Source organism: Niabella yanshanensis (genome assembly GCF_034424215.1).
Classification (GTDB): Bacteria; Bacteroidota; Bacteroidia; order Chitinophagales; family Chitinophagaceae; genus Niabella; species Niabella yanshanensis.
In genome coordinates, this window is sequence record NZ_CP139960.1 from 1614799 (window position 1) to 1672469 (window position 57671).

Genomic DNA, 57671 nt, shown 5'->3' on the forward strand with positions numbered 1-57671 from the left:
ATTGGTTTTGGTACGCAGCGCTTTATTATTTACGGCCTGCAGGTAACCGGTTTTGCCAAACACTTCCCAGTCCTTAATGCTGTAAGGCCAGTTCCAGGAGGCTTCTATAATTCCTGTAGCATTGGGATATTCCAGGATGATCGTAGCATCATCATCTACTTTAGGATAAATGGCGGGCTTAATTTGGTGGGTAACGGCAAAGACTGAAACCGGCATTTGGTTATTCATCAGCCAGGTAAATAAATTGGCGCCATAACAACCAAAATCATTTAAAGCACCGGCACCGTTTTTCACAGGGTCGGTCAGCCAGTCGAGAAAGAAACGGCTACAGCCAATTTCTTCGGGTCCTTCATGCCCGTCGTGCGCTACCATTTTTACTACATCTCCAATACGGCCTTCTTTTACTCTTCTATAAATTTCCTGGTTGGTGCCATACCAGGTGGTTTCGTAATTAGTAAGTACCTTTGTATTATACTTCTTTGCCAGCATTGCTATTTCTTCTGCATGCTTTACGGAGGTCGCCAAAGGCTTCTCTACCATTACATCGATTTTCAATGGTGCGCAAACCCTTACTACATCAATATGCTCACTAATGGCATTAAAGGCCATTACTACTTCGGGCCTCTTCCTTTGAAGCAGCACTTTCAGGTCATCATAAAACAAACTATCCGGGATGCCTGCCGATTTTTTAAACTTATTTACAAGTTCTTTATTGGGCTCCGCAATCCCTACCAGGTTAATTTCTTTCTTCTTGTAATGATCCATGATCAGGTTCACATGATCGTGGCTCAACCCCGCCAAGGCAATGGCAAGTGGGCGCTTATCCTGGGCATTGACTCCAAGCGTGCAAGCGAGACAGATAAGTATTAGATAAATCGTTTTCATGAATAATTACTTATTGAATAATGGCTTTCTCAAAAATATGATTTTTTCAATGCTTATCTTTAGTAACCAAACCCATCAGCATGAAACCTGTCTTCTTTATCGCATTTTTATTCTTCTCGATCAGTAGCATAGTTGCGCAACCCACGCAAAAGCCACTGCTGCATGGCAAAAACTGGATGGCTATAACAGGCAAGCCTTTGGCTGCCACAGCGGGTGCTGCAATTTTTCAAAAAGGTGGCAATGCCGTAGATGCGGCCTGTGCGATGCTCGCCGCTACCTGTACGATGTGGGATGTACTGAGCTGGGGCGGCGAAACACAGGCGCTTATTTATAATCCCAAAACCAAAAAGGTAATTGCTATTAATGCGATGGGCGTAGCGCCAACGGGCGCTACTGTTGATTTCTTTAAAAAGAAAGGATACTCATTCCCACCAGAATATGGTCCGCTGGCCGCTACCACACCCGGCACGCCGGGTGGTATCTGCCTGATGCTGGCCAACTACGGTACCAAAAGCTTGAAAGAAGTGCTGGAACCTGCCATGCAGCTGGCTGCTGGTTATCCCATAGAAGCACAGACCGCCAATAGTATTGAACGTAATAAAACCCGGATCAAAGAATGGCCCTACAGCCGCAAAACATTTTTAACACGTCCCGGCGAAAAGCGTGAAGCTCCCGAAGCGGGCGAGATCTTCATTCAAAAAGACCTGTTGACTACGCTTAATAAAATGGTGGAAGCCGAACAACAAGCCCTGCAGCAAAAGAAAGGCCGTAAAGACGCTATTATGGCGGCTTACGATCGCTTTTACAAAGGAGATATTGCCCAGGAGTTTGTAAGAGGCTGCCAGGAACAGGGGGGCTTAATTACTCTACAGGATCTGGCCAACTGGAAGCCGATAGAAGAGGAAGCACTACAAACTAATTACAAAGGCATTGACGTATATAAAATGCAATCCTGGACACAGGGGCCTTCCCTGTTGCAAGCCCTGAACATACTGGAAAACTTTGATCTGAAAAAGATGGGCTACAACAGCAGCCAGTATATCCATACGGTGTACCAGGCCATGAACCTGAGTTTTGCCGACAGAGACTTTTATTATGGCGATCCGTATATGCCACCCGTTGAACCCATTAAAGGACTGCTGAGTAAAGACTATGCAAAACAACGTGCTGCATTAATAAATCCAAATCAAAATGACCCGGCCATGGGTCCGGGAGACCCCTACCCTTTCGAAAACAAAACCAATACCTACCTGGAGTTGCTTAAAAAAAGAAGCTTCAGCACCGATAGTTCCGACCGTCAATTTATGCCCACGCACGATATAAGAACCGGTAATTCATTTAATACTTCAACTGATGAATTATACCAGGACCGGCTCTGGCGGGGCACTACCAGCGTAGAAGCGGCGGATAAAGATGGTTGGGTGGTATCCATTACACCGAGCGGCGGCTGGCTACCGGCCTGTATTGCCGGCAACACGGGTGTCGGCATGAGCCAGCGTATGCAAAGCTTTGTTTTAGACGAGATCATCAATCCTTTTAATGTGGTGGCACCTGGCAAAAGACCAAGGGTAACCTTAACACCTTCATTGGCATTGAAAGGCGGCAAACCGTTTCTATCTTTTGCAGTGCAGGGTGGCGATACACAAGAACAAAACTTATTGCAATTCTTTTTAAATATGGTAGAATTTGATATGACGGTGCAGCAAGCTACCGAAGCTGCTAACTTCAACAGCAACCAGCTATGGCTATCATTGGGCGGGACGAAGATGGAAGATCGCAAACCACGCACGGGCAGCATCTTATTAAACGATAATACTAAAGAAGCTACCCGCAGCGAATTAAAGAAAATGGGCTATACGCTTAGCTTCGACGACCGAACCAGTGGCCCCATCAACGCTATCTACTTCGATTGGAAACATGGCAGCCTATGGGGCGGATCGAGCAACCATGGAGAAGACTATGGAATTGGGTGGTAAAGTTAAACTTGTCCGGAGTCCTCTTTTGGGAGACTCTGGACAAAAAGAAAGCATTCCGACAACCAACTCAGCGTCCTTACGAGACGCTGCATAAGTTGTCCGGAGTCCTCATCATGGAGACTCCGGACGAAAAGAAAAAAAGAAACGCTCCGGGTTAACCCGAAGCGTTCGTATAAAAATTACCGTTTAAAAGCTATAATTCCTTAATCTTAATATTCCTGAACCATACATTATTGCCATGATCCTGTAAACCAATGCGGCCTACTTTATAAGTGCCGAAATCAGCGGCATTTCTAAACTTGCTGCCAGCGATCAGGGTCCGCCAGTTATCATTCCAAAGCTGGGTATCGATAATATGTACGCCGTTCAAATGCACATCCAGCTTGCCATTCACGCAGCGGATCAGGTAAGTGTTCCATTCCAACGGAGGATGCTCAGCATGGCTTTTTGCAGGTATCAGATCGTATAAATCCCCCGCCTGATGCTTAAATATCTTACCATCGGGATGACCTTCATTATCCACTATCTGGATCTCAGGTGCTGTGCTCCACATCCATTCGTAACGGGCTCTGTCTTCATGACTATAAATACAAATACCGCTGTTACCATTCTTGTCAATCTTCCAATCAATCTGCAATTCAAAATTGCCATACTCTTTATCGGAAACAATATCACCCCCTGTTTTGGGCTCACCGTCCTTATTGGTATCAAGAAACAGTGCACCGTTTGCTGTTTTCCACGCGGTTCCTATTGACTTAGATCCATACGCATGCCACCCATCGGTTGATGTACCGTCGAATAACAACTTCCAGCCTGCCGCCTTTTCTTTTACCGTTAAAACATTTGCTGCAACCTCTGCAACAGGCGCGGGTTTTACCGGCTCGGGGTTAGGCTGCGGAGCCGGTGGGGTTGGCTTGGGAGCCGGCGTGGTAGTTGGCGGCGGATTTTTTGTAGGCTTGGGCGTACAGGAGTAAACAGCAAACGCCGAAGCAGCCACAAAGGCTAATGATGCAAATTTCTTCATATAGATTTCTTAATTAATAAACGCAACGATCAATGCCTGTTGTTAACACAGACAATCTCTCCATCCCAACAAATAGCAAACAACTATTTCTTTAATAAAAGAATATAGGCTACCATATCCTTGGCTTCCTGTTCGGTAACATTAGGATGCGGCGTCATTGGCACTTCACCCCAAACGCCGGAGCCACCTTCAATCACTTTCTTAGCCAGCTTGCTGATAGTAGCTTCATCTGCTCCTGCATATTTATTCGCTACCTCGCGATAACCTGGTCCTGTCAGCTTTTCATCGATTTTATGGCAGGTAGGACATTGATATTTACCCGTCAATTCAAGCCCCTTTTGATAAACGGGATTGGAAGAAAGGTCAGATAATGAAGTCGTTTCAGAAGTTGAGGGTGTGGCAGCCGTACCTTCACCGCCTTTCTTTTCGGCATCACCTCCACCGCAGGCAGCAATTACAGATAAAATAGATAACGAGAGTATAATTTTTTTCATGTGTATATTTTTATTGATTTTAGTCACATGTAATTCTGCATAAAAATTTTCGTCGTTTTCCTTAAAATTACTTGAAAATTTTTATGCCTTATTTCATATAATATTTTTGTAGCTAAAATATTAATTATTGTCCAAGCCCAACACTTTTTTATTAAAATCAGTGTTGGCTGCAGTAGCAGCAAAGTCGTCAAAAGCCTTGTCTGTAACTCTTATAATATGTTTCTTAATAAATTCGGCTCCTTCAGTGGCGCCGTCTTCAGGGTGCTTTAAGCAACACTCCCACTCCATCACAGCCCATCCTTTGTAGTCATATTCTGCCAGCTTGGAGAATATAGTTTTAAAATCTACCTGGCCATCACCCGGACTACGGTATCTTCCTGCCCTTTTCAGCCAGCTTTGATAACCACCAAATGTGCCTTGCTTACCAGTAGCATTGAACTCAGCATCTTTCACATGGAAAGCGCGGATACGCTCATGGTAAAAATCTATATACTGGATATAGTCAAGGCATTGCAACACAAAATGCGAAGGATCGTATAACAAACAGGCCCGGCTATGATTATTTACTTTTTCGAGGAACATTTCATAAGTCTCTCCGTCAAAAAGATCTTCTCCGGGGTGAATTTCATAACATACATCTACGCCACACTCGTCAAAATAATTTAAGATGGGTGTCCAGCGCTTTGCCAGTTCGGTAAATCCTTCATCTACCAAACCTGCTGGTCTTTGAGGCCATGGATGGAAGGTATGCCAAAGCAAAGAGCCACTGAAAGTAGCATGTGCATTCAGCCCAAGATTCTGAGAGGCTTTTGCCGCATATTTTAATTGTTGCACCGCCCATTCTGTTCTGGCTTTGGAATTGCCGCGTACTTCCTGTGGCGCAAAACCATCAAAAAGATCGTCGTAAGCAGGATGTACAGCTACCAGCTGCCCTTGTAAATGCGTAGACAACTCGGTGATCTGCAGCCCGCAAGACAGTGCCAATCCCGCCATTTCATCGGCATAGGTCTTACTTTCTGCCGCTAACTTTAAATCAAAAATATTAGGATCGCCTGTTGGAATCTGCACGCCCACAAATCCTTTTTCTGCCGCCCAGAGGCAAATGGACTCAAAATTATTAAATGGCGGTTTGTCGCCTAAAAACTGCGCAAGAAATATGCCGGGACCTTTAAGAGTTGTCATGCAATGCGTTTTTGAATTAAGGGATAAATCTATAAAATTATTCCGATTAACAGACGGGAAAAAATATTTTTAAGAAGTTAAAGGATCAAAAAGAGACTGCGCTCTTGAAACGATAACAATAAGCACCAGGTCTGTCAGAGGAGCCCATACAAAAAAGCCCGGTTCTATTAATAAGAATCGGGCGTCTGGCACCTGATAGTACCGGAAAATATTTCTCTACTAATTTATTTAGAGTACCTGGTTTTTCAACAGGTCTTCAAACACATCTCTTTTGCGTATCAAACGAGATTCCCCGTTTTCTACCAACACCTCTGCAGGTTTAAAGCGTGAGTTATAATTGCTCGACATTTCGAAACCATAGGCGCCTGCATTATAAAACACCAACAAGTCGCCTTCGCGTACTTCAGGCAAAGGGCGCGACCAGGCAAATGTGTCCGTTTCACATATATTACCGGTTATTGTATATTCTTTAACCGTTCCATCGGGATTGGTTAAATTTTGTATGCGATGGTAGGCATCATAAAACATAGGTCGTATCAAATGATTAAAGCCGCTATTGACACCGGCAAAAGTAGTAGCAGAGGTTTCCTTTAATACATTTACCTGCGTAATAAAATAACCGCTCTCACTTACCAGGAACTTACCGGGTTCAAACCATATCTGCAAGTCTTTTGTCAGCTCGTTTGATTCAAAAGTGTGCAACACCTTCTCAGCCAGCTCCTCTACGTTAATAAAAGGATCCTCTTCTTTATAAGCCACTTTAAAACCACCACCCAGATCGATCGACTTTAAATGAGGGAAATGAGGAATGATATCAAACAGCACTTCGATTCCTTTTACAAAAACCTCAGGGTCTTTGATATCGCTTCCTGTATGAATATGCAGGTTAGTGATCTGAATCTGATTCTTTTTAACCACACTTACCAATTCCTCCAGCTGATCTACAGGGATACCGAATTTACTTTTATCATGCCCGGTAGATATCTTAAGATTTCCACCTGCCATGATATTAGGTCTGAGACGAACACCTACCGGATAGCTGCTGCCAAATTTCTCTCCGAATTTTTTGAGATTAGAAAGGCTGTCGATATTAATAATCACGCCCAGCGATTGTGCCTCTTCAATTTCGGCAAAAGCAATACCATTACTGGTGTACAATATGTTCTGCGGTTCAAAACCCGCATACAAAGCCAGTTTCACTTCGTTGATCGAGCTACAGTCCACATTGCAGCCCTCTGCCTTCAACACCTTCAGAATATTAATATTGGTGAGCGACTTACAGGCATAAAAAAATCGCACTTTATCATTTTGAAACGCAGTGGTGAGTCTTCTGTATTGTGTTACAATCTTATCTGCATTGTATACATATAACGGAGTACCGTATTCGTTTGCTATTTCGTTTAGTTGCTCGGGGCTCAGTTCATTTCCCATAATACCAGGTATAAAAAAAGCAGTATTGATACTGCCTGATTAAATATGATTAAATGTTATTAATATCATTAGTAGGCAGGCTCATCGTCTTCGTCCTTCTTCTCTTCCTCATTGGCTTCCTCATCCTTTGCTTCGCTTCCCGGAATCTCTTCCGTTACCTGCTTCTTTTCATCATCAAATGGCACTTCTTCCTCTTCTGAAGACCCATCGCCATCGGTTATTATTTCATCATCAGCCGAATCAACTACATCCAGTTCATCGCCACCGGCAGCTATTTGCGCTTTGCTTATTTCTGTCTCGTTGATCATTGTTGTATTTTCAACCAGTTCACCGTTTTCAGAAACGGCTAAAGGATTTCCATTTTCATCTAATAATTCTTCATCGTTAACAGTCATTCCGTTTACAATAGAAGTGGGTTCCACCAACTGTTCGGCCAATACCTCTTTTATCTTTGGCAGTTCATCAGAAGAATTAATACCAAAGTAATCCATAAACGATTTAGACGTACCGTATACTAATGGGTGGCCCGGAAGCTTTTCATTGCGACCGCTTATTACGATCAGCTCTTTTTCAAGCAGCTTCTGAATGGCATAATCAGCACTCACGCCACGAATTGCCTCTACTTCGCCTTTGGTTACAGGCTGCTTGTAAGCAACTATCGCAAGGGTTTCCAGTGCTGCTGCGGACAGGCGTTTCATAAACTTATCGCCGTTTAGCTGGGCGATCGTCTTATGATACTCTTTTTTAGTTAAAAATTGCCAGCCACCACCACTTTGTACAATTCCGAAAGGGTAAAACTCCGAAACATATTTTTCCTTTACACCATCAATTGCAGCTTCAACCTGGTCAAGCGTTATTTTATCTTCCATAAATCCAAAAGCACTATTCAACAAATCGGTAACCTCTAATGAAGATAGAGGCTTTTCACTTGCAAAAATCAGTGCTTCAATATGTGGAATCAATTCGGCTATTTCCATGAGTAAAGTTGAAAGTTATTAGGTTTAAAATTCAAAGTTTAAAAACGATACAACTTTAAACCATTGAACCTTAAACGAAAATTAACCCTGTAACGCCGCTGCACCACTTACGATCTCCGTAAGCTCTGTAGTAATAGCAGCTTGTCTTGCGCGGTTGTAAGACAACTTCAGGCTCTTCAGCATTTCATTAGCGTTTTCGCTTGCTTTATCCATTGATGTCATACGGGCGCCATGCTCGGAAGCATGCGAATCCAGCACTGCCTTGTATAACTGTGTGTTTAATATTTTCGGCATCAGCTCGGCAATCAACTCAGCCTTATTAGGGTCAAAAATGAAGTCTGCTTTAGGGCCGCCTTTTTTATTCTCAACTTTAGGAATCGGAAGAAATTGCTCGGCAGTAAAGATCTGTGTAGCTGCATTTTTAAACTGGCTGTAAATAATTTCGATCGCATCAAATTGTTTCTCCTCATACGCTTTCATAGCCGCCTGAGAAATCTTCTGTACGTTATCGAAACTCAGCTGTAAAAAAATATCTTTATGCTCATCATTAGTTTTATAACCCAACTTGGTTAAGGCTTCATATCCCTTTTTACCCAGGTTCCAAACGGTCACATTTCCTTTATCATATTGTGCGTGGTATTTTTCCCTGATCACATTACGGGCCAGTTTTACCACGTTGGAGTTAAAGGCACCTGCCAGTCCGCGGTCACTGGTAATCACAATCAACAACACTTTTTCTACCGGGCGTTCCTCGGCTAAAGCCATTTTAATTTCGCCATCGCTATTGCTTACGATATTGCTTAATACATCCTGCAATTTCTGCGCGTAAGGGCGCATTTGTACAATTGAATCCTGTGCACGGCGGAATTTGGCAGCACTCACCATTTTCATGGCTTTAGTAATTTGCTGCATGCTCTGCACAGATGAGATACGACTACGAACTTCTTTTAACTGGCCTGCCATTCTTAGAATTGTTGGTTTTCAGGGCGCAAAAGTACGATCAAAACCTCAATTTTCAATATATAAATAAAATATGTGGAAAAGCTCTGCTTGGGCGTCTTTACTTAGATATAGCAGTAGCTAAAGATCTGATTCTCAATTTTAAGAAAATTGCCTGCCCATTATCAAATAAAAAATAAGAGGTTGTTTTACAACCTCTTATTTTTTATTAGGCTGCTTTCAGTCGTTGCATCTTAATGCGACGGAACATGCTGACAACCGAACCGATTACTAAAAAGATGACACCTCCCCATACCAGGTTAATGTAGGGGAATTTATATGCCTTTAGTGTAAGATATTCCAGCACATCATCAGACTCCTTTACTCCCAGTGTGATTTTATCCCCGCCTACATCATCCAGTTTCAAAACCAGTCCCTGCGAAGTGATGGTATCCAGGTTCTGATACAGGGTATTCCCCCGGTTGCGTATCATCAGCAGATCGGCGCTGTAAGACGGTCCATTTAACTGCTGCACTTTTACAGAAGCCGTATAGCCTGTGTCAGTTTTTGAAAAGCCTGCAACCGGTAAATTATCTTTCGCAGCCAGCTTTTCAATAATAATATAACCTTTACTGTAAAATATGGTATCGTTTAACTGAACCGTATTGGGCTTAAAGCTAACCGTATCGCTCTTACCATCGGGTTTGTAGAAAGACGACACATAGGTAAACACGTCATGGTTCCAGTAATGCTTGCTCGATGGATTCGCCATCAATCCTTCATTACCCTTATAGTTTACAAATGCATCTGGCAATAAGGTAAACTCCTCGTTAGTTTTCTTAGACTTGAAATGTACCTTAAAATAAGTTTGTTCTTTTTTAGGATGCGCCGAATCGCCTACATAGGTAACCATGTAGTTATTCATTTGCATCGGCACACCTTTCACCAGGGTCAGGTTCTCCCCGGTTTTCTCTTTGCTATCTTCACCAAAAGGGACCGCAATACCGCTGGTGTTCCACGAAAGAATTTCTTTTTTGGATGAGGATAAGATCATTCCCACCAGCATCAGGCCAAAACCAAAGTGAGCAATGGAGCCACCACTGTTTTTCAATTTACCATTCAATCCCACCCATATATAAGCCGCATTGGCAATAGTAGCGTATACGGTAGCAACCAGGGCCAGCCATATATTAATCAGGAAGCCCATACCATGCGTGTCGTAATTGATTTTTACAAACACCAGGATGAATGTGGCCACCAAAGCGCTGACGACGGTAGGAACGAGTATTTTGTTCCAGAAAAACCTCGTGTCGGTTGCCTTATACTTCAGGTACTGAGTTATGGCCGTAAGAATACCAATAACGAAAGCAATCAGCACCTGGATCTTATTGTAATTAAATTCGTCATTCTCTCCGGGCGCTTTATTGGAATTAAAAAGCTTATTAAATACCGGTAAAGAAGTCTGGAAGATAATGATCATTGCGGCCAGGAAAAACACCAGGGAGCCTATAAACATCCAGAACTCTCTTGATGATACATTTTCTTCCTTTTTTATAGATGGCACCTGTTTATTCAGCAATACGATGAAAGTGATCACACCACCTAATATTACATATAACGGGAAACCGGGAATTTTTTCCGCCAGAAAGTAAGTGGCCAGGGACAGCACCGTAGTAACTCCTGCAATAATCAATCTTTGCTGATTAGTAGATGCCGCGAAAAACGGCGGAAGCCAAACAAAAACGATCAGGAAAAGAAACAACTGGCCATTCATACCAATATCAGCAAATGCGTGTACAGAAGAGTCTCCGAGTACCCCGCTTTTCGTAAGGAAAGTAGAGTATACGATGAATACAAACGACAAAGCCAGGAAAAGGAAAGAAGATCTTAAAGAATAGCCGCTATGTTTAAATATCAGCATGGTGTGCAAGCCTGAAACCATGATCATCCATGGTACCAGCGATGCATTTTCTACCGGATCCCAGGCCCAATAGCCTCCAAAATTTAATGATTCATAAGCCCATTTAGCTCCCATCATAATACCTAATCCCAGGAAGGCGACGGAAAATAAGGTCCAGGGAATGGCACGCGTTACCCAACCCTTAATATCCTTTGTCCAGATACCCGCCATCGCAAAAGCAAAAGGTATCAATGTAGAAGCAAATCCAAGGAACAATATAGGAGGATGTATTACCATCCAGTAATTCTGCAGTAACGGATTCAGATCGTTTCCGTCTGTCACCATAGACAGGTAATCGGGCCGCAGCGGCTGGGAAAGATCAAAGTTGATGTGCATACCGGGAGCTTCATCCAGCACACCCGAATCTCTTAACAGGATAAAAGGATTAGAGCCTATTTTCACATCAAAGATGTAAATACCAATTACCATGGTGGCTAAAAAGAACTGGGCAAAGCTTACCACTGACATTACAGGAGCTTCCCACTGTTTTTCCCTCCTGATAATAATTACACCCAGCACACAATGCCAGAACGCCCATAACAATGTACTGCCCTCCTGCCCTTCCCAGAAAGCGCTCATGATGTACTTAAACTCTAAAGAAAGACTGGTATGCTGCCAGGCGTATTTATATTCAAATAAATGATGGTAAAGTATATGTAAAAGTGCAGCAAAAATGATCAGCACGGAAACCACTTCGGTCAGAAAAGCAATCCGTCCCAATTTTAGCCATCCTGCTTTTGCATCGGGAGTAGCCTGTACCGCTTTAAAATAGGCAAATGCCGCTGTAAGCGAAGCAATCAAAGAAACTAAGATAAATAAATGTCCAACCTGACCGGGCAACAAATGCTCGCCTGCGTACTCCATAAATATTACTGTTTAACTGTAGAAACCCGGGCTACTGTATTATTGTAGGTTGAGTCTTTTTTATTGCCCGGATGTTGGGAAGGATCCTGGTCCTTGTATTTACTGGGGCATTTGGTTTGAATGCTTTGGCAAACGAACTGTCCTTCTTCATATTTGCCTTTCATTACCAGTCTTTCGCTTAATTCAAAGTTTTCAGGCTTGGGACTATGGTAAATGACTTTCACTTTATCACCCAATGTGTCAATAGCAGTAAAAGTTAAATAGTTAGGGTTTTTGATGGCATCATACTCCATCGGCTCCGATTTATCCCATTTAGCCATCAGGTGTACAAATTTTCCCGGTTTAGATTTTGCGATAGCAACCGTATCGTAAGTGGTAGTGGTTTGCAAAAAGCTAACTAAAACCGCTATCGCAGCAGCAGTTAGAACCAATAAAATAATATGAATTTTCTTCATTATCTGTTGAAAATTTTTGCCCGTCTGACCCAACGGGCAGGCAAAATTAATACAAATAGCCCGCTTATGGTACACTAACAACGCTACATCTGTTTTGTTGACCCAAAGCAAAAATTATTTTCAATTGACATGTTCAAAGCAAATTCTTCATTTTCATTACAATAAATACCGGAACTGCCCCGATAAACCAGTTTGCCCCTTTTTGTTAACCAACCAAGCTTTAATAGCGCCGTTCGATGTCATTCATCTTATTAGATAATACTTTTCGGCCAACGGCGAAAAACAAAATACACTAACAAGTGTTAGTTTTTTAAGCTAAAATCCTTTACTTCGCTTAAATTAGATCAACAAAAAGAAAACGACCTTGTACCCTATTCACTCAAACATCGATACGCAATCGGCTGATTTTACGGCTAATCAACAGGCCTACCGTCTTATCCTGGAGCAATGGCGCAGGCGCATGGCGGAAATAACTCATCCGGTGACCAATAAAGCCATTGAGAAACATAAGCAAAGAGGTAAGTTCCTGGCCCGCGAACGTGTGAATCAACTACTAGACCCTAATACACCATTCCTGGAATTGTCACCTCTTGCAGCCAATGGGATTTATGAAGACCAGTTCCCTTCGGCGGGAATTGTAACCGGTATAGGCCTGGTTCATAGCCGCGAGGTAATGATTATTGCCAACGATGCAACCGTAAAAGGCGGCACCTATATGCAATACACGATTAAAAAGCACATAAGAGCACAGGAGATCGCGTTTGAAAATCACCTGCCCTGTATTTATATGGTCGATTCGGGTGGCGCTTTCCTGCCCGAACAGGATAAGGTTTTTCCCGACCGACATGATTTTGGCCGCTTCTTCTACAACCAGGCACGTATGTCTGGTTTGGGTATTCCCCAAATTGCTATTGTCATGGGTTCCTGCACCGCTGGTGGCGCCTATGTGCCGGCTATGTGTGACGAAACTATTATCGTGCGCAACCAGGGAACCATTTTTATTGGCGGCCCCCCACTGGTAAAAGCTGCAACCGGCGAGGAAGTATCTGCTGAAGAACTAGGTGGCGCAGAAGTACACACCTCTATTTCAGGCGTTGCTGATCATATAGCGGAAAATGATGCACATGCCATTGCCATTTGCCGCAATATCATCCAAACATTCAAACCAGCAGATAAGCAGGGTTTAGATTTAAAGCCCATAGACGCCCCACTTTATGATGCCGAAGAGTTATACGGCATTATCCAAACGGATCTTAAAAAACCGGTTGATCCTAAAGAGATCATTGCCAGGCTTGTTGATGGCAGCCGTTTTCACGAGTTCAAAGAGAAATATGCACCAACCCTGGTTACAGGCTTTGCACATATTATGGGATTCCCGGTAGGAATTATTGCTAATAACGGTGTGCTGTTTGGCGAGTCTGCTTTAAAAGGCGCCCACTTTGTGGAGCTGTGTGCCGCAAGGAATACACCGATTCTCTTTTTACAAAATATTACGGGCTTTATTGTAGGCAAAGAGTATGAAAGAAAAGGCATTGCACGTGATGGCGCCAAAATGGTACATGCTGTAGCCAATGCTAATGTGCCGAAATTTACGGTGGTAACGGGAGGTTCTTTCGGTGCAGGCAATTACGCGATGTGCGGGAGAGCTTACGACCCACGTTTTCTTTTTATGTGGCCACACGCCAAAATATCGGTAATGGGTGGAGAACAGGCTGCGGGCGTATTGGTATCTGTAAAAGAAGAACAGTTAAAAGCACAGGGTAAAGAACTGCCTGAGGCAGACCGCGCAGCCTTGCGTAGTTCTATTTTAAATAAGTATGAAGAAGAGGGTTCAGCCTATTATAGTACGGCACGGCTTTGGGACGATGGCATTATTGATCCCGCTGATACCCGCCGCATCATTGCCATGGGCATTGCCACGTCTATGAATAAGAAATGGGCAGAGACGAAGAACGGGGTGTTCAGGATGTAGTAAAAGTTGACGGTTTGCAGATGTCAAATGACAGCAGATACATTATATAATAAAGATAAGCCTTAGAACGAAATGACCAATGAGTCTCGTAGAGATAGCAGATGGGTAATACCAAGTATAATGAACTCAGTCCCGTAGGGACGGGATATCGGTAGTAGTAGTAGCAATGAAAAGATATGAAGGATGAGTCCCGTAGGGACGGAGTATCGGTGAAAAAAAAAATAATATAAATTAAGTCCCGTAGGGACGACACCATGGCCAACACATATACACAAATACACATTCATTTTGTATTCGCTGTTAAATACAGGGCTGGCGTTATACAATATCGTTGGAAAGATGATCTGTATAAATACATTACCGGCATTGTCCAAAATAACCATCACAAAATGCTTATTATAAATGGTGTTGAAGATCATGTGCACCTGCTGGTGGGTGTAAGGCCAGCTCAATCTATTTCCGATCTGATGCAGGATGTAAAAGGAGGATCATCGAAATGGATCAATGATCATCAATTTGTAGCTGGAAGATTTGAATGGCAGGAAGGCTATGGAGCATTCTCTTATAGCAAATCGCAATTACCAACTGTGATAGGCTACATACAAAACCAGGAGGCTCATCATCAGAAAAAAACCTTCCATGAGGAGTACCTTGAATTGCTTGAAGAATTTGAAGTAGGGTATAATGAAAAATACCTGTTTAAAGAGTTGGAATAGGTGTCGTCCCTACGGGACTCAACAGACTACCTTTAGGTAATTTTAACCATTATGCCGTTCCTGACGGAACTTAATAATCAACATACGAACATGAACTATACAACACTCGAAATAGAACGCAGTTACCAGGTCAGCACGATTTGGCTAAACCGGCCGGATGTCAGGAATGCTTTTAACGAAGTGATGATAGCTGAGTTGATTACTGCATTTACGGAAGAAGGTGAAAGAGCCGACACCAGAGCCATCGTATTGCGCGGGCGCGGGAAGGTATTTTGCGCCGGTGCCGACTTAAACTGGATGCGGGATGTAGCACAATACGGCTACGACCAGAATTATAAAGAAAGCCTGCAGCTGGCTTCCTGCTTTCATGCCATTTATACCTGCCCTAAACCGACACTGGCTATTGTGCATGGGGCTGCGATGGGAGGCGCCAATGGTTTGCTGGCGGCTTGTGACTTTGCCTTCTGCGAAGCGGATACCATCTTCTCTTTATCAGAAGTAAAGATCGGTATTATACCGGCCTGCATTTCGCCGTATATCATTAAACGGATAGGAGAATACCCTTCAAGGGAATTAATGCTTACCGGGCAACGTATACATGGACGGGAAGCAGAAAACCTGAAACTGGTAAATCGTTGCTTTAGCGACATACATGCAACAGAAGCACACTTGCAAGCCACCTTACAATTATTATTGACCAGCGGGCCACAGGCAATCAGCCATTGTAAACATCTTATCGACACGGTTGCCAATAAAATATCAATGATGGAAGCATTAGATTATACAGCAAAAATGATTGCAGAAATACGCGCTTCAGCTGAAGGCCAGGAAGGCATGGCTGCGTTCCTTGAAAAAAGAAAACCTAGTTGGATTGAATAACAGAAACTATGATCAAAAAATTACTGATCGCTAACAGGGGAGAAATAGCCCTGAGAGTACAACACACGGCAAAAAAAATGGGAATTGCCACGGTTGCTGTTTACAGCAGTGCTGATGAAGAGTCCGCATTTGTAAAACAGGCGCACCAGGCTGTGTTGTTACCAGGTACTCAGCTTAGTGAAACCTATTTGAATATAGAGGCCGTTATTACCGCCGCTCTCGAAACGGGTGCGGATGCCATACACCCGGGTTATGGTTTTCTTTCTGAAAATGCGGCTTTCGTAGAAGCCTGTATAAAAGCTGGAATTACCTTCATAGGCCCTTCAGCGGAAGCCATGCGATCGATGGGTAATAAAATTGCAGCGCGGGACTGCGCTACGAATGCCGGAGTGCCCGTTACGCCAGGAATTACCGGCACTACTGAGGAACTACTAAAAAGCTATGGCCATATTGGATTTCCTGTTTTGATCAAGGCAGCAGCAGGTGGTGGCGGTAAAGGAATGCGCGTAGTAGAAAACGAAGGCGATTTTCAGCTGGCGCTGGAAGCCACAGCACGGGAAGCCAAAAACTATTTTGGAGACAGCACGGTTTACATTGAAAAGTACATCGCAAAACCGAGACATATTGAGGTTCAGGTATTGGGCGACCAGCAGGGCAAGCTCCTGCACCTATATGAAAGAGAGTGTTCATTGCAGCGCAGGCACCAGAAAATTATTGAAGAAGCGCCATCTCCAACACTTTCAAACGAAGTACGTAAGCGCATTTGCGCGGCTGCTGTCGCTTTAGCAAAATCAATAGGCTACCATAGCGCAGGCACCATGGAGTTCCTGGTAGATGAAAGCCTTAATTTCTATTTCCTGGAAATGAATACACGCATACAGGTAGAACATCCGGTAACCGAACTCACTACGGGCATAGATATCGTGGAACAACAGATCATGATAGCCAATGGTGAGCCTTTACCATTTGAACAGACTGATATTATACAAAGAGGACACGCCATTGAATGCCGTATTTATGCAGAAGATCCCGCGCAACGTTTCCTGCCTTCTCCGGGTGTATTGAAGTATTACCAGGAGCCTTCGTTTGAAGTTAATCCATTTTTATCAAATGCTGAAATCCTGCGAATAGATGGAATGCAATTGCAAACCGGCGATACCATCTCCGGCGATTTTGATCCCATGATCAGCAAAGTAATTGTTTGGGCACCCAACCGCGAAGAGGCCGGAAAGGCCATGCTTTCAGCATTACAACAGTATGCCATTAAAGGCATCCAAACGAATATTGAATTCCTTTCAGGTTTATTACAGCATCCGGATTATATCAACAACAATATATCTACCAAATATATTGATCAAAACCTGGAAACTATCACAGAACAAATTCAACAAAAAAAGAAGCAGGTTGACATCACGATCCCATTGACTGCGGCTTTAGCCAAAAGCCTGGCAGCTAATCAGGATCAGGCATTGAATATCTGGCAGGTGATCGGATACTGGCGGCATAGCCCTGTCATGAATGTAATGGTTGACGGGGATACCCTGGCTATTGACATCATCCAAACTTCGCCACTGGTATTTGTATATAAAGATCAGCAATATCGGGCTGAAACGAGGCATATCAATGGCATTCATTACTCGTTATTACTGGATCGTGTTCCTCATCTGGTTGGTATCTATGAGAAACGAACAGGCTGTTACGAGATCACCTTCAATGGCATGACACATACCGTAGTTCGACCGGATATGTCTTATGTAGACGGTGAAGTTTTTGAGGCCTATTCGGGCACAGGAGGTAAAGCCGGTAACATTACGTCTCCAATGCCAGGTAAAGTAATCAAGCTGCATGTGAAAGCCGGGGATGTGGTGAAGAGAGGTGATCCGTTATTGGTAGTAGAAGCGATGAAAATGGAAAACAATATCGTTAGTACAAAAGACGCTGCTATAGAAAAAGTATTAGTAAAAGAAGGAGACAAAGTAGATACCACGATGACCCTGGTTGAGTTCTCGGAATAAGGATTATCCAGGGCGCATATCGTATAAGTATAGGACTGCCCATACAGAGTCAACGCCGTTGAAACAATAAAAAAACACAATTGCTATATGGATTTTAATTTAAATGAAGAGCATGAACAGTTACGCCGTATGGTACGTGAGTTTGCGGAAAAAAAGATCAAACCCATGGCACAGGAGCTGGATGAACAAGAATCCTTTTCCTATGAGCTTACCCGGCAAATGGGGGAATTAGGGTTGCTGGGCATTTATCTGCCGGAACAATACGGTGGTGCAGGCATGGACTACCTGGCTTATATTATCGCTGTAGAAGAGATTGCCCGCATAGATGGCTCACAGGCCGCTACGCTGGCAGCACATAATTCGCTGGGCATTGGTCCCATTTATAATTACGGTACAGAGGAGCAGAAGATGAAATACCTGCCGCAACTGTGCACCGGTAATGCCCTGTGGAGCTTTGGCCTTACAGAGCCTGAAGCTGGCAGCGACTCCAGGGCATCGAAAACCACGGCAAGACTGGATGGCAACGATTGGGTCATTAACGGAAGTAAAATATTTATCACCAACGGATCGGTTGACATCAATATAGGTACCACCGTTCAGGCAGTCACCCATGAGTCGGCTGAAAAAAAAGAATTTACTACTATCATTGTTGACAGAGAGGCTCCCGGCTTTAGCCAGCAGGCCATGCATGGTAAGATGATGTGGAGGGCCAGCGATACATCCCAGCTATTTTTTGATGATTGCCGCGTGCCTAAAGAAAACGTGTTGGGAGAACCCGGGCAAGGTTCCAGGATCATGCTGCAAACATTAGATGCCGGCAGGCTTAGCATAGCGGCCATGGGACTGGGCTGCGCCCAGGGTGCCTATGAACTGGCATTAGCCTATGCGCAGGAACGCAAACAATTCGGGAAAACGATATCGCAGTTCCAGGCCATCTCTTTTAAACTGGCGGATATGGCCATGAAAATAGAGCTGGCGCGAACTTTTTTATATAAAGCCTGTTGGTTAAAAGATACTAAACAACCTTTCACCAAAGAAGCAGCCATGGCGAAATTGTATTGCTCGGAAATTGCCAAAGAAGTAGCCGATGCGGCCGTGCAGGTACATGGTGGTTATGGGCTGATGAAAGAGTACAATGTAGAACGCTTTTACCGTGATCAGCGGTTATTGCAAATCGGTGAAGGAACTTCTGAAATACAAAGAATGGTGATTGCCAAGCAGATCGGATGTTGATGTTGGTTGATTAGTTGACAAGTTAACTCGTTGAAAAGCTGACAGGTTAACAGGTTGATGGATCATAGTTAATGGTTCATCGTTCCGAAAAAATATTTCATACTATGAGCAGTGAACAACTAAGAATAACAGAGAGCCCGCGTGATGCTCAGCAAGGTCTACCCTTTACTATATCCATAGAAAAGCGGGCGGCCTATATTAACGAATTAATGTTGGCCGGGTTTGATGTAATAGACTTCGGCAGCTTTGTATCGCCCCAAGCAGTCCCCCAGATGGCGCATAGCGGCGAGGTACTTCAGCTGATTGACAAATCAAAATCCGATACAAAGCTGCTGGCAATAGTGGGCAATATACGTGGCGCTGAAGAAGCCTGCGCCTCTGCAAAACTCGACATAGTAGGCTTCCCCTACTCTATCAGCAACACTTTCCTGGAAAGAAATATCAATTCCTCCATTGTCAGGGTTGATGAAACGGCTGCTGTAATCGGAAAAATCTGCAGTAGTCAACAAAAAGCTTATCGCGTTTTTGTCAGTATGGCTTTTGGCAATCCCTACGGTGATGACTGGAATATAGCACTGGTAAAAGATTGCGTTGAGAAGCTTGCTAATAGTGGCGTTCAAACTATTACCCTCTCTGACACCATTGGACTGGCAACTGCAACTTCCATCCGGGAAATTTTTGACACCCTTATGCCTTTATATCCGGGTATAGAAATAGGGCTGCATATACATACTCAACATCATAACTGGCGTGAAAAGATAAGTGCTGCCTGGAAAGCAGGTTGCAGAAGCTACGACGGAGTAATTAACGGGATCGGCGGCTGCCCCATGACAGGCTACGAGCTTTTGGGGAACCTCAACACACTAGACCTGTTATCGTATCTGGAAGAAGAGCATATTGCGCATCGTCTGGACAATGCATTGATAAAAGATATTGCTTTCCGATACGGAACCTTCAGCAATGGTGAAAACTATCAAAAATAAAATCATAAAGTCATTATGAATAAAGTAGTATCCAATGCAGCTGAGGCTATTGAAGGCATCACTGAGGGCATGACTCTTTTAGTGGGTGGTTTCGGCCTTTGTGGTATACCGGAAAACAGTATTGCAGCACTGGTTAATAGTGGCGTTAAAAACCTGATCTGTGTAAGTAACAATGCCGGAGTAGATGATTTTGGACTTGGCCTGCTCTTAAAAAAAAGACAGGTTAAGAAAATGATCTCTTCTTATGTAGGCGAAAATGCTGAGTTTGAAAGACAGCTATTGGCAGGAGAACTGGAAGTAGAACTGGTACCACAGGGAACCCTGGCTGAACGCTGCAGGGCGGGTGGTGCGGGCATTCCGGCCTTTTATGTCCCTGCCGGTTATGGAACGGAAGTGGCCGAAGGCAAAGAGATCAGGGAGTTCAACGGCAAGCCTCATTTATTAGAACAGGCCATCATCGGTGACTTTGCCATCATCAAGGCCTGGAAGGGCGATACCCACGGCAACCTGATATACAGGGCCACAGCCAACAACTTTAATCAGCCCATGGCCATGGCAGGCAAGATTACGATTGCCGAAGTAGAAGACTTGGTGCCTGCCGGTACGCTCGACCCTGCACAAATTCATACACCCGGCATTTTTGTTCAACGGATTTTTGAAGGGAAGAATTATGAGAAAAGGATTGAGAAGCTGACGGAGAAGCAAGTGGGGAGTTAGCTAGTAGAAAGTAGGGAATGGTTAATGGGTAGCAGAAAAATACTAAGCGTTAAAATATCTTATAAACTATAAAACACCCAGCTATGTTACAATTATCACACAAAAACCTGCAGGTATACCAGTTTACTTTGAAATTAGTAAAAGAAGTGTATGAACATACCCAATCTTATCCTAAAGAGGAGCAATTTGTATTAGTAACCCAACTTCGAAGGGCCATCGTTTCAGTTTGCAGTAACCTTGCGGAAGGCGCTGCCAGATCTTCGAAACTGGAGAAGAAAAGATTTTATGAAATATCAAGAAGCTCCTTAGTAGAAGTAGATACACAGATTGAAATTTCTCTTATACTAGATTATTTAAAAAAAAACAAGCTTGTAAAATTGGAAGAATATCTGGAAGCTGTATTTAAAATGTTAAGTAAAATGATCGACAACCTTTCAGCTGACATTTAACGTCACCCCTATTTCCTACTTCCTATTTTCCACTTACTAAAAAGATAAAATGAACCTCACAAAAGAACAAATAGCACAACGTATAGCCAGGGAACTACAGGATGGCTACTATGTAAACTTAGGCATTGGTATTCCAACATTGGTTGCTAACTATATACCGGAAGGAATTGAAGTAGTATTACAATCAGAAAACGGCATGTTAGGTATGGGCGCTTTTCCTGAAAAAGGACATGCAGACCCCGACCTGATCAATGCGGGTAAACAAACCGTAACCCTACAACCGGGGGGTGTATTTTTTGATTCGGCTACTTCTTTTGCTATGATCAGAGGCGGACATGTAGATCTAACCGTGTTGGGAGCTTTTGAGGTGACGGATACCGGCGATATTGCCAGCTGGAAGATACCCGGTAAAATGGTTAAAGGAATGGGGGGCGCTATGGACCTGGTAGCGGCGGCAAAAAACATAATTGTGGCCATGCAACATACCAGCAAAGATGGCCAATCCAAACTTTTGAAAACATGCACTTTGCCTCTAACGGGCGTGGCTTGTGTAAAGAAAGTGGTTACCGATTTAGCTGTGCTTGATATTACTGAAGAAGGATTTGTGCTATTGGAAAGAGCTCCTGGTGTGAGCGTGGAAGCTATCCAAAAAGCTACGGAAGGACGTTTGGTAATTAAAGGAGATATACCCCAGATGCGATTTTAATCTCTTCCCACATAAGACTCCTTATGCAGTTTTTTTACCGCAAAGACGCCAGGGCACAAAGAATATACTCTTTTTCCGTTTCCTTGGCAACTTAGCTCCCTCGCGGAAATTAAAGCTATTTAAAATATAGTATATTGGCAACTTTTCGTTCCCCTTTATGATCCCATTTCCTGTTATCCGTTGGGTAATTCACAATTCCCTCACCCTTTACCCACAACGCCGACGAGCCACCACCATCAAAATTAATAGCGCTCACGCAGCCGAGCCAACGCATCACTTTTGTCAGCTCAAATAAATTCATTCCCTGCGAATTGGCATTTCTTCCATCTACTACCAGCATAATCACATGTCCTTTTTTAGTGACCCCCATACAGGTTCGGGGATGCCTGGCGGTGTTGAAACTAACAGAATCCAGTGTTTCATCCTGGCGGTTAAAAATAAGCAGGGGGCCATTCAGCATCACATCGGGCTCCTTCAGCCATTCTTCCCAATTCACCAAACCATCCCATTTTTTGATTTCCGGAACACCATTAGCCCCTATTACTACCGCAGCTTTCTGATGAAAATCGGGTTTTTCATTAGATTCCTTACGATTCAGATTAATAACCTTCCCCTGCACTTTAGTAAAATCAACCGATCCCCCATTTTTTACATCAAAAAAATTACCATTTATTGCGGCCAGTGGCCTTACTTCCCCTGCATAATCACTTACTGTTCTCAGCTTTTGGGGCTCCGCCGCAATATGAAACTGATGCCGCCTGCTTCTTTTTACCAATACATAGCTGATATGCAGGTTAGCTTTAAAAAGATTCTTATTATTAAAATGATATCGGTATAACTTTGCCTTGCGGTCAATTTTCTTTCCCTTCCAGTCAGCACTGGCAAAACTTACAGAATCATAATACTGGGCACTGGTTATGGTAGTCGCCAGCAGCAGGCCTAACAAGGCAATCAAAAATTTCATGTTGCTAATTTAGTTATGTTTCGACGTATATAGAAGTTCCCGACAATGCGCTATTGTGGCATTCCAACACGGGTAAATGTAAACAGGTATTAATTTTACGAAAATACGGTCTTTCTTTATGTAGTTTTACTAAGTTAGGCATCATAATTACTATTGCGGAAGTAGAATTTAATGAAAACATAATGAGTAGTTTTGAAATACGCACGCGGTAAAAAATAAAAATGAACAAAAGTTGCTTATTGCGATGTTTTTGCGTCATAGCAGCGCGAGGATTATTGATCCCGGCAAAAGACCCACAAATAACCAGCCGGTAAACTAAATACAAATGAAAATTTTAAAAATAACAACTGTCTTAACAGTTTTAATTGTCATACTCCAAATGAGGACCAACGCACAGGTAAAAAAATATGAGGCCGAATGGAAAGCCGTGGAAGATCATATAACTAAGGGACTCCCCGCTTCCGCTCTTGAAGCCGTAAAAAAAATATATACCCGGGCAAAAACGGAAAAACAAGACGCCCAGTTAGTGAAGGCTATTGTTTATATGACCCAGTTACAACAGGAAAACCGGGAGGACAATCCTGCTCAACGTATCAGGGAAATTGAAAAAGAAATCGGGGAAAGTAAAGAACCGGTAAACTCTTTGTTAAACAGCTACCTGGCGGGCATTTACCAGCAATACTTTGCTATGAACCGGTACAAGTTGTATAACAGAACCAATACCTCAGATTTTAAAAAAGATGATGTTGCTACCTGGACCATTGATGATTTTCATAAAAAAATCAGTGCGCTCTACCTGCTTTCGCTGAATAACAAAGCATTACTGCAAAAAACAAAACTAGCCAGTTATGACGCCATTATTGTTAAGGGAAACGCGCGAACCCTGCGGCCCACACTGTATGATTTGCTGGCACATCAGGCCCTCGGGTATTTTAAAAATGATGAGCGGGATATCAGCAAACCTGCATATAGTTTTGAGATCAATGATCCCGAGGCTCTTAGTCCTGCTGCTACATTCGCAAAAATAAATTTTACAACCAGCGACTCTCTATCACTGCAGCAAAAAGCAATAACCGTTTTCCAGGATTTAATTAAGTTCCATTTAAATGATTCCGACCCCAGCGCATTGATTGACGTAGACATCGAACGGCTGCAATATGTCCATTCCAAGATGTTGTTAAAATCATCTTCTGGCATCGTCAGTTCCACGGATGGTCCAAAAGGTTTGGATGGAAAAGAATTATTGTACTACCATGCACTTCAGCAGCTTGTTTCAAAGTATAGCAATGCACCTGAGGTGAACCAGGCGCGTTACCTGCTGGCGACCATACACCAGCAAAGAGGCAGTCAGTATGATCCTAACGGCGATACCACTTACCGTTACGAACTGGTAAAAGCCAAAGAACTCACCGATAAGATACTGGATCAGAAAAATGAGAATGAAGGTTGGGTGAATGCATACAACCTGAATAAAGAGTTGGTTCAACCTTATTTCCTGTTCCAGGTGGAACGGGTAAACATTCCCGATGCGCCGTTCCGGATGCTGGTCAACTTCAAAAACATCAGCAAGCTGTATTGGCGGATTGTTCCCGCTACTGCTTCTTTAAAAACTATGGTTAACAATGAGCGGGGTGACAACAAATACTGGGATAAATTGCTGGCTGCAAAGGCTCAAAAAACATGGGAACAATCCCTGCCATTAAACGATGATCTGCAAGCGCATGCTACCGAAGTTAAAGCTGATGGTTTACCAACCGGTGAGTACTTTATTGTAGCTTCATTAAACGGCGACTTTTCTACCACCAATAATATACTGGCGGCGCGCCTTACTTACATATCCAATATCAGTTTCGTAAACCGAAATACCGACTTCTTTGTACTGGACAGGAATAGTGGTCAGCCATTATCAACTGCCACGGTGCAAGTGCATAAAAAAGTCTACGACTATAAAACCTCTACCTATAGCAAACAGAAATCAGAAGTTTATACCACAGACAAAAACGGGTATTTTAAATTGAGCAATGCACTTATAAAAGAACAAGGTGGATCCAACTTGCTATTTGAAATAAAACATGCCAATGATCAGCTCTTCATAGAAGATGAAGTCTACTATTATTTTAATGCCCTAAACACACAAAACGAAAAAAAATTCAGAACTTCTGTTTTTCTTTTTACCGACAGGAGCATTTACAGGCCGGGGCAGACCATATACTTCAAAGGCATTGCGGTTAACAGGAGAACAGACATGACTGAACCTTTTATTCAAACGACTTATAAAACTACACTTACCCTTACTGATGCCAATAATCAAAAGGTTGCAGACCTACAGGTTGCTACCAACGAGTATGGCTCTTTTAACGGGAAATTCGTATTACCGCAAACCGGCCTTAACGGCATTTATTACCTGCGTACCAGCGACGGAACCGGTAATGCAAATGTGCGTATGGAAGAATACAAGCGGCCTAAGTTTTATGTGGATTTTGAAAAGGTAAAAAATGCCTATAAAGTAAACGAGGATATAAAAATCACCGGGGTTGCTAAAGCATATGCCGGCAATAACATAGATGGCGCTAAAGTAAAATATCGTGTAGTCAGGGAAGCCCGTTTCCCTTACCCCTGGTTATTCCGGATAGGCTATTACCCCCGGTCAGAATCGATGGAAATTACTAATGGCGAAATACAAACTGATAATGACGGTAAATTCAATATCAGCTTCAAAGCCATTCCTGACGCCAAGCTGGATACTAAACTGGACCCCGTTTTTGACTACCGTGTTTATGCCGATGTTACAGATATTAATGGAGAAACGAGAAGCAATTCTGAAATGGTATCTGCAGGGTACAAATCTTTATTGCTTAAAACATCCATTCCAACCAAACTGGCTACTGATAGTTTAAACAAGCTTTTCATCAGAACAGAAAACATGTCAGGCGTTTTCCAGAAAGCAACGATACAGGTAAAAGTTACCCGTTTAAATCCTGAGCAAAGGCTATTAAGGCCCCGTTACTGGGAAAAGCCCGACCAGTTTATACTGAGTAAAGAAGAATACATACAACAATTCCCCAACGATATTTATAATAACGAGGATGATCCGAAAACCTGGGCTAAAGCTGCCATCATAACGGAGCAGTCAGGGCCATCAGACTCAACCGGTGTTTTTGCTTTAAACTCATTTAAATACCAACCGGGTTATTACACGATAGAGATCAGCACCAAAGACAAAGATGGCAAGGATGTAAAAGATGTACAATACATCGAACTGTTTGATGCCCAAAAGCCTGAACCCGTTTATCCGCAATATTTATACAGCATCGCTCCCGGGCCGGTAGAGCCGGGGGAAAAAGCTACAACGCAGATCGCTACTTCGGCTAATAAGGTTTTTTTAATACAGCATGTAGACAAAAGCCCCCAACCATTTTCTTTTCACCAACTGGATCAAAACAGCCGCAATTTTGATATTACAGCAACGGAACAAGACCGCGGAGGTATTCTAAATAGTTACCTCTTTGTGAAGAACAACCGCATCTTCCAGGCCGATCACATGATAACAGTGCCCTGGACCAACAAACAATTGGATATTGAATACAGCAGTTTCAGAGACAAAACCCTGCCCGGTGCAGAAGAAAAATGGAGCGTAAAAATATCCGGCCATAAAAAGGAAAAGGTAGCTGCAGAACTCCTGGCCAGCATGTATGATGCGTCTCTGGACCAGTTCCACCCGCACCAGTGGAATGCTCCCTATATCTGGCGCAACAAATATAGTAATGACGCGTGGACTGGTAATACCAACTTCGGTCACCTGCAGGCCCGCATGCAAAATAGCCTGCAATGGGACCGTAAAACTTTTGACAGGCAATACGACAGGCTTTATTGGGATAATGGCTGGGGAGGACCTATTGGATTGGCGGGCGCAGTACCATCAGTACGTGCAAAAGGGAGGATGAATAACGATGTATTAGAGGAAGTTGCAATAGTTGGATACGGCACGCAAAGGAAACAATCTGTAACCGGCGCCGTAGCTAACATGTCTGCTGATGCAATGGCGCCTGCCCCTGCTGGTGCTTTGGAGCAGGAGAGTAAGCAAGCATTACCAGCAACCAGCGATAACAGCCCGGCTACTGTGCGCACCAACTTTAATGAAACCGCCTTTTTCTTTCCCGACCTGAAAACAGACAAAGAAGGCAATATCAGTTTTTCTTTTACGATGCCCGAAGCACTTACCAAATGGAAGTTCCAGGTTTTAACACATACCAAAGACCTGGCAATGGGTTATAGCAGCAGGGAAATTATCACCCAAAAAGACTTAATGGTGCAACCCAACCCACCCCGCTTTTTGAGGGAGGGCGACAAAATGGAATTCAGCAGTAAAGTAGTTAATCTCTCAGGCAAGGAAATAACAGGTATTGCTACACTGCAACTGTTTGATGCGGCTACCAACGAACCCATGGACGGATGGTTTAAAAATGTAGTAGATAAACAATACTTCACTATTGGAGCCGGTCAAAGCCAGGCCATACAGTTCCCCATAGAAGTTCCTTACCAGTTTAACAAAGCTTTGACATGGCGTATTGTTGCCAAAGCCAATGACGGTTCGGTTTCTGATGGTGAAGAAAATATGCTACCGGTTTTAACGAACCGCATGCTGGTAACTGAGTCGATGCCACTTCATATGCGTGGCAGCGGAACAAAAAACTTCCGCTTTGATAAGTTAATCAACAGCGGAATCAGTGAAACATTAACCAACCAGGCGTTAACGGTTGAGTATACATCTAACCCTGTTTGGAATGCCGTGCAGGCCCTTCCCTACATGATGCAGTACCCCTACGAATGTGCGGAACAAACCTGGAACCGTTACTATGCTAATTCGCTGGCCACCATGGTAGCTAACAGTTCTCCCAAAATAAAACAGGTATTTGAGCAATGGCGTACGGAGGATACTGCCGCTTTGTTAAGTAATCTTCAAAAAAATGAAGAGCTCAAATCGGTATTGCTGGAAGAAACACCCTGGGTGCTGGCCGCTAAAAATGAAGCGCAGCAAAAGAAAAATGTAGCGGTACTATTTGACCTGATGCGTATGAGCGGCGAGCAAACCAAGGCTTATGATAAGTTAAGACAACTGCAAAGCCCCAATGGCGGATTTGTTTGGTTTAAAGGAGGAGCTGATGACCGTTACATGACACAATATATTGTAACCGGCATCGGTCATTTAAAAAGGCTAAAAGCGGTTACAGGACTACAGGAAGCTAATTTAAACCGGCTGGTGCAGGCAGCGATTCCTTACCTGGACAATAAAGTCAAAGAGGAATATGAGCAGTTATTGAAATATAAGACCAACCTGAAAGAATACGTTCCTTCATATTATGTGATCCAGTATTTATATATGCGCAGCTTTTTCCCTCAAAATAAAATAGCAGAGCCGGCGTTAAAAGCAGTGAACTATTTTAAAGAGCGCGCCAAACAAACCTGGACGAAGCAAAATAAATATATGCAGGGTATGATCGCACTTTCGGGCCATCGGGATAATGACCTGGTGACACCCAAATCTATCCTGAAATCTTTGAAAGAAACCGCCATCCGTAATGAAGAACAAGGCATGTACTACAAAGATGCAGTGCGCAGCTGGTGGTGGTACGAAGCCCCGGTTGAAAGACAGGCATTACTGATAGAAGCATTCGAAGAAGCTGGAAAAGATGCTGCTACAGCAGACGATTTAAGAACCTGGTTATTAAAAAACAAACAAACCAATAACTGGGAGAGTACGAAAGCAACTGCTGAGGCATGCTACGCGCTGTTATTACGCGGCACCAACTGGCTCAGCAGTACAACCGATGTCAACATCGATTTAGGAGGCACTACAATCAGCAGCCGGGACAATAAGACAGAGGCCGGAACGGGTTATTTTAAAACCATCATTGAAGGCAGTAAGATTCGCCCGGCGATGGGTAACATCACATTGACGGTGAAACAACCTGATGGCACTTCTACCCTACCCACCTGGGGAAGCGTGTACTGGCAGTATTTCGAAGACCTGGACAAAATTACTACAGCGGCAACACCTTTACAATTGAGCAAGAAATTGTTTGTTGAAAAGAACACAGCAACGGGCGCAGTTTTGACTCCTGTTAACGAAGGTGATCAAATAAAAGTGGGTGATAAAGTAAAAGTTCGTATTGAACTAAGAGTTGACCGCGACATGGAATACGTACACATGAAAGATATGCGTGCATCATCTTTTGAACCCGTCAATGTGCTGAGTCAATATAAATGGCAGGGCGGACTGGGTTATTACGAAACCACCAAAGATGCCAGTACTAATTTCTTCTTCAGCTATCTTCGAAAAGGAACTTATGTATTTGAGTACGCTTTATTTGCGCAGCTGCCTGGTAACTACAGTAATGGCATTACCAGTATACAATGTATGTATGCGCCGGAATTTAGTTCGCATAGTGAGGGGGTTAGAGTGAATGTTGAAAAGTAATAATACAAGGCCCGCAGAAAATTGCGGGTCTTTTCCATACGGTCAATTTACAGTGTTCATGCCTTAAGTATTCCCCTGAACAGCGGCACCTGAGATTATATTATCTTTATTAAAAACTTTTTTGTGAAAAAGCTGCTTCTCATCTACATATGCCTGGTATTCTGTATCAGTGTTACAGCTCAAAAAACCAAATTCACTATTGGCCCCGAACTATTGACGTCTTTTAATCACGATCCTTCCTTCCTGGGTTTGGGAGGATCAGCGCAATTAGATATATGGATCAAAGAGCGGCTCTGGCTGGGTGTACATAGCGGGTATTTAAACTTCAAAAGTACTAAAACGCTCTTGGGTAGCGGTACCAGGCCCAGCTATGGTGCGATCCCCGTTTTAGGTGTGATTAAATATCCCCTGCCGGTGCTGAAAGGTTTGTACGGGCAAGATATGTTTGGCTACACCTTCGCTCATAATGTTAAATTCGAAGACAACCGTGAAAAAGCTGCGGGAGGTTTTACTTATTGCTTTGCACTAGGTTATGAGTTCGCCGACCATTTTGATGTTTCTGCCAAAGTGGGCCGTTCGCGTTTTAATAAAAAAGACCGGCCGGTTGATGTAAACGAGCATAATGTAGGATTGAGGCTGGCTTACCTGTTTTAAAGATAACTTTGTTGGTTTAGTTTCTATACAAGTAAGGCCGTGGATTCAACCACGGCCTTACTTCACAACATACTGTTCTTTATAATTATCCAGCAGCCGGCTGTTCTAACATATTAGACTTTGCCGGGTCGCTGTTTTGCTCAGTGGGCGCTTTTTCTATCAACTCCATAAACTGATCCAGCTTCGGAGTAATAATAATTTCTGTGCGACGGTTTTTCGCTTTCCCGTTTTCAGTCGAATTGTCCGTCATTGGATTATACTCACCGCGACCACCAACGGTCAAACGTTTGGGCTCTATACCATACGTATTTTGCAGCGCCTGAACTACCGAAGAGGCACGCAATGAACTCAAATCCCAGTTATTGCGAATATTAGGACGGGTGATAGGAACATTATCTGTATTACCCTCTACCAGTACATCATAATCTTTATAATCCTGGATGATCTTGGCAATTTTGCTCAAAGTTTCCCCTGCCCTGTCGGAAATCTCGTAGCTACCGGATTTATACAGCATATTATCCGCTAACGAAATATACACTACACCTTTTAATACTTTTACGTCTACATCTTTTAATTCTTCGCGGCTTAGCGAACGGGTGAGATTGTTCGTCAAAACAATATTCAGCGAGTCACTTTTATTTTTCGTGTTTACCAAATGCTGAATGTATTTGTTCGAGGCGTTTATTTCATCCACCAGCTTGGAAATATTGACATTGCCCTGGCTGTTCTGACTGATACTTTTATCTAAAGTAGCTTGCAAAGCAGCTAATGACTTTCGCAGTGAGGCATTATTTGCTTTTTCCTGTGCCAGCAGTTCTTCCAAACCTTTTACACGCGACTGGCTGGCCGACAAGTCGGACAAAGCCAATTGTAAGCGGCCATTAAGATTGGCATAGTCGCTTTGTAAAGCTGTAAATTTTTTAGTACTCACACAACCGGTTAACAACATACCGCTAACCAATATTGCAGCTGGTCCAACTAAGAAACGTTTATCCATATATCTGATTTTATATCGTTTAAAGAAACATTACCTTGCCCGAAAGGGCCTAAAAAGTATCTACAATTTAGATAGGATGACAAATTAAATGCCTAAGTTGCACGATCAAATACTGTGGTCATCCTAAAAACAAACGAAAGTCAAAAATACCGGGCGCAAGATATTACCTTTTAAAAAATTATACATTAAAAAATATATAATAAAAGATTAAAATTGAAAAGCAAAAAAATCATAATCGTCGGACAGGGAGTATCAGGAACGTTATTCTCCTGGTTTTGCGCGCAACATGATTTAGATTTTATTGTCATAGATAATACTCTTGCTAACAGCCCTTCTAAAACCGCCGCCGGATTAATTAATCCTGTAACTGGCCGGCGTGTAGTAACCGTCTGGATGGATGATATTATCCTGCCTTTTGCTGAGAAAACTTACAAAGAAATAGGCACACAGTTAAATATTGAAGCCATTTCAAAAATGGATATAGTAGACTTCTTTCCTAACCCCTTTATGAAAGAGAGCTTTCTAAAAAAAATGAACCAACAGGCCCCCTATATCAGCCTGGCTAAAGATGAACAATATTTAAATGAATATTTCAACTATGAATTTGGGACCGGTATTATAGAACCTGCCTATATTGTAAATCTTCAGCAATTGTTACCTGCCTGGCGCCAACACTTACTGCATCAAAACACATTTATTGAACAAGCATTCAATTTTAATAATCTGCAGGTATCGAACATTGGTGTGCAATATGAAAACATCACAGCCGATGCGGTCATTTTTTGTGATGGCGTTGAGGGGAGCGAAAACCCCTACTTCAATTTACTACCCTTTGCATTGAACAAGGGTGAAGCCATTATTATCGAAGCTCCCGGGCTACCGGCCGGTCATATTTATAAAAAATCGATGACACTGGCCCCATTTGGCGAACCGGGCATTTTCTGGGCAGGCACTAATTATATATGGGAGTTTGATAACGATAAACCCACGGAAGCTTTCAGAAGATCAACTGAACAAAATTTAAATAGCTGGCTAAAAGTACCCTATAAAATAATTGATCATAAAGCGGCCGTACGTCCGGCCACTGTAGAACGCCGGCCTTTTGTAGGTTTACATCCCGTTTATAAAAACATCGGCATACTAAATGGAATGGGCACAAAAGGGTGTTCGCTTGCACCCTATTTTGCCTGGCAATTAGTGCAACACCTGACACAACAAACTCCAATTGAAAAAGAAGCCGATATAAACCGACACGCGCGCATCCTGTCAAGATCGCAATTATAAGAGCGGCCTTTTTATTGAATGTTTCTTACTTTTTGCATGTTACAGCAAGCAATCCCCGCCATTAAATCGATCCATATTCCTGGAGTAATTTAAAACAACGCCCCATTACAGGCAGCGGTCGGGCGATCTATAATTGATATTGGGTGAGATAAAGTCACCAGGCAGAAAGAAGTCCGGGGTAGAATAGGGCCATATGAAAATAAATAATCTTTTGAGTAAGCAATAGATAACACTTATACCTCCATAGATTTCATCTATATCTTTTGAAAGGGAAGGATTTTGTCAAATATTTATGACGTGTTTAATGACCGAATCTCCAAGCTGCAGATGCATCCCACCTTTCCTTTCACACACCCACGATTTGTAAGTCGGCTAACAAGATCGAAAACTCCAGTTGAAAAATATCTACTTTAGCAACTAATTGTTTTAAGTAAGAATACACAAGCCAGCTATGGTACACCTGGAAGTTGGCATCAAATTATAACAAACCCAATGAAATATATACTAACATTTATTTTCTCGCTGACCACTATTATTATTTATTGCCAAATGGACAATTCAAAAATAATTGGCAACTATGTATCCGATATGACGAGATTAGAATTGAAAGCAGACGGTACTTTTAGTTTGAGCGCTCCCGATTATGTTTTCCCTTATACATTTAAAAACTATGAGACTTCGGGCAAATGGGTGAGTTCAGGTAAAGAAGTGATTTTAAACCCCGACAAAGTCCCGAGAACACCGGTATTAACCCTGACTGAAAAAAAGATTGACAATGCCGATTCGATTGAAATTAAAATCATTTATCAAACCCGGGAATATGAAAACGAAGTTGAGGTAGGAACGGAGCATTTCAAATTTGATTTAATGACCTTATATCTTAACAAAGCCAAAAACTATATACACCTCGTTCACGCACCTAAAAACAGGAACTGTACTTTTGCGCGTAAAGTAAAAAGACAACATATACTTGATTCCTCAAGCACAGTCCGGTTCCCCGTACAAAATATTGAAAAAATAGGCATTTACACCTATGGATTCAAAACAAAGAAAGAACTCATTCCACGGGATCCGCATTCCAGCTATTTCGAGATAATTATAGTTCAGCCTGTTGACAAAGAAAGGACGCCAAGAAGTAAAAAAGTAATCATAAAAGGTAAGCATGCTTTTTTTATGAAATACACGGAAAGGTTTTGACTTCCGGGTTATTAAATCCATTAAAGAAAACCGACTAAATCTGCCAGCAATAAGCCATTACAAATTCACATACTACTCAAAATGAAAAGCATCCTGACAGCTTTATTATTTCTTTTAATTTCCTGCGCCCATAACCGGGAAAACAAAAGAGCTGAGCACAATGCTACGTCCGATCAGTACAAAACCATGGTTAATAAAGCCAACCTGTTCAGATTGGAATTCAAACTCCATGAAAACTTTGTCAGCATTAAAGCTCCTGAAAAATCAAATTTTGAATTACCAGACAGTTCGGCCAAAACGGAACCCATTAAATTGGGAGACTTCAATGCCGATAATAAAGGAGATATTTTGGTTTATTTAGGCGCTTGCGGAACGGGAGGTTGTATGTATGGTTTGTTTTTAAAGCAATACGACAACTATTACCAGCTCTCATTCCTGGACTATCTAAAAAATGTGGAATTCAAAACAGAAAAAAATGGCTTATGGACTATACAATCATCAGTAGAAGTAGAGCCGTATAACCCTTCCAAACTTCAGGTATCAATTTTTAAATGGAATAAAAACAGGTCTTATTACGAATTAGATTCTACTTACGTATATATAGATGATGAGGCTGAAAAATGATTTATTTTTGAATGTTCCATTTAAACACAATTGGCACTGTATTTAATTTAGCATGAAACAAACTCATGTATTTACCAAGCAACATAACAATAAACAATCCAGGTAATATGCAAATTGAAACGCACTATAGCAAGGGACTCCAGGTAGCTGAAATTATTACTGATGAAATCGTTTTACAATCTGTCGACGATGGATTAGACTTACTGGGCAATCTCTACTACCAGGGTTATGAAAAAATCATTGTCTATGAAAAAAATATCACGCCCGAATTCTTTGACCTCAAGACCAGGCTTGCAGGAGATATACTTCAAAAATTTGCGCAATACCAGATGCCCCTGGTAATTATCGGAGATTTTTTTAAATTCGATAGTAAGAGCTTACATGATTTTATTTTTGAAAGTAACAAAGGGAAGCAAATTAATTTTGTAAACAATCTTTCGGAAGCGATATAATAGTTAAAGAGAAACAGATCTGAGGTTAGTAATTTTACGACTATATGAGAAAGCTTATTGCGGCCATAAATATGAGCCTGGATGGTTTCTGCGACCATACAGCCGGTGTTCCTGATGAAGCGCTACACCAACACTATGCCGAACTGTTAAACAGTGCGGACACAGCCCTCTACGGACGGATCACCTACCAGTTAATGGAGTATTGGCGCACAGTATTGAGTAATCCCACGGGCAATAAGGCCACAGACGGGTTTGCCGTATCCATCGACAGGATTACCAAAGTTGTTTTTTCACATACATTGAAAGCTGTTGACTGGCCTACTGCCAGACTGGCTGATCAGGATATACCAACTGAAGTGCATACACTTAAACACCAAAAAGGTGACGACATTTTAGCTTGTAGTCCGGGCCTGATTGTGGCGTTAGCCAAATTGAATTTAATAGATGAATACCAGATTTGTGTTCATCCATTAGTGGTAGGCTCGGGTTTGCCCTTATTCAGGAACATAGACAACAGAATAGAGTTTCAACTGATCCGGACAAAAACCTTCGCATCAGGATCTGTGATATTTTACTACAAGCCAGCCAGGCAATAATAATAAAACAGACTTTTGGCCTTTATAAACATTTCTACTATTTCGCATGACTCCATTACAAAAAATAAAAAAACTTTATAGCATACCGGATCATGAAAGTGATGGTTTTTCCGAAACCGAGGTAATAGCCCTTGAAAAAAGACTGGGTATAAAATTACCTAAAGCGCTTAGACATTATTACCTGGAGCTAGGACAAAATGAAGCGGTCAACTATTCTCATAACAGGCTTTTAAAACCCGGGAAGGATATTCAATTCTCTAAAGACCGGTATCTGGTTTTTTACGAAGAAAACCAGGCCGTATCATCCTGGGGTATCAAAGAGGCTGATCTGCACCTGGATAATCCGCCGGTTTGGGGGAATTACGGAACTAAAAGAAAGCCGGACTGGTATTTGGAAACAAAGGCCACCGACCTTTTCTTTTTGCTGATGGCCATCTATAATGGCACCCTGGGCGGATTGCGTTATAATGCCAACTATTTACAACCTATAGACACCGAAACCTATCAGCTTATCGAAAAGAGCTGGACATTGGTGCCTGAAATATCCTGGGAAAAACAAGAAGTATACACCAACAACTTTGAAGCAGTTATTAGCCTTTCGCTGGATGACCGTAACAATTGTGCCGCCATTTTTACCGGCACCAGCAACCAGGAACAGTTCGACTACATACTGGACCATATTGATGTCGACTGGTCGTATGTGTCTTATGAAGACGAGGAAGCGGAAGATGATTAACCTTGTGTGAAAGCTAACAACGGGTTATCTGCTCTTGTACGTCTCAATAGCTTTGAGCAGCCAATCTTTAAATTCCTTAACGCCTTTAGCAGGGTTATAACCATAGCCATCCTGCAACAAACGTTCTTCTTTTCCATCTAAAAAGAAGTAATTGGGTTGAGAGTTGCTGCCAAAACGGCTCACCTGCAGGTGTGTATTCAGATCTCCCAGGGTTTCAACCTGCTTACCCAGGTCTTCAGAATAAAATTGTTCTGCCACCGGCAGCATCACAGTTTCATCATGTACGTCCACGAACAAAGAAGCAATCACAAAATCCTCTTTTAGCAATTTCATCACTTCCGGATCGCTCCATACCTGTGTTTCCATCAGTCGGCAATTCACGCAGTTGATTCCTGTAAAGTCCAGCATTAATGGCTTTTTTAGTTTCCTGGCAACTTCTAAAGCTTCTTGGTAATCGAAGTAGGTAACCATACCATTATTGATGACTACATCCGGTTCATTCTTTTTCATAGCTTCAGCAAATCTTACGGGGTGTGGCAATGTATTATCAGGTGTTGCTGTCACTCTCCCGCTTGCCGGAGCTGTTAATTTGGATACATCAAAACCCTTAGGCAGGTCATCTGCATTGAAATCCTGGGTACCCATTGGAGGCAGGAAAGCACCTAAACCTTTTAAAGGAGCACCCCATAAGCCAGGTGTAAGGTACACCACCATAGAAAAAGCAGCTATCGCAAAGAATAACCTTGTTACAGACAGGTAAGGTATACCAAAATCGTTCTTCGGTAATTCATCATCATGTTTGAATTTAAGCTTGCCAAGCAAATAAAGCCCAAGTAACAGGAAGATCACAATCCACAACACGATGAATATTTCTCGGTCCAGTATACGCCAGTTTTTAGCCAGGTCTGCATTGGACAGGAACTTCAGCGCTAATGCCAACTCAATAAACCCAAGAGTAACTTTAATGGAATTCATCCAGCCGCCCGGTTTGCTTAAACTATTTAACCAGGAAGGGAAAAAGGCAAACAGCGCAAACGGGATGGAAAGCGCCAGCGAAAAGCCAAAGAAACCAATCAATGGACCGGCGTATCCTCCTTTAAATATAACCGGTAATAAAAGGCCCAGTATGGGTCCGGTGCAACTAAAAGACACTACCACTAAAACCATCGCCATGAAGAAGATACCCAGGAAACTGGATGCATTGGCCCTTGAATCGGCTTTATTAGACCAGGAAGCAGGCAGCGTAATTTCAAAAGCTCCCAGAAAAGAAATACCAAACACCACAAAAACCAAGAAGATAAACAGGTTGAAGATCCAGTTAGTAGAAATGTCATTTAAAGCGGTAGGCCCCCAGATCAGCGTGATCAAAAAACCGATAAATGTAAAAATAAATATGATGGATAAAGAATAGACCACTGCATTCTTTCTGCCCTCCAGCTTTGTCTTACTTCGCTTGGTAAAGAAGCTTACCGTAACCGGTATCATGGAGTACACGCAGGGAGTGAGCAATGCCAGCAAACCGCCGGCAAATGCTGTTACAAAAATCCACAATAACGATTGATTTTCTTCACCGGACGCTTTTCCGGCAGCTGTTACATTTTCACCTTTTACTGCCTCTGGCATAACAACCAGGCGAAAGTCTTTTTCAACCGAAGGGTATTCATCCCCCAGCTTAAACATATAAGTGGCTTTACCTTTAACCAGCAATGTATCTGTTTCAGCAACGTTCAAGGTTTGTATCCATTGAATAGAGTCCGTCACATAAGAAACATTTAAAGATAGCGTTGAATCCAACCCGGATTGAATATTTCCTTTCTCCGTAAGATCCCCTTTTAATTGGCCGGCGAGGCTGCTGTCGAAACTCACCTGTGAAAAAACTGCATCATCCGGGCTTTTCTGAAGCGCATAAAGAGCAACTCCCGGTTTCAATGTCTTTGCTGTAATCGTGATGGCAACTTCATCCTTATTAACACGTTTCTGATCAACAGAAAGCTGTACCGCCGTAGTGTCCTGTGCCCATAAAAAGAGCGTGGATAACACCGCCCAAAATGATAATAAAAAACGCTTCATTATGAATATGTATTGTTTCCAGGCAATCATTCGCTGCCCTGCCTGCTATTGCAGTCAATTATTAAGTAAACAACAAAGCTATCGTATTGTTGGTATTATTGCATTTTTCCGAGGCAAAGTTCCAGGCTGGCCTTCCAGTCGGGAATTTCCAGCTGGTAGGTTTCTTTTATTTTGGTTTTGTCCAAAACACTCCATGCGGGCCGTTTAGCCGGCGTAGGGTATTGTATGGTTGGAATGGCTTTTACTTCACATTCCGAATGTATGAGCTCTTTAATAGCCAGGGCAAACTCATGCCAGTTAATGCGCCCCTCGTTGGTATAATGATAGATACCCGGTACCCAGTTACCCGAGCTGATGATATGCATAATGGCTGCAGCCAGGTCCGCTGCGTAAGTAGGTGTACCATATTGATCGCTGACAACACTTATTTGTGGTTTTTCTGTCATCAGGCGGATCATGGTTTTTACAAAGTTTTTTCCAAAGGTAGAATATACCCAGGCCGTACGAATAATAATGGCATCTGTAAACTCTGCTGCCAGTTGCTCCCCTGCTAATTTAGTAACGCCATAAACACTTACGGGCTGTGTTAGGTCGGTCTCCCTATAAGGCTCAGTCCCATTCCCTTCAAAAACATAATCAGTTGAAATCTGGATGAATTTGGTGTGATAAGTGGTGCAAGCCCTGGCCAGGAAACCCACTGCATCTGCATTCAAAGCCTGAACACTACTTAGTTCAGCGCCATCTTCTGCTTTATCTACCGCTGTATAAGCAGCGCAGTTAACGCAAAAGTCTGGTTGATGCACTTCAAAAAAAAGGTTTACAGCCGCTTCATCGGTTATAGAAAGCGTCGCCCGGTCAGTAAACAAAAAATTGAAATCAGGGAACTGAACCGCTAAAGCCCTTAAATCTGAGCCCAATTGACCATTGGAGCCGGTAACCAGTATTGTTTTTTGCGCCATAAATGAATTTAGAAATTATTGTTACACGCTTTTAAAGTAGGTAATACCAGGTCTTTATCAGATACTATGGCCGTACCTTCGGGCAATTGCCAATCAATCGCTAATTCCGGGTCGTTATAAATAATACCTCCTTCGCTTTCCTTATTATATAGCGCATCACATTTATACATTACTACCGCTGTTTCGCTTAAAACGGAAAAACCGTGGGCAAAGCCTGCCGGAATCAACAATTGCTTTTTATTTCCTGCGGTCAGCTCTATGGAAAATACCTGGCCGTAAGTGGGTGAATTTTTACGGATATCCACTGCTACATCCAGTATTCTGCCCGCTAAAGCACGAACCAACTTACATTGCGCATGCGGGTTTTGCTGGTAATGCAACCCTCTCACCACGCCGTAACCTGAAAAAGACTGGTTGTCCTGTACAAAATTATACTGTAATCCTTCTGCCTCAAATTGTGATTTGTTGTACGCTTCAAAAAAGTACCCGCGGCTATCTTCAAAAACCCTGGGTTCAAATATCAATAATCCTTCTAAAGGTGTTGTGGTGAACGGCATTATAAACTATAATATTTTCTGTTTAAAATTTTATTCCGATAGATACCTTTCAAATCTGCGATAAGGGCTGTTGGCCGGGTAATGCTGCAAAAATAGTCGTCGTCGAGCAATAAATAATCCTTATGCGGCACTGCAATTACCACGGCATCGTAATCGGCTGATATCTCCTGTTGCAATTCGATATTATACTCCTTTTTTAGTTCTTCGGATGTCGCATAGGGGTCTTCCACATCTACCAGCACCGAAAAATCCTGTAACGCTTTTACTATCTCAGCCACCTTGCTATTCCTGATATCACTTACATTCTCCTTAAATGTGGCACCCTTTACCAGCACTTTTGCCTGCCCGACATTAATACCGGATTTAATAATATGTTTTACTATTTTTTCGGCCACATACTTAGCCATTGCATCGTTAATATGCCGGGCGGCCAATATTAATTGGGCTTTATAATCCAGCCGTCCAGCCTTATAGGCCAGGTAATAAGGATCTACGCCGGTGCAATGCCCACCCACCAGGCCTGGTTGAAACTTTAGAAAATTCCACTTGGTGCCCGCTGCTTCCAGTACTTCAAACGTATTAATTTGAAGTTTATCAAAAATAACCGACAGCTCATTCATAAAAGCAATATTGAGATCCCGTTGGGTATTCTCTACAATTTTGGCGGCCTCCGCTACCTTGATGGAAGAAGCCCGGAATACGCCTGCATCCACTACCAGCTCATACACTTTAGCAATTTCCTCTAACGCCTCTGCATCACAGCCGGAAACTATCTTAGTAATATTACTCAGCGTATGCACTTTGTCTCCGGGATTGATCCTTTCCGGAGAGTAGCCTGACTTAAAATCAGTAGCATTGCCAAGTCCGGACACTCTTTCTATTACCGGCAGGCAATCTTCTTCCGTACAACCCGGATAAACCGTAGATTCGAAAACTACATAGTTGCCAGCCTTAATGACCTGACCGACTATTTCAGAAGCTTTTGTAATGAAATGCAGGTCAGGAATATTTTTATCATCAACCGGTGTAGGTACCGCAACAATATAAAAGCTGGCTTCCTTTAATACATCAACAGAACTGGTAAAAAGAATGTCCGTGTTTTTAAAAGCTGATGCATCCAGCTCTTTGCTGGGATCGACACCTTGCCTCATGAGGTTCAGCCGCTCTTCATTGATATCAAAGCCGATAACGGAAAGCTTTTTGGCGAAGGCGAGCGCAATGGGCAACCCCACGTACCCCAGGCCAATGACAGCCAGCTTGGCTTTTTTTGTTACCAGGTTGGTGTACATGCCGGCATTATTGATTTACAAATTCCAGAACAGCACTGGTAATATAAGCGAGCTGCTCCTCATCCATTTCTGTATGAACAGGCAGAGAAACCACCCGCTCTGTTAACCAGTCGGTAATGGGCAACTCCTGGTTTTCCGTATTGAAATGCGCAAACATTTTTTGCTTATGACCCGGAACGGGGTAATAGATCATTGCTGGAATTTTCCTTTCGGCCAAAAAAGCTACCAGACCTTCTCTATCCACCTCATTAAGCAGCAAGGTATACTGGTGGTATACATGACTGGCAAAATCGGCCCTGGCAGGAACCGTTAACTTATTGGTGCTGCCAAATGCTTTATCATAATAAGCCGCCACTGCCTGACGGGCTCCATTATAAGCGTCTAAATGCTTTAGCTTAATATTGAGTATAGCAGCCTGCACGCTGTCCAAACGGCTGTTGCAACCTACCACATCATGATAATATCTTTTGCTTTGGCCGTGGTTGGCGATCATTTGCATTTTAGCTGCCAGCTCGTCGTCATTGGTGCAAATAGCCCCCCCGTCCCCAAAAGCGCCCAGGTTCTTGCTGGGGTAAAAAGAGGTACATCCGATATGCCCGATCGTACCCGTTTTTTTTATGGTGCCATCCAAAAACGTAAAATCAGCGCCTATAGCCTGCGCATTATCTTCTATTACATACAGGTTATACTTTTCAGCAATAGCCATGATGGCTTCCATATTCGCTGCCTGGCCATAGAGATGCACCGGAAGTATCACTTTGGTTCTGGGAGTTATCCTGCTTTCCAGCTCGTGAACATCTATGCAAAATGTATGCTTGTCTACCTCAACAAATACAGGCTTCAATTGTAAAAGAGCGACCACTTCGGTGGTGGCTATAAACGTAAAAGAAGGTGTAATCACCTCATCACCAGGCTGCAGGTCTAAGGCCATTAAGGCAATCTGTAAAGCATCGGTACCATTAGCACAGGGAATCACATGTTTCACATCCAGGTAATTTGCCAGGTTTTGTGAAAATTCCTTTACAGCGGGGCCATTAATAAAGGCGCTACTATCCAGCACTTCCAACACTGCATTATCAACTTCACTCTTAATTTTAAGATACTGGCTGCGGGTATCAACCATCTGGATAGGACGCATAGGGTTCAATTTAAGGGGGCAAAAGTAATAAAATAAAAAGCAATATTATAGATTGCTTTTACATTGAGTGTATTTCAAATTTTCGTTAAAGTCATCCCGTCCGAAGTGCCCGCCCGTGCCGGTACGCCCGCCTGACGGGACGGGCAGGGACGGGAAGGCGTCTCGGAAATAGCAGAGATTTCCCCGGGCGGATGCATGAGTTATAAATATCGCTGCAATGCAGCGCTACTCCTTTTTGATTATTGTACTAATATATCGCAGCTATGCTGCTTTTATTATTGTGATCATTGCCTAGCAACGTCGTATGAATAGCTGCCATAATAATTCGTTAGTTATCTGAGCTGCGGAGCAGCGATATATTCTGTTTCAAACAAAGAGATTGATGCAATCGCCCTGGAGATTTCCCGACAGGCTCAAAAGGATCTACAAAAGGAACTATAGCATAGGCGAAAATTTGAATTGCACCCTTTACATTTGCGAAAAGGCAAACCAGTGGATGTTTTAATGTATAATATTTCCGTAAGGCTGTATCAGTTGGCTATTTTGATCGCCTCCTTATTCAATAAAAAGGCGAAACTCTGGCTGGAGGGAAGGAAAGATATTTTCAACAGGTTGCAAAAGGCTGTTGGTAACGAAGAAAAAATAATCTGGATGCACTGCGCTTCCCTGGGCGAATTTGAGCAGGGAAGACCGGTTTTGGAGCAGTTAAGACTGCAATATCCGCAGCATCGGTTATTACTCACCTTCTTCTCTCCTTCCGGCTATGAAATAAGGAAAAACTATACCGGTGTTGACTGGGTATTTTACCTGCCGCTTGATACCAGGATCAATGCCGAGCAATTCATTAATATTGTAAAACCCTCGCTATCCATCTTTGTTAAATACGAATACTGGTACCATTATCTCAACCAACTGCATCAAAAAAATATACCGGTACTACTTATTTCCGCGATTTTCAGGGCCAATGCACCTTTTTTCAAATGGTATGGTGGCGTACACCGCGCAATGGCTAATTATTTCAGCCAGTTATTTGTGCAAAACCAGGAGAGTTACGAAAGAATATCGGTTATTGTTCCCTCCGAAAAGATCACTCTAGCCGGGGATACCCGCTTCGATCGCGTGAAAACCATAGCTGACAGTTTTGAGCGGCTTCCTTTAATCGAACAGTTTATCACCGGTAAAAAAATACTGGTAGCAGGCAGCACCTGGCCCGAGGATGAGCAGATGCTAAAAAAGCTACTGGAAAAGCAGGACAATCTTTCGTTAATTATTGCGCCCCATGAAATTACCGACACCCATCTCCGGTTTTTAAGAGAAACTTTTAGCGGCGCAGCTTTCTACTCAGAACTCAAAAAAGTAAATAATGGTGCCTCTGCGGCCCGGGTGCTGATCGTTGACAATATAGGCATGCTCTCCAAACTGTACTATTACAGCATGGTGAGCTATATTGGCGGTGGCTTTAAGAAATCGGGAATTCATAACACGCTGGAGGCAGCGGTGTATGGTAAACCGGTATTATTTGGTCCTAATTACCAGAAATTTGCTGAAGCCATTGGCTTAATAAAAAGTAAAGGTGCATTCACGTATACAACTGACACTGAGTTAACACAGTTAACTCAATCCCTTCTTAACCATGAGGAACAATTAATGCAATATAGCCATAACGCAGGTGAATTTGTTGCAGCACATACAGGTGCAACCAATCTAATCCTGCGTTGGCTCAGGAAAACCGCCTTTTAAGCAGTTGCTCGAACTGGCTGGTTACGGGATGGCCGGGCATCCAGCCATTCTTGGTTTTCAATTCCCGCTCTATCCAGTATTCAGCTTCAGTAAGTGAGCTAAAATTATTGATTGTTTTGATACTGCGCTCAAACATAACCTCATCTCCCCTGAAAAGCTCTCTTACAAACGCCAGCCGGTCCTGCGCTGTGATGGCCTTATTCAGGTCCTTAATCGCGTTTCTGCCAGCTTTTGGCGCAGAGACCTGTTTGGCAGCCTTAGTGGCGCCCGGCCTGTTTTGCCTGGATAAGGTAGGCGTATCATCGGCTAACTCATTGCTATCGCTAAAGCTAAGTCTTGCCTGTCCGTGAGAAGTCTTCAACTGTTCCTGTAATTTTATCAACTCTTCATAGCTGGGTATTTCCGTAGCTGTTTCAGCTAAATTCTCTTCATCCTCACCACCTTCCACTACCAGTTGATAATATTCCTTTTCTTCATTTCCTGATTTTATCGGCTCTCTTTCATTTCCAGCATTCGAATTGCCAGGAATAGGTTTGGCATTAGGAACAATCACCGAAATACCGCTGGTTCCCAGTACATCTACCTCCCGCATGCTTCCGGCTATCTCGTTCTGCAACATTTGTACGGTACTCAACAACTGACTCAACGGTACTTTATGAGCAAATTGCATGTTTAGTTTTTCAATCAAGCTTCTGATTCTTTCCATTGTCATTTTTTAATTAGCACCAGCAGTAGTATATATAATATCAGAATCGTCCGGGAACATTACCTGAGATCGTCACACATTAAGCATCGGCCTATTACTCATCCCGCAAAAACAATACCTGTTAATTGGCTATTTCAATCCAAGGGTAAGTTTGACGCCAGCTTTGCTATGTCATGGACTTCCCATAAATCTAAAATAAATACAGCTAATCATCACGCAGACATGCTACTTTTGGGGAATTTTAAAGTAATACGCCAATGGACAACAAATATTGTGCAGGCCGGCAAAATGTATAAATATTAACAATGTTTATTGAACCCAATTTAAGCGGAGAGCGGCGTGGCTGGATCGAAGTGATCTGCGGCTCTATGTTTAGTGGCAAAACGGAGGAGTTAATTCGCCGCCTGAAGCGCGTGAAATTTGCCAACCTTAAAGTGGAAATCTTTAAACCAGCCATTGATACCAGGTATGATGAACTAAATATAGTTTCTCACGATACCAATGCGATTCATTCAACTCCGATAGATAATTCGCAAAAAATATTGCTGATGGCGCAGGATGCTGATGTGATAGGTATTGATGAAGCTCAATTTTTTGATGACGGCTTACCTGATGTTTGCGATAAGCTGGCTTACCACGGGATCAGGGTGATTGTAGCCGGCCTGGATATGGATTTTACCGGTAAACCATTTGGCCAAATGCCGTTTATAATGGCTAAAGCTGATTATGTAACGAAACTCCACGCCATTTGTGTAAAATGTGGCAATATTGCCAACTACTCGTATCGAAAGATCCCGGATGATGACCAGGTAATGCTGGGTGCTATGGATGCTTACGAACCCCGCTGTCGCGTGTGCTATAACGAGAAAAAAGAACTTTGATTTGAAATCGATTCTTACCTTATTCAAAAAAGAATTAGTACTGGAAGTGCGTCAGCAATATAGCTTCTACGGCATATTACTGTATATGGGCGCTACTATTTTTGTATTGTTTTTGGCAATACAGGAACCCGAAAAAGAGATCTGGAATGGCTTGTTCTGGGTAATACAACTATTTATTTGTATTAATGCAGTAGCCAAAAGCTTTATGCAGGAAAGCCGGGCGCGTATGCTTTATTTTTATACAATATCTTCGCCAGCCCATTTTATGGTGGCCAAATTGCTGTTTAACAGCCTGCTGATGTTACTGATGACCCTTACCAGCCTCGTGCTGTTCTTCGCCTTCATCGGTAATCCGGTTCAAAAAATGCTTCCCTTTACCGGTTTGAGTTTACTGGGTGGATTCAGCCTGAGCATGGTATTTACGTTTTTGGCAGCCATTGCCGCCAAGGCCAGGCAAAATGCCGCAATAATGGCCGTTTTAGGCTTTCCGCTCATTGTGCCGCAATTGATGCTCCTGATGAAATTATCTGCTGCTGCCTTCACTACGCAACAGGGTTTTGAATGGAGCGATGTGCTGCTGCTGGTTGCCCTGGACTTCCTGGTAGGACTTCTGTCTGTTATTCTATTTCCTTTTTTATGGAGGGACTGATGTTTTGCAGATCAGGTATATCCTATTTGAGATTATCCATAAACATTATCAACTTTCCACTTACTTTTGTGTTGATCAGTTAAAATTTGGTTTTTAGTATGAGGAAAGCATGGTGGAAGATTCTCTGTGTGCTATTACTGGTATACGCGGTGGTAGGTGGCTTATTGATAAATATACCTAACCTGCCGGTGCTGGGAGAAACCATCCGCAACGTTTTCTATCATGTGGGCATGTGGGCAGCCATGTTTGTATTATTTACCTGCTCGCTGGTGCATTCTATTCGATATTTAAGCAAGAACAATTTAAAGAATGATATCGCTGCCAATCAATACGCTTCTGTAGGCATCGTATTCGGGCTGTTAGGTTACGCTACCGGCGCTGTTTGGGCCAGTTATACATGGGCCGATCCTAACAACCCGGCTTTTGACTCTTTTAGCGCAGTTGCCCGCGAGCCTAAGTTAATCGGTACAGCCGTAGCATTGCTGATCTATTTCGCCTATTTTATTTTAAGAAGCTCGATCCAGGATATAGATCAAAAGGCACGGATCAGTGCGGTATACAATATTTTTGCTTTCGCGATGCTGTTTCCTACCATTATGGTAGTGCCCAGGTTGTTACCCAGCCTGCACCCCGGACAGGAAGGAAACCCTGCGTTGAACTTTAAAGATTCAAGTCCGGCTATGCGTATGATCCAGTACCCGGCATTTATCGGTTGGTCTTTATTAGGGGTATGGATTGCAACGCTTAAAATAAGATTCAACTACGTAAAAGAAAAAAATTTTATTAAATAAAGATGGCGATGAAGTTTTTGATGTTTGTTTTGTTCCTGCTTCCTTTGCTGGCTAATGCGCAGGCCAAAGAAAACCTGATGTATAGCAGCGGGAGGATCTATGTAGTAATTGCCGTTATACTGATCATCCTTATCGGTTTGATTCTTTATTTAATAAGAATAGAAAAAAAGGTAAAAAAGCTGGAAGAAGGTAATACTAACGTATAGCCTATTTCCTGCTTTATTTTTTATTTGCTTTGCCGTGTGTCATGGGGACCGTTGATTGCCGGGACCGATGAATGAATTTTCCTGTGCCTGCCAGATTATCCGGAAACGCCGATAAAATACGTTTTACTACCGGTCAACAAAATAAGTGTTTTATTAACCTTATCAATAACGATTAATTTCTATTTTGCCAAAACATTGAAAATCCTATATCTATGCATAACGATGACAACAGCTTTTTTGATGCCGTAAAAAAAAGTTTTAGCAAAGCGGCAGAATTCACCAAATGGGACAAAGGTTTATTGGAGCAGATCAGCGCCTGTAATGCAGTTTACCGCATGCGCTTTCCTGTAAAGAAGGAAGATGGCAGCATTGAGGTAATTGAGGCCTACCGGGTACAACATTCTCATCACAAAACCCCTTGTAAGGGTGGTATTCGCTTTTCTATGGCGGTTACACAGGATGAGGTAATGGCACTTGCGGCTTTAATGACTTATAAATGCGCTATCGTAAATGTACCTTTTGGCGGTGGAAAAGGTGGTATTAAGATTGACCCTAAAAAGTATACCCCTTACGAACTGGAAAAAATAACCCGCCGATACACATCGGAGTTAATTAAAAAGAATTTTATCGGTCCGGCGGTTGATGTGCCTGCTCCCGATTACGGAACCGGCGAAAGGGAAATGGCCTGGATCGTTGATACTTATGCAGCCATGCACCCGCACGAAATTGATGCCGCAGGTTGTGTTACCGGCAAACCCGTTTCGCAGGGTGGTGTAAGAGGCAGAAAGGAAGCCACCGGCCTCGGGGTTTTCTACGGCCTGAAAGAAGTATGTTCTATGGAAGAAGAAATGCTGAAGCGGGGCTTAACTCCCGGTGTGGAAGGCAAACGAATTGTAGTACAGGGATTGGGTAACGTAGGCTATCATTCAGCTAAGTTCTTTAGTGAAGCCGGCGCTATCATTGTAGGTATTGCAGAATTTGAAGGTTCTATATCCAAACCCGACGGCATTGATGTGGAAGCGTTACTGGAACATAGAAAAAGAACAGGATCCATCATGGACTTTCCCGGCGCTATTAACCTGGAAAATAACGGTGCGGCCCTGGAACTGGATTGTGACATCCTGATCCCTGCTGCGTTAGAGCAGGTAATTACCAAAGAAAATGCACCGAGAGTGAAAGCAAAGATCATTGGTGAAGCCGCCAACGGACCTTTAACTCCTGATGCGGACGAGATCCTCTTAGCAAAAGGAGCATTAGTGGTACCGGATATGTATCTGAATGCCGGTGGTGTAACCGTTTCCTATTTCGAATGGTTGAAAAACCTGAGCCATGTTCGTTATGGCCGGATGGAGAAAAGATTTAATGAAACCATGAACGAAAGAATTTTACAGGAGATAGAAGAACTGACAGGTAAAAAGGTGGATGATAAAAACCGATCGCTGATCAAGCATGGTGCCGATGAAATTGACCTGGTGCATAGTGGCCTGGAAGAAACCATGATCACTGCTACACGAGAGATTATGGCCGAATGGAAGAGTAATGAAAATATTCCGGATATGCGTACCGCAGCTTATGTAGTAGCTATTAATAAAGTAGCAACCACTTATGCGGAGCTGGGTATATTTCCATAATCACAGCCAAGTATTTAATAGGGTCCAAAAAATGCCGCCTTTTACAGGCGGCATTTTTGTACATGTTGGCTCAGGATTGTCAAAGGTATCACCTTTTAATTCCATCCCGGGTTTTGGGTTTTCAACGCGGGATTCGCCTGCATTTCGTTTAAAGGGATGGGCCATAACAAAGCATGCTCGGGTATTGCACCGGTTTTTGCTGTACCCTCGGGTTTATTCTGAATAGTTGCAGAAGCAAGTGGCACCCATTTTAATCTACCCGATTGCGCCCCATTAGCTTCCGGATAGAGACGGGTTCTTCGTATATCATCCCAAATTTTGAACTCCAACGGGAACTCATGAAACCGTTCTGTCAGTATGGATTGTATGAGCGCGTCTCCGCTGGCCGTTTCATTGGACAGGCCGGCACGTCTGCGTACCTGGTTCAGGTATCCCCTTGCATCTCCTTCTCTTCCCGTCCTTGCCAATCCTTCAGCTGCAATCAGTAGTATTTCCGCAAAGCGAATCATCGGTATGTTGTAATCGCCGTCCCGGCCATTTCTTAATGATGACTCATCAAACCACAACCAGTTACCTACATTATTAAGGGTATGCGCAACACCCGTGGCATCAGTATAGTTACGAAAAAAGAATTGTTTTTCCATACGACGAATATCGGAAGGCGCATAGCTATCAAGTAATACATTGGCAGGTAAATAGGCATTATACATCACATCTCCAGCAGGGCGGAACACATTATTATTGGCCGCATCTTTCCACTGGAATGCTTCGGCACCAATGGAGCGTGCCGGATAGGAATTCCCAACGTTATAGCTGGTCATGTTATACTCTTTAGCATAAATGATTTCATTTGACGACTTCGTTGTCTTTATAACATTAAACGCCGAGTTGTTTCCATTTGTGGTTCCTGCAGCATCAATCAACGCGTGTTGACCACCACTAATTACCTTTTGAGCCATATCAGCAGCTTTTGTATAATATTCAGTACCCCCATTGAGCGGGGCACCTGCCCATTGCAAATACACCTGGGCCAGCAAAGACTGGGCAAGCGGTTTGGTAACATACGCTCCATTGGCATAGAACGCTTTGTTGGGCAGGGCATCTCCTTCGGCGATGCTGAGCAAATCCTGTTCAATAAATCTGTAAATGTCTGCAGCAGGTGTACGCTCTTTATAAATACCTTCTGTAGAGGTAAAAGGCGCGTCTATCAGCGGTACGTCTCCAAAATCCTTTACGAGAGCAAAATAGGCCAGCGCCCTGAAGAATTTACCCTGGGCGACATAGTTGTTTATTTTGGCCGCGTCCAATATTCCCTCCATAGTAGGAATATTAGTAATAACGAAATTAGCTCTTGAAATCCCGATATAATATTCAGCCCATATCTTTTGGGCGGTTGGATTAAACGACTCTATGTTGTAAGTGCTATTTTCGGATGCATTGGTGAATGTTCTGTCTTTACGTTTATCAACAAACAAGCCAGACATAATGCCGCCCCACATGGTAGCTTTGGGCGTCCAGCCACCGTCCACATCTATATTGTTCAGGTAGGGTACGCCACCGAAGTAGAGTCCGTTTACCGCAGACTCAGCATCAGCGGGTGTTTTCCAGAACTGACTGCTGATTTTAGTATCCAGCGGGTCTTCCTCCAGAAATTTAGTGCAGGAGCTCAACAATGTCGAACTGGTAATAATGCAAAATGCAGCTATATATATTTTAGATCTTTTCATGAGCATAATAATTTAATTCACGGTTAAAAAGTTACGTTAACACCGAAAGTAAAAGTGCGTGGACGAGGATAAGTAAAAAACTGGCGGTTAGCGCCCCATTTATTGTCTCCCAGGCGTGAAGAGTTATCCGGGTCATAGCCTAAGTAATCCGATGAGGTAATTAAAAAAGCATTATTAGCGTTCGCATATATGCGTAAAGCTGAAAATCCCATTCTTTTTACCGCATTCGTTGTAAACGTATACCCTAACTGAAACAGGTTACCGCGCAGGTAAGAACCGTCAGCAACCCAGGTATCATCTGCATTCGCATTACTACCCATACCGAAGTTGGCTAAACGTACTGCCTGCGCTGTGCCCCCTGGATTTAATGTCGGATGCCATGCTTCCTGGTAAAGACGGTCAAGTCCACTGGTAAGAAAACGCCCTTCAGTTGAGTGGAAGAACTCCTGCATTACCTGCACCCCCCAGGTAAACTGTAAATCAGCAGTCAGGTCAAAACCTTTATAATTGAGTGTATTGATGAAGGAGCCTGTCCAACGGGGTAAGCCATGGCCAATTACCTGGCGATCCTTGTACGTAACTTTTTCACCAACAAGCCCGGGTATGTTCATAGTTTGCGCATCCCAATTTTCCGGAACCCCGTCGTATATACCGGCACGCTTATATCCGTAAAAAGCAGAAAGCTCGTCGCCTTCGCGGATCAATATATCATACCCTACAAAACCATCTGTAGTAATTTGCCTTTTACCCGTGATCGGATCGATAGATGCATTTTCATCCAGCTTTTCAACTCGGCTTTTATTATAGCTCATATTCACCGTTGATGTCCATTGAAAATTGTCGTTTTGAACCGGGGAGCCTGTAAGTAAGATATCGACACCACGGTTAGAAACTGCTCCTACGTTTTGAGTTACACTGGAGAAACCAACTGATGGCGGAAGCGGACGGCTGAGCAGCAAATCCTTGGTGTTTTTGTAATAATAAGAAAGCTCCAGGTTTAAGCGGTTATTAAACAGCCCCATATCTATACCTGCATCCCATTGAGTAGTGCGCTCCCATCTTAAATCCGGATTAGGCATATTACTTAAATAGGATACAACGCGCAAGGCCTCACCTATAATAGTATTAGATTGTCCTACGCGTGCCAGGGAAGCATAAGTACCAATCTCGGAATTACCGGTTGCACCAATAGAAGAATGTATCTTCAAACGGCTCAGTGCTCCGGAATTTTTCATAAACTCCTCATTTGAGATCAGCCAACCTAAACCTACAGAAGGGAAAAAACCATATTTGGAGTTGGGGCCGAATTTAGACGAACCATCATAACGACCTGTTATGGTAGCCATATACTTGTTGTCATAAGAATAAGCCCCCCTGAAAAAATAAGAGTTCATCGCCCATTTATCATAATCGCTCCCTACAGTAGGACGGTTGACTCCACGACCCATATTGTAGAACCCAAAATAGTCATCGACAAACTTGCTATCAGACGACGAAAAATAGTTATACAAATTTTCCTGCCATGACAACCCTAACATGGCATTAATAGAGTGTCTGTCTATGCGTTTTTTATAGGTAAGATACGTTTCCTCCTGCCAATAAAAAGTCGATGCACTTGATGCAGAAGCCGATCCTTCAGAGTTCTGATTAATCAGCGGTCTTGGTGTAAACGGAATGTAATTGGTTGCCCTGTTTATCTGATAGTCCACACCAAACTGGGTTTTCAATTCGAGATCTTTGGTTAAATGAAAGGTAAGGGCTGCATTACCGAAAATCTGCGTTCTATACTGCATGGCTTCCATCCGGTTCAACAATTCAACAGGATTACCCACACCCTCAGGCTGGAAGCCCTGGGTATCACCTCCCGGATCGTTTTGATTAACGGGTATAGCCGTAGTTCCTATATTATTGGTTTGAGCATAGGTACCATCGGCCAGTTTAACCGGTAAAAATGGCAACTGTTCAATCATGGTACGTAAAGCACCCTGGCCATAAGGATTATCTGAAGTGCGATTACCCCAGGTATGGTTAACCAACAGGTTCACTCCGGTAGACAACCAATCAGTTGGCTTATCATCGTAAGCCAGTTTTGCATTCAACCGCTTAAAATAAGAATTGAGTAAAATACCCTGTTGATCCGTATAGTTTAAAAATGCGCCAATGGATGCTTTGTCCATGCTACGTTGAATATTTAACTGGTGGTTGTGAGAAACCGCTGTGCGGGAGGCCTCCTTTTGCCAGTCAGTATTGAACTTGGGTGAACCATCGGTATTGAACAAATACGGATCTGTAAATATTTTAGAAAGATCGGTAGTAAAATTTCTGCCCTGCCAGGCGTTCGCATTTTCCAGCCCCTGTTTAAAGGTAGCCATCCATTCGTTGGCATCCATCACATCAATATATCTTGCCATTTTCCCGACAGAAATGGAACCGGCATAAGATACCTGGGCTTTTTTTGCACCGGAGGCGCCGCGTTTGGTGGTTACCAGCACAACGCCGTTGGCGCCGCGTGCCCCATAGATAGCCGCTGAAGAGGCATCTTTCAATACCTCTATCGATTCAATATCATTCGGATTCAGAAACTGGAAATTTTGCATTACAACTCCATCCACCACGTACAATGGATTGGCTGAAGCATTAATCGTGGCAAGCCCCCTGATGATCACGCGCATTTCTCCCCCCGGTTGACCTGTGTTTGAAAAAATATTAACGCCAGCCGCGCGCCCCTTCAGGCCTTCTAACGCGTTAAATGGCTGGCCTTTGATAATATCGCTACCCTTTGCTGTAGAAATAGAACCTGTTAAGTCCGATTTGCGCATCGTACCATACCCAACTACCACCACTTCTTCAAGATTGGCTTGTGTTGAAGCCGGGGATAGCCTAATTGTATCCAGCGCAGTGCGCCCGTTCAGCGGCAATTCAAGGCTGGCGTATCCTACCGAACTGATAACCAGCATTGCGTTAGCGTCAGATACTGTAATCGAGAACTTCCCCTGCTCGTCGGAAACCGTTGCGACATTGGTTCCCTTTTCAGCAACGGTAGCAGCGGGGATTGGATCGCCAGTTATAGACGTCACCACACCTGTTACAGTGACTTGTTGTTGTTGAGCCGAAGCTGTTGACTGGCTGACCATCAAAATGCTTAAAATCGAAAAAACGATTTTGCTTCCTAACCTAAAAACAAGGCCTTTAGGAGGCCGCTGAGTTTCTCTCTCCATAGATAATAATTATGAGTGGTTTAAAAAAAGTTCTCATGTATAAGTAATTGCAGCCGTACCATTGTATAGCTAATGCAATCTTTATAAAACACCCTGATATACATTTATCTTACCAAATAAATGTTCGAGCAAACGTTATAATAGATTCAAATAATGGTTGCATCACAACCGTTAACAGAATGCAAAAAATATACCGCTTTGATATTAAGGCAACTATATTAGCGGCAATCGTATGCATTTGCCCAGACCGACTTTTTAAACTTTTTTTAAAGTATATACATGGATAATTGACTATCAGGCAGAAAAAACCCATCTACTTTTTAAAGGCAGATGGGCCAGTAACAACAATAAAATTTATTTATTTTTTTGAGGGTATAGCCAGTGCTTGTGTGGTGCTCAATGGTTTGCCAAAATCAGGTGTATCATCTTTTCGCCAGGTAAACTTCTGTGCCCTTGGGGAACGATGACCGCCACAGCCTTGTCCTGGCTCGGAATTAGCATGATACAATATCCAGTCTTCCTTACCATCAGGTGATTTGAAGAATGAATTATGCCCGGCTGCATAAACCCCGCTGCCCGGTTCCGCCTGGAATACCGGTTCGGGATGTTTCTTCCAAACGGATGCATTGAGCAGATCCGCATCGGCCGACGTTGACAACATCCCCAGGGTGTAATGATCCGTCCAGCAACCGCTGGCAGAATAAATAATAAAGATCTTGTCTTTATGCTTTAAAAACTGCGGCCCTTCATTTACATTCACCTGGTCGGGCGTCTGACCCGGCAAACGGCCATATGTTTCCCATTTTAACTCCGGACTTGAAATTTTAACCCGGTCAGTTTCTATCGTCCATGGATTTTTCATACGGGCGATATAAATATTCTGCTGCCCGTTTTCATTTCCTTCCCAGCCAGACCATATCATATATAACCTTCCCTTATGCTCAAATACATCAGCATCTATTGCCCATTTGTTGGTAGCATCGGCCACTTTGCCTTTAAACTCCCATTGTCCCTGCATAGGATCGGGAGCAGCATTTTCTATAACATACATCCTGTGATTATAGTTATTGCCATCATCTGCCGCAAAGTACATATACCACTTATCATTGATAAAATGGATCTGGGGAGCCCATAATTCTTTTGAGTATGCGGTATTAGGCGGTGGTGTCCATACCACTTTTTTTTCCGCGTTTTTAAGGTCAGCTATGCTTTTGGTTTTCCATAAAATAAGCTTGTTCTGGGCGCTGTGCGTATAATAGTAGTAACCATCTTTATAAAAACTGTACGGATCTGCACCTGACGGTAATACCGGGTTGATAAAAGTTTCAGCAGGTTGTTGCACCCTGGTTGAGGAACATCCTGCGAAAAACAGCGTCACAAAAAATAAAGCAACTATTTTCATGTGTTTATTTTTATTGATTTTGGTCACAAGCCCGCCCGACCGGACGGGCAGGGAATTTCGCATAAGAAAATATTCATCCTTTTGGGGTATTAAAATGAATATTTTCTTATGCTTCATTTCTTAATTTAAAACCTGTTGTGTTCGAAATAATTATTTGTTTAAAAATCTGAATGTAGCCGCATCTGCTACCAGCTTATCCGGCCCCCTTTTTTGCTGAACAAACCGGATACGCATCACAGCCGTTTTACGGGGCCCTACCTTTGAAGAACTGATATGTGTATGAAACACATATCCCATTTCGCCCTTTTTATTGGTAAACACATCGCCATGACCAGTTCCATTCTCCCTTGTGTTTTGGGTAGATATAATCGGATTCCCTTTAAACTTAGTCCATGGTCCTGCCGGAGATTTTGCAGTGGCGTAGCCAATTGCGTAATCCGGGTTACGAAAATCATTGGCCGAGTAGATCATATAATACAGCCCTTTATGCTTTAATACAGTAGGACCTTCTGTTACTTTCCAGGTAACCTGTTGCGTATCCTCCCAATGCTCCGTAGCATTGATGCATTCTTTAAGCGTTGATTCGTTCATCGCTGTTAACGATTCATTCATTTCTGCAACAAAAATGCGGTTCCCTTTCTGTAATCTTACATGATAAAGATAAATTGCACCTGATGGGTCCATCCACACAAAAGGATCGATGATGTTAACCGGTGCTTCTAACGGCGCTATTTGTTCTTGCCTGAAAGGTCCTGCAGGATGATCGGCCACAGCTATGGCGATATGCTCATTAGCAGTATAAGCCATGTAGTATTTCCCCTTGTACTTAAACACCTGTGGCGCCCAAAAACCTTTGGTGCCATAACTCTCACCACGCTTTAGCGCGTACCCTTTATCCTTCCACACCTGCTGATCAGTGGATGTATATACTTTGAATCCATCACTGTCTCCTTTTCCTCCTCCGGTACCATACAGGTAATAAACGCCTTTATCAAAGAAAATGGTGGGATCTGCGAGTAATGGATTGTTTTCGCTTCCCTGTTGTGCAAAAGACGGGTTAAACCAGGTACCTAATACAATCAAACCCATAACACAGAAAAAAAACCTGCTTCCTGAATATAACATCTCTCTCCCTTATTTATGTAACTACTATAGCTTGCCTGTCATCTTTTTTATGAAATCAACTTCATCCTGTTTATAAGGTGTTCCATCTTTTCTGAAAATATCATGAAACCAGAGTGGAGGTTCTGAAGTATATTTTTTTGTCCAGCTATCCCATGGATAAATAGTCTGGGACTTACCGTCTACAAATCCCCAGTTCACCATAGCTACTTTATTTTCCTTTGCTACAGGTAAAGAACTCTTAAAAGTGCTCTTATTAGGTCTTGCCATATATTCCGTACAGAATAATGGCCTGTCGTAACGCTTCAATTCATTGATCTTTTTTGCTAATGTAAGAGAATCATCATAGCAATGAAAAGACACCACATCTGATTCTTCTATCTGTAATTTTTCAATTGGCTTTAAAGTGCTGTCGCTTTCCCAGTTACCGGCCCAGATACCTGAGGTCAATGGCTGGCTTGGATTCGCAGCTCTTGCCCACTCAAATGTTTTTTTGAGCAGCGGCAAAACCAATGCTACTTTGTTAGGCACTTCTACTTTTTCGTAAGAAGGCCCCGTCATATTATCGGGTTCATTCCAAACATCCCACAAAACAATCCTTTTATCGTTTGCAAATTTTCCTACAATTGATTTTACATATTTTTCAAGTGCAGGGTATTGAGTTGAATCTTTTAAAATAACCTGACCAGGGCTTTGTACCCATCCTGAATTATGAACATACGGTTGTGGTGCACGTTGTTTACCTGCTTTCGGGAAAGGGTCCCAGCAGGAATCAAAAATGGTCAGCAATATTTTAATACCATGCCTGTCTGCAATCGACAGAAATTTATCAATTCGATCATAAAAGCCCTGCTCGTCATTTTGCCAGGCCAGGTCGTGCAGGTATACCCGCATAATGTTCATACCAAGCGCTTCGGCCCAGGCCAATTCTCTCTCTATGGTAGTAGTGTCGAAGGTTTCAGCCTGCCACATCTCCAGCTGGTTAATAGCCGAACTAGGGAGAAAATTAGCGCCTACATACCAGGGTTGTTCGGCATACCACTGATTGGCTTTTTCAGCAGACCATTTTTCAGCAATAGTAGTTTCGTTATCAGTTGAGGGAGCTTTGTTGTTCCCGGTATCGTTGCAGGCATACAAGGACAGCAGCCATAACATGGCTATGTAAAAAACTGTTTTTTTCATGTGTGGATTTTTATTGCCAGCCCGACGCAAGCGGGTTTTCGATGGGCACATGTTATTTTATAAATATTTTTTTCCGTTTTGAGTCATTTTTATTCAAAGATCATTGCACTACAGGGAAAGCAGCAATTCTTAGCCTTGCCGCCCCCATAGGTATCAATTCAATCGTTTCTTCTTTACCGCCCACTATTACCGGGCTTTGAGGCAAGGTATCTGTTAAACCGTATTGATCAATTTTCCAGCTGTCGATTCGTTTTCCTGTTGTTGTAATGCTAATGGGTACCGCGTCCTGTGTAAAAGGAAAATTAGTGGCCGGCCAGCTTTTCTTAACCACTTTAAAAAGCTTTTTCGGATCCTGTCCCTTATAAACCAATCCGTAGTTCCATGAAGAACCGGGTAATATTTCAAAAGATGGCCATTTATCCGCATCAGCAGACTCCTGCCATTTTGAATCTCCTATAGCAGACTTTTTACTATCCATCCTCTTATACTCTTCCTTAATTTTTAATGAATAGGTTAAAGGACCCCGATTAACACTAATACTGTTCTTATTGGAAGTCCAGGTAT

General features: G+C 42.8%; 47 protein-coding genes (2 of these 47 only partly in view). 24 read left to right on the forward strand and 23 right to left on the reverse strand.

Annotation, left to right across the window (positions count from 1 at the left end; genetic code table 11):
- A protein-coding gene (locus tag U0035_RS06275) for a Gfo/Idh/MocA family protein (RefSeq protein WP_114789168.1) crosses the window boundary here: on the reverse strand, positions 1-885 show its 5' portion. Its footprint begins 201 nt before the window's first position; the window shows 885 of its 1086 coding nt (coding positions 1-885); its start codon is at positions 883-885; its stop codon lies beyond the left edge, outside the window.
- 80 nt (positions 886-965) lie between these two features.
- Between U0035_RS06275 and U0035_RS06280 the strand changes: the two genes are divergently transcribed.
- Positions 966-2861, forward strand: a complete 1896-nt coding sequence (locus U0035_RS06280) for a gamma-glutamyltransferase family protein (RefSeq protein ID WP_114789169.1) — start codon at positions 966-968, stop codon at positions 2859-2861.
- Positions 2862-3054: 193 nt separating this feature from the next.
- On the opposite strand, the gene U0035_RS06285 is transcribed toward U0035_RS06280, so the two are convergent.
- The 8 genes from U0035_RS06285 to U0035_RS06320 form a co-directional block, all read right to left on the reverse strand.
- Positions 3055-3885 carry a 3-keto-disaccharide hydrolase gene (locus tag U0035_RS06285; protein ID WP_114789170.1) on the reverse strand — a complete coding sequence of 277 codons (831 nt, stop codon included), beginning with the start codon at positions 3883-3885 and terminating at the stop codon, positions 3055-3057.
- Between the two features lie 83 nt (positions 3886-3968).
- Complete coding sequence (locus tag U0035_RS06290; RefSeq protein ID WP_114789171.1) at positions 3969-4379, reverse strand: c-type cytochrome; 411 nt, start codon at positions 4377-4379, stop codon at positions 3969-3971.
- 120 nt (positions 4380-4499) lie between these two features.
- Positions 4500-5561, reverse strand: a complete 1062-nt coding sequence (locus U0035_RS06295) for a sugar phosphate isomerase/epimerase family protein (RefSeq protein ID WP_114789172.1) — start codon at positions 5559-5561, stop codon at positions 4500-4502.
- Positions 5562-5789: 228 nt separating this feature from the next.
- Complete coding sequence (gene lysA / locus U0035_RS06300; protein WP_114789173.1) at positions 5790-6992, reverse strand: diaminopimelate decarboxylase; 1203 nt, start codon at positions 6990-6992, stop codon at positions 5790-5792.
- Positions 6993-7060: 68 nt separating this feature from the next.
- Complete coding sequence (gene scpB, locus U0035_RS06305) at positions 7061-7969, reverse strand: SMC-Scp complex subunit ScpB (RefSeq protein WP_114789174.1); 909 nt, start codon at positions 7967-7969, stop codon at positions 7061-7063.
- A gap of 81 nt (positions 7970-8050) precedes the next feature.
- Positions 8051-8932, reverse strand: coding sequence for an ATP synthase F1 subunit gamma (gene atpG / locus U0035_RS06310; RefSeq protein WP_114789175.1), 882 nt, complete (start codon positions 8930-8932; stop codon positions 8051-8053).
- 205 nt (positions 8933-9137) lie between these two features.
- Complete coding sequence (gene ccsA / locus U0035_RS06315; protein WP_114789176.1) at positions 9138-11732, reverse strand: cytochrome c biogenesis protein CcsA; 2595 nt, start codon at positions 11730-11732, stop codon at positions 9138-9140.
- Between the two features lie 5 nt (positions 11733-11737).
- A complete protein-coding gene (locus tag U0035_RS06320; RefSeq protein WP_114789177.1) occupies positions 11738-12187 on the reverse strand; it encodes a cytochrome c maturation protein CcmE domain-containing protein in 450 nt (149 codons plus the stop codon).
- Between the two features lie 364 nt (positions 12188-12551).
- On the opposite strand from U0035_RS06320, the gene U0035_RS06325 reads away from it, so the two are divergent.
- The 9 genes from U0035_RS06325 (at position 12552) to U0035_RS06365 (ending at position 21857) form a co-directional block, all read left to right on the forward strand.
- Positions 12552-14159, forward strand: a complete 1608-nt coding sequence (locus tag U0035_RS06325; RefSeq protein ID WP_114789178.1) for a carboxyl transferase domain-containing protein — start codon at positions 12552-12554, stop codon at positions 14157-14159.
- A 254-nt stretch (positions 14160-14413) separates the two neighbouring features.
- A complete protein-coding gene (gene tnpA, locus U0035_RS06330) occupies positions 14414-14875 on the forward strand; it encodes an IS200/IS605 family transposase (RefSeq protein ID WP_114789179.1) in 462 nt (153 codons plus the stop codon).
- 90 nt (positions 14876-14965) lie between these two features.
- Entirely contained in the window at positions 14966-15754 is a 789-nt protein-coding gene (locus U0035_RS06335) for an enoyl-CoA hydratase-related protein (protein ID WP_114789180.1), read from the forward strand.
- An 8-nt stretch (positions 15755-15762) separates the two neighbouring features.
- Complete coding sequence (locus U0035_RS06340; RefSeq protein WP_245957573.1) at positions 15763-17769, forward strand: acetyl/propionyl/methylcrotonyl-CoA carboxylase subunit alpha; 2007 nt, start codon at positions 15763-15765, stop codon at positions 17767-17769.
- 87 nt (positions 17770-17856) lie between these two features.
- Positions 17857-19002 (forward strand): acyl-CoA dehydrogenase family protein, encoded by a 1146-nt coding sequence (locus U0035_RS06345; RefSeq protein WP_114789181.1) that lies wholly within the window; start codon positions 17857-17859, stop codon positions 19000-19002.
- Positions 19003-19106: 104 nt separating this feature from the next.
- Positions 19107-19985 (forward strand): hydroxymethylglutaryl-CoA lyase-like TIM-barrel protein, encoded by an 879-nt coding sequence (locus tag U0035_RS06350; protein ID WP_114789182.1) that lies wholly within the window; start codon positions 19107-19109, stop codon positions 19983-19985.
- A 15-nt stretch (positions 19986-20000) separates the two neighbouring features.
- Positions 20001-20702 (forward strand): CoA transferase subunit A, encoded by a 702-nt coding sequence (locus U0035_RS06355; RefSeq protein ID WP_211316332.1) that lies wholly within the window; start codon positions 20001-20003, stop codon positions 20700-20702.
- An 83-nt stretch (positions 20703-20785) separates the two neighbouring features.
- A complete protein-coding gene (locus tag U0035_RS06360; RefSeq protein WP_114789184.1) occupies positions 20786-21151 on the forward strand; it encodes a four helix bundle protein in 366 nt (121 codons plus the stop codon).
- Between the two features lie 49 nt (positions 21152-21200).
- Complete coding sequence (locus U0035_RS06365) at positions 21201-21857, forward strand: CoA transferase subunit B (RefSeq protein WP_114789185.1); 657 nt, start codon at positions 21201-21203, stop codon at positions 21855-21857.
- 115 nt (positions 21858-21972) lie between these two features.
- Here the strand turns inward: U0035_RS06365 and U0035_RS06370 are convergent, their stop codons facing one another.
- The gene (locus U0035_RS06370; RefSeq protein WP_114789186.1) at positions 21973-22821 is read right to left on the reverse strand and encodes a phosphodiester glycosidase family protein; all 849 of its coding nucleotides are present in this window, start codon (positions 22819-22821) and stop codon (positions 21973-21975) included.
- Between the two features lie 325 nt (positions 22822-23146).
- Between U0035_RS06370 and U0035_RS06375 the strand changes: the two genes are divergently transcribed.
- Together U0035_RS06375 and U0035_RS06380 are read left to right on the forward strand one after the other, a co-directional pair.
- Complete coding sequence (locus tag U0035_RS06375; RefSeq protein ID WP_114789187.1) at positions 23147-29299, forward strand: alpha-2-macroglobulin family protein; 6153 nt, start codon at positions 23147-23149, stop codon at positions 29297-29299.
- A 123-nt stretch (positions 29300-29422) separates the two neighbouring features.
- Entirely contained in the window at positions 29423-29953 is a 531-nt protein-coding gene (locus U0035_RS06380) for a porin family protein (protein WP_114789188.1), read from the forward strand.
- 85 nt (positions 29954-30038) lie between these two features.
- On the opposite strand, the gene U0035_RS06385 is transcribed toward U0035_RS06380, so the two are convergent.
- Positions 30039-30950, reverse strand: a complete 912-nt coding sequence (locus U0035_RS06385) for an OmpA/MotB family protein (RefSeq protein WP_114789189.1) — start codon at positions 30948-30950, stop codon at positions 30039-30041.
- A gap of 213 nt (positions 30951-31163) precedes the next feature.
- Between U0035_RS06385 and U0035_RS06390 the strand changes: the two genes are divergently transcribed.
- From U0035_RS06390 to U0035_RS06415, 6 genes are all read left to right on the forward strand, one after another.
- On the forward strand, positions 31164-32234 hold the full coding sequence (locus U0035_RS06390; RefSeq protein WP_114789190.1) for an NAD(P)/FAD-dependent oxidoreductase: 1071 nt from the start codon (positions 31164-31166) through the stop codon (positions 32232-32234).
- Positions 32235-32726: 492 nt separating this feature from the next.
- Positions 32727-33431 (forward strand): hypothetical protein, encoded by a 705-nt coding sequence (locus tag U0035_RS06395; RefSeq protein WP_114789191.1) that lies wholly within the window; start codon positions 32727-32729, stop codon positions 33429-33431.
- Between the two features lie 81 nt (positions 33432-33512).
- Positions 33513-34055 (forward strand): hypothetical protein, encoded by a 543-nt coding sequence (locus U0035_RS06400; RefSeq protein WP_114789192.1) that lies wholly within the window; start codon positions 33513-33515, stop codon positions 34053-34055.
- 107 nt (positions 34056-34162) lie between these two features.
- Complete coding sequence (locus U0035_RS06405) at positions 34163-34507, forward strand: DUF4180 domain-containing protein (protein ID WP_114789193.1); 345 nt, start codon at positions 34163-34165, stop codon at positions 34505-34507.
- Positions 34508-34551: 44 nt separating this feature from the next.
- Entirely contained in the window at positions 34552-35103 is a 552-nt protein-coding gene (locus U0035_RS06410) for a dihydrofolate reductase family protein (protein ID WP_114789194.1), read from the forward strand.
- Between the two features lie 46 nt (positions 35104-35149).
- A complete protein-coding gene (locus U0035_RS06415; protein ID WP_114789195.1) occupies positions 35150-35839 on the forward strand; it encodes an SMI1/KNR4 family protein in 690 nt (229 codons plus the stop codon).
- Between the two features lie 24 nt (positions 35840-35863).
- Here the strand turns inward: U0035_RS06415 and U0035_RS06420 are convergent, their stop codons facing one another.
- The 5 genes from U0035_RS06420 to U0035_RS06440 all read right to left on the reverse strand — a co-directional run bounded on the left by U0035_RS06420 (position 35864) and on the right by U0035_RS06440 (position 41852).
- Positions 35864-37909, reverse strand: a complete 2046-nt coding sequence (locus tag U0035_RS06420; protein WP_114789698.1) for a protein-disulfide reductase DsbD family protein — start codon at positions 37907-37909, stop codon at positions 35864-35866.
- Positions 37910-38004: 95 nt separating this feature from the next.
- Positions 38005-38868 (reverse strand): dTDP-4-dehydrorhamnose reductase, encoded by an 864-nt coding sequence (gene rfbD / locus U0035_RS06425; protein ID WP_114789196.1) that lies wholly within the window; start codon positions 38866-38868, stop codon positions 38005-38007.
- 8 nt (positions 38869-38876) lie between these two features.
- Positions 38877-39425 carry a dTDP-4-dehydrorhamnose 3,5-epimerase gene (gene rfbC / locus U0035_RS06430; RefSeq protein ID WP_114789197.1) on the reverse strand — a complete coding sequence of 183 codons (549 nt, stop codon included), beginning with the start codon at positions 39423-39425 and terminating at the stop codon, positions 38877-38879.
- Positions 39425-40714, reverse strand: coding sequence for a nucleotide sugar dehydrogenase (locus U0035_RS06435; protein ID WP_114789198.1), 1290 nt, complete (start codon positions 40712-40714; stop codon positions 39425-39427). The genes rfbC and U0035_RS06435 overlap by 1 nt, the downstream gene beginning before the upstream one ends.
- A 7-nt stretch (positions 40715-40721) precedes the next feature.
- The gene (locus tag U0035_RS06440; RefSeq protein ID WP_114789199.1) at positions 40722-41852 is read right to left on the reverse strand and encodes a DegT/DnrJ/EryC1/StrS family aminotransferase; all 1131 of its coding nucleotides are present in this window, start codon (positions 41850-41852) and stop codon (positions 40722-40724) included.
- Between the two features lie 504 nt (positions 41853-42356).
- Between U0035_RS06440 and U0035_RS06445 the strand changes: the two genes are divergently transcribed.
- On the forward strand, positions 42357-43592 hold the full coding sequence (locus tag U0035_RS06445; protein ID WP_245957575.1) for a 3-deoxy-D-manno-octulosonic acid transferase: 1236 nt from the start codon (positions 42357-42359) through the stop codon (positions 43590-43592).
- On the opposite strand, the gene U0035_RS06450 is transcribed toward U0035_RS06445, so the two are convergent.
- Complete coding sequence (locus U0035_RS06450) at positions 43573-44298, reverse strand: DUF8457 domain-containing protein (RefSeq protein WP_114789200.1); 726 nt, start codon at positions 44296-44298, stop codon at positions 43573-43575. The genes U0035_RS06445 and U0035_RS06450 overlap by 20 nt on opposite strands.
- Positions 44299-44603: 305 nt before the next feature.
- On the opposite strand from U0035_RS06450, the gene U0035_RS06455 reads away from it, so the two are divergent.
- The 5 genes from U0035_RS06455 to U0035_RS06475 all read left to right on the forward strand — a co-directional run bounded on the left by U0035_RS06455 (position 44604) and on the right by U0035_RS06475 (position 48456).
- Complete coding sequence (locus tag U0035_RS06455; protein ID WP_114789201.1) at positions 44604-45179, forward strand: thymidine kinase; 576 nt, start codon at positions 44604-44606, stop codon at positions 45177-45179.
- Position 45180: 1 nt separating this feature from the next.
- Positions 45181-45828 (forward strand): heme exporter protein CcmB, encoded by a 648-nt coding sequence (locus U0035_RS06460; RefSeq protein WP_245957577.1) that lies wholly within the window; start codon positions 45181-45183, stop codon positions 45826-45828.
- A gap of 98 nt (positions 45829-45926) precedes the next feature.
- Positions 45927-46619, forward strand: a complete 693-nt coding sequence (locus U0035_RS06465; protein ID WP_114789203.1) for an ABC transporter permease — start codon at positions 45927-45929, stop codon at positions 46617-46619.
- 8 nt (positions 46620-46627) lie between these two features.
- A complete protein-coding gene (locus U0035_RS06470) occupies positions 46628-46825 on the forward strand; it encodes a CcmD family protein (protein WP_245957579.1) in 198 nt (65 codons plus the stop codon).
- Between the two features lie 212 nt (positions 46826-47037).
- Complete coding sequence (locus U0035_RS06475; protein WP_114789204.1) at positions 47038-48456, forward strand: Glu/Leu/Phe/Val family dehydrogenase; 1419 nt, start codon at positions 47038-47040, stop codon at positions 48454-48456.
- A 95-nt stretch (positions 48457-48551) separates the two neighbouring features.
- Here U0035_RS06475 and U0035_RS06480 read toward each other — a convergent pair whose 3' ends face one another.
- From U0035_RS06480 to U0035_RS06505, 6 genes are all read right to left on the reverse strand, one after another.
- Positions 48552-50183 (reverse strand): RagB/SusD family nutrient uptake outer membrane protein, encoded by a 1632-nt coding sequence (locus U0035_RS06480; protein WP_114789205.1) that lies wholly within the window; start codon positions 50181-50183, stop codon positions 48552-48554.
- A gap of 23 nt (positions 50184-50206) precedes the next feature.
- Positions 50207-53401, reverse strand: coding sequence for a SusC/RagA family TonB-linked outer membrane protein (locus U0035_RS06485; RefSeq protein ID WP_114789206.1), 3195 nt, complete (start codon positions 53399-53401; stop codon positions 50207-50209).
- A 358-nt stretch (positions 53402-53759) separates the two neighbouring features.
- Positions 53760-54803 (reverse strand): glycoside hydrolase family 43 protein, encoded by a 1044-nt coding sequence (locus U0035_RS06490; protein WP_114789701.1) that lies wholly within the window; start codon positions 54801-54803, stop codon positions 53760-53762.
- Positions 54804-54953: 150 nt separating this feature from the next.
- Entirely contained in the window at positions 54954-55892 is a 939-nt protein-coding gene (locus U0035_RS06495; protein ID WP_114789702.1) for a glycoside hydrolase family 43 protein, read from the reverse strand.
- A 60-nt stretch (positions 55893-55952) separates the two neighbouring features.
- A complete protein-coding gene (locus U0035_RS06500; RefSeq protein ID WP_114789207.1) occupies positions 55953-57107 on the reverse strand; it encodes a glycoside hydrolase 5 family protein in 1155 nt (384 codons plus the stop codon).
- Between the two features lie 100 nt (positions 57108-57207).
- Positions 57208-57671 carry the 3' end of a beta-L-arabinofuranosidase domain-containing protein gene (locus U0035_RS06505; protein ID WP_114789208.1) on the reverse strand. Its footprint extends 1597 nt past the window's final position, so only the last 464 of its 2061 coding nucleotides appear in the window; the start codon falls outside the window, past its right edge — the gene reads right to left on this strand; the stop codon is at positions 57208-57210.

What these genes read in the sequence shown, in the direction of transcription:
- tnpA (WP_114789179.1), top strand. Translation starts at nt 14,414, where the DNA reads ATGGCCAACACATATACACAAATACACATTCATTTTGTATTCGCTGTT.
- U0035_RS06395 (WP_114789191.1), top strand. Translation starts at nt 32,727, where the DNA reads ATGAAATATATACTAACATTTATTTTCTCGCTGACCACTATTATTATT.
- U0035_RS06335 (WP_114789180.1), top strand. Translation starts at nt 14,966, where the DNA reads ATGAACTATACAACACTCGAAATAGAACGCAGTTACCAGGTCAGCACG.
- U0035_RS06490 (WP_114789701.1), bottom strand. Translation starts at nt 54,803, where the DNA reads ATGAAAATAGTTGCTTTATTTTTTGTGACGCTGTTTTTCGCAGGATGT.
- U0035_RS06470 (WP_245957579.1), top strand. Translation starts at nt 46,628, where the DNA reads ATGAAGTTTTTGATGTTTGTTTTGTTCCTGCTTCCTTTGCTGGCTAAT.
- U0035_RS06455 (WP_114789201.1), top strand. Translation starts at nt 44,604, where the DNA reads ATGTTTATTGAACCCAATTTAAGCGGAGAGCGGCGTGGCTGGATCGAA.
- U0035_RS06365 (WP_114789185.1), top strand. Translation starts at nt 21,201, where the DNA reads ATGAACCTCACAAAAGAACAAATAGCACAACGTATAGCCAGGGAACTA.
- rfbD (WP_114789196.1), bottom strand. Translation starts at nt 38,868, where the DNA reads ATGGCGCAAAAAACAATACTGGTTACCGGCTCCAATGGTCAATTGGGC.
- U0035_RS06435 (WP_114789198.1), bottom strand. Translation starts at nt 40,714, where the DNA reads ATGTACACCAACCTGGTAACAAAAAAAGCCAAGCTGGCTGTCATTGGC.
- U0035_RS06355 (WP_211316332.1), top strand. Translation starts at nt 20,001, where the DNA reads ATGAATAAAGTAGTATCCAATGCAGCTGAGGCTATTGAAGGCATCACT.
- U0035_RS06475 (WP_114789204.1), top strand. Translation starts at nt 47,038, where the DNA reads ATGCATAACGATGACAACAGCTTTTTTGATGCCGTAAAAAAAAGTTTT.
- U0035_RS06345 (WP_114789181.1), top strand. Translation starts at nt 17,857, where the DNA reads ATGGATTTTAATTTAAATGAAGAGCATGAACAGTTACGCCGTATGGTA.
- U0035_RS06340 (WP_245957573.1), top strand. Translation starts at nt 15,763, where the DNA reads ATGATCAAAAAATTACTGATCGCTAACAGGGGAGAAATAGCCCTGAGA.
- U0035_RS06495 (WP_114789702.1), bottom strand. Translation starts at nt 55,892, where the DNA reads ATGGGTTTGATTGTATTAGGTACCTGGTTTAACCCGTCTTTTGCACAA.
- U0035_RS06295 (WP_114789172.1), bottom strand. Translation starts at nt 5,561, where the DNA reads ATGACAACTCTTAAAGGTCCCGGCATATTTCTTGCGCAGTTTTTAGGC.
- scpB (WP_114789174.1), bottom strand. Translation starts at nt 7,969, where the DNA reads ATGGAAATAGCCGAATTGATTCCACATATTGAAGCACTGATTTTTGCA.
- U0035_RS06420 (WP_114789698.1), bottom strand. Translation starts at nt 37,909, where the DNA reads ATGAAGCGTTTTTTATTATCATTTTGGGCGGTGTTATCCACGCTCTTT.
- U0035_RS06375 (WP_114789187.1), top strand. Translation starts at nt 23,147, where the DNA reads ATGAAAATTTTAAAAATAACAACTGTCTTAACAGTTTTAATTGTCATA.
- ccsA (WP_114789176.1), bottom strand. Translation starts at nt 11,732, where the DNA reads ATGGAGTACGCAGGCGAGCATTTGTTGCCCGGTCAGGTTGGACATTTA.
- U0035_RS06350 (WP_114789182.1), top strand. Translation starts at nt 19,107, where the DNA reads ATGAGCAGTGAACAACTAAGAATAACAGAGAGCCCGCGTGATGCTCAG.
- U0035_RS06410 (WP_114789194.1), top strand. Translation starts at nt 34,552, where the DNA reads ATGAGAAAGCTTATTGCGGCCATAAATATGAGCCTGGATGGTTTCTGC.
- U0035_RS06450 (WP_114789200.1), bottom strand. Translation starts at nt 44,298, where the DNA reads ATGGAAAGAATCAGAAGCTTGATTGAAAAACTAAACATGCAATTTGCT.
- U0035_RS06500 (WP_114789207.1), bottom strand. Translation starts at nt 57,107, where the DNA reads ATGAAAAAAACAGTTTTTTACATAGCCATGTTATGGCTGCTGTCCTTG.
- U0035_RS06400 (WP_114789192.1), top strand. Translation starts at nt 33,513, where the DNA reads ATGAAAAGCATCCTGACAGCTTTATTATTTCTTTTAATTTCCTGCGCC.
- lysA (WP_114789173.1), bottom strand. Translation starts at nt 6,992, where the DNA reads ATGGGAAATGAACTGAGCCCCGAGCAACTAAACGAAATAGCAAACGAA.
- U0035_RS06465 (WP_114789203.1), top strand. Translation starts at nt 45,927, where the DNA reads ATGAGGAAAGCATGGTGGAAGATTCTCTGTGTGCTATTACTGGTATAC.
- U0035_RS06280 (WP_114789169.1), top strand. Translation starts at nt 966, where the DNA reads ATGAAACCTGTCTTCTTTATCGCATTTTTATTCTTCTCGATCAGTAGC.
- U0035_RS06415 (WP_114789195.1), top strand. Translation starts at nt 35,150, where the DNA reads ATGACTCCATTACAAAAAATAAAAAAACTTTATAGCATACCGGATCAT.
- U0035_RS06320 (WP_114789177.1), bottom strand. Translation starts at nt 12,187, where the DNA reads ATGAAGAAAATTCATATTATTTTATTGGTTCTAACTGCTGCTGCGATA.
- U0035_RS06360 (WP_114789184.1), top strand. Translation starts at nt 20,786, where the DNA reads ATGTTACAATTATCACACAAAAACCTGCAGGTATACCAGTTTACTTTG.
- rfbC (WP_114789197.1), bottom strand. Translation starts at nt 39,425, where the DNA reads ATGCCGTTCACCACAACACCTTTAGAAGGATTATTGATATTTGAACCC.
- U0035_RS06485 (WP_114789206.1), bottom strand. Translation starts at nt 53,401, where the DNA reads ATGGAGAGAGAAACTCAGCGGCCTCCTAAAGGCCTTGTTTTTAGGTTA.
- U0035_RS06290 (WP_114789171.1), bottom strand. Translation starts at nt 4,379, where the DNA reads ATGAAAAAAATTATACTCTCGTTATCTATTTTATCTGTAATTGCTGCC.
- U0035_RS06385 (WP_114789189.1), bottom strand. Translation starts at nt 30,950, where the DNA reads ATGGATAAACGTTTCTTAGTTGGACCAGCTGCAATATTGGTTAGCGGT.
- U0035_RS06480 (WP_114789205.1), bottom strand. Translation starts at nt 50,183, where the DNA reads ATGAAAAGATCTAAAATATATATAGCTGCATTTTGCATTATTACCAGT.
- atpG (WP_114789175.1), bottom strand. Translation starts at nt 8,932, where the DNA reads ATGGCAGGCCAGTTAAAAGAAGTTCGTAGTCGTATCTCATCTGTGCAG.
- U0035_RS06445 (WP_245957575.1), top strand. Translation starts at nt 42,357, where the DNA reads ATGTATAATATTTCCGTAAGGCTGTATCAGTTGGCTATTTTGATCGCC.
- U0035_RS06370 (WP_114789186.1), bottom strand. Translation starts at nt 22,821, where the DNA reads ATGAAATTTTTGATTGCCTTGTTAGGCCTGCTGCTGGCGACTACCATA.
- U0035_RS06405 (WP_114789193.1), top strand. Translation starts at nt 34,163, where the DNA reads ATGCAAATTGAAACGCACTATAGCAAGGGACTCCAGGTAGCTGAAATT.
- U0035_RS06440 (WP_114789199.1), bottom strand. Translation starts at nt 41,852, where the DNA reads ATGCGTCCTATCCAGATGGTTGATACCCGCAGCCAGTATCTTAAAATT.
- U0035_RS06285 (WP_114789170.1), bottom strand. Translation starts at nt 3,885, where the DNA reads ATGAAGAAATTTGCATCATTAGCCTTTGTGGCTGCTTCGGCGTTTGCT.